The 56,528-nt window shown below is 63.1% G+C and carries 53 protein-coding genes and 2 pseudogenes (1 of these 55 running past the window's edge); 16 read left to right on the top strand and 39 right to left on the bottom strand.

Annotation, left to right across the window (positions count from 1 at the left end; translation table 11 throughout):
• A protein-coding gene (pgm, locus tag ABW22_RS00340; protein WP_059750800.1) for a phosphoglucomutase (alpha-D-glucose-1,6-bisphosphate-dependent) crosses the window boundary here: on the bottom strand, nt 1-5 show its start. 1,675 nt of this gene lie to the left of the window's left edge; the window shows 5 of its 1,680 coding nt (coding positions 1-5); the start codon lies at nt 3-5; the stop codon falls past the left edge of the window.
• Between the two features lie 325 nt (nt 6-330).
• Between pgm and ABW22_RS00335 the strand changes: the two genes are divergently transcribed.
• Nucleotides 331-1,341, top strand: a complete 1,011-nt coding sequence (locus ABW22_RS00335) for a DUF1566 domain-containing protein (RefSeq protein WP_059750799.1) — start codon at nt 331-333, stop codon at nt 1,339-1,341.
• 260 nt (nt 1,342-1,601) lie between these two features.
• Here ABW22_RS00335 and ABW22_RS00330 read toward each other — a convergent pair whose 3' ends face one another.
• The 13 genes from ABW22_RS00330 to ABW22_RS17100 form a co-directional block, all read right to left on the bottom strand.
• The gene (locus ABW22_RS00330; RefSeq protein ID WP_157648482.1) at nt 1,602-5,639 is read right to left on the bottom strand and encodes an NACHT domain-containing protein; all 4,038 of its coding nucleotides are present in this window, start codon (nt 5,637-5,639) and stop codon (nt 1,602-1,604) included.
• Between the two features lie 5 nt (nt 5,640-5,644).
• Complete coding sequence (locus ABW22_RS00325; RefSeq protein WP_059750796.1) at nt 5,645-6,904, bottom strand: ATP-binding protein; 1,260 nt, start codon at nt 6,902-6,904, stop codon at nt 5,645-5,647.
• 394 nt (nt 6,905-7,298) lie between these two features.
• Nucleotides 7,299-7,421: a hypothetical protein gene (locus ABW22_RS18195; protein ID WP_269083878.1), complete on the bottom strand. Its 123-nt coding sequence runs from the start codon at nt 7,419-7,421 to the stop codon at nt 7,299-7,301.
• A 146-nt stretch (nt 7,422-7,567) separates the two neighbouring features.
• Nucleotides 7,568-9,751 (bottom strand): copper-translocating P-type ATPase, encoded by a 2,184-nt coding sequence (locus ABW22_RS00320; RefSeq protein WP_082708326.1) that lies wholly within the window; start codon nt 9,749-9,751, stop codon nt 7,568-7,570.
• 399 nt (nt 9,752-10,150) lie between these two features.
• Nucleotides 10,151-10,465, bottom strand: coding sequence for a DUF2288 domain-containing protein (locus ABW22_RS00315; RefSeq protein WP_059750794.1), 315 nt, complete (start codon nt 10,463-10,465; stop codon nt 10,151-10,153).
• A gap of 87 nt (nt 10,466-10,552) precedes the next feature.
• Nucleotides 10,553-12,874: a YgiQ family radical SAM protein gene (locus ABW22_RS00310; RefSeq protein ID WP_059750793.1), complete on the bottom strand. Its 2,322-nt coding sequence runs from the start codon at nt 12,872-12,874 to the stop codon at nt 10,553-10,555.
• Nucleotides 12,875-12,969: 95 nt separating this feature from the next.
• Nucleotides 12,970-13,296: an FKBP-type peptidyl-prolyl cis-trans isomerase gene (locus tag ABW22_RS00305; protein WP_059750792.1), complete on the bottom strand. Its 327-nt coding sequence runs from the start codon at nt 13,294-13,296 to the stop codon at nt 12,970-12,972.
• Between the two features lie 104 nt (nt 13,297-13,400).
• On the bottom strand, nt 13,401-14,813 hold the full coding sequence (locus ABW22_RS00300) for a TRAP transporter large permease (RefSeq protein ID WP_059750790.1): 1,413 nt from the start codon (nt 14,811-14,813) through the stop codon (nt 13,401-13,403).
• A complete protein-coding gene (locus ABW22_RS00295; protein WP_059750789.1) occupies nt 14,813-15,352 on the bottom strand; it encodes a TRAP transporter small permease subunit in 540 nt (179 codons plus the stop codon). The genes ABW22_RS00300 and ABW22_RS00295 overlap by 1 nt, the downstream gene beginning before the upstream one ends.
• Nucleotides 15,349-15,960 carry an arylesterase gene (locus ABW22_RS00290; protein WP_059750787.1) on the bottom strand — a complete coding sequence of 204 codons (612 nt, stop codon included), beginning with the start codon at nt 15,958-15,960 and terminating at the stop codon, nt 15,349-15,351. The genes ABW22_RS00295 and ABW22_RS00290 overlap by 4 nt, the downstream gene beginning before the upstream one ends.
• Before the next feature lie 20 nt (nt 15,961-15,980).
• Nucleotides 15,981-16,403 (bottom strand): type II toxin-antitoxin system VapC family toxin, encoded by a 423-nt coding sequence (locus ABW22_RS00285; protein ID WP_059750785.1) that lies wholly within the window; start codon nt 16,401-16,403, stop codon nt 15,981-15,983.
• Complete coding sequence (locus ABW22_RS00280; RefSeq protein WP_059750784.1) at nt 16,403-16,651, bottom strand: AbrB/MazE/SpoVT family DNA-binding domain-containing protein; 249 nt, start codon at nt 16,649-16,651, stop codon at nt 16,403-16,405. Before ABW22_RS00280 ends, ABW22_RS00285 begins: the two co-directional genes overlap by 1 nt.
• A 138-nt stretch (nt 16,652-16,789) precedes the next feature.
• A complete protein-coding gene (locus ABW22_RS17100; RefSeq protein WP_157648481.1) occupies nt 16,790-17,098 on the bottom strand; it encodes a hypothetical protein in 309 nt (102 codons plus the stop codon).
• A gap of 393 nt (nt 17,099-17,491) precedes the next feature.
• Here ABW22_RS17100 and ABW22_RS00275 point away from each other — a divergent pair, with 393 nt between their 5' ends.
• Entirely contained in the window at nt 17,492-18,487 is a 996-nt protein-coding gene (locus ABW22_RS00275; RefSeq protein WP_157648480.1) for an NAD(P)-dependent oxidoreductase, read from the top strand.
• A 425-nt stretch (nt 18,488-18,912) separates the two neighbouring features.
• Here ABW22_RS00275 and ABW22_RS00270 read toward each other — a convergent pair whose 3' ends face one another.
• From ABW22_RS00270 to pmbA, 4 genes and pseudogenes are all read right to left on the bottom strand, one after another.
• Nucleotides 18,913-19,263 (bottom strand): ISAzo13-like element transposase-related protein, encoded by a 351-nt coding sequence (locus ABW22_RS00270; protein WP_059750780.1) that lies wholly within the window; start codon nt 19,261-19,263, stop codon nt 18,913-18,915.
• A gap of 126 nt (nt 19,264-19,389) precedes the next feature.
• Nucleotides 19,390-19,638: a BrnA antitoxin family protein gene (locus tag ABW22_RS00265; RefSeq protein WP_059750778.1), complete on the bottom strand. Its 249-nt coding sequence runs from the start codon at nt 19,636-19,638 to the stop codon at nt 19,390-19,392.
• Nucleotides 19,635-19,865, bottom strand: a pseudogene (locus ABW22_RS18365) (BrnT family toxin); the annotation flags it as partial. The pseudogene ABW22_RS18365 and the gene ABW22_RS00265, both read right to left, overlap by 4 nt.
• 115 nt (nt 19,866-19,980) lie before the next feature.
• A complete protein-coding gene (pmbA, locus tag ABW22_RS00260; protein WP_059750777.1) occupies nt 19,981-21,321 on the bottom strand; it encodes a metalloprotease PmbA in 1,341 nt (446 codons plus the stop codon).
• A 104-nt stretch (nt 21,322-21,425) separates the two neighbouring features.
• Here pmbA and yjgA point away from each other — a divergent pair, with 104 nt between their 5' ends.
• Complete coding sequence (yjgA, locus tag ABW22_RS00255) at nt 21,426-21,959, top strand: ribosome biogenesis factor YjgA (protein ID WP_059750974.1); 534 nt, start codon at nt 21,426-21,428, stop codon at nt 21,957-21,959.
• Between the two features lie 16 nt (nt 21,960-21,975).
• On the top strand, nt 21,976-22,776 hold the full coding sequence (locus ABW22_RS00250) for a hypothetical protein (RefSeq protein WP_059750773.1): 801 nt from the start codon (nt 21,976-21,978) through the stop codon (nt 22,774-22,776).
• On the opposite strand, the gene ABW22_RS00245 is transcribed toward ABW22_RS00250, so the two are convergent.
• Together ABW22_RS00245 and mog are read right to left on the bottom strand one after the other, a co-directional pair.
• Nucleotides 22,773-23,483, bottom strand: coding sequence for an EI24 domain-containing protein (locus ABW22_RS00245; protein ID WP_059750771.1), 711 nt, complete (start codon nt 23,481-23,483; stop codon nt 22,773-22,775). The two genes, ABW22_RS00250 and ABW22_RS00245, sit on opposite strands and share 4 nt — an antisense overlap.
• Nucleotides 23,480-24,034, bottom strand: a complete 555-nt coding sequence (mog, locus tag ABW22_RS00240) for a molybdopterin adenylyltransferase (RefSeq protein ID WP_059750769.1) — start codon at nt 24,032-24,034, stop codon at nt 23,480-23,482. Before mog ends, ABW22_RS00245 begins: the two co-directional genes overlap by 4 nt.
• Nucleotides 24,035-24,105: 71 nt before the next feature.
• Here mog and ABW22_RS00235 point away from each other — a divergent pair, with 71 nt between their 5' ends.
• Both ABW22_RS00235 and ABW22_RS00230 read left to right on the top strand, forming a co-directional pair.
• Nucleotides 24,106-24,597, top strand: a complete 492-nt coding sequence (locus tag ABW22_RS00235) for a thioredoxin family protein (protein WP_059750768.1) — start codon at nt 24,106-24,108, stop codon at nt 24,595-24,597.
• Nucleotides 24,594-25,772: a hypothetical protein gene (locus ABW22_RS00230; RefSeq protein ID WP_059750766.1), complete on the top strand. Its 1,179-nt coding sequence runs from the start codon at nt 24,594-24,596 to the stop codon at nt 25,770-25,772. The genes ABW22_RS00235 and ABW22_RS00230 overlap by 4 nt, the downstream gene beginning before the upstream one ends.
• 15 nt (nt 25,773-25,787) lie before the next feature.
• Here the strand turns inward: ABW22_RS00230 and ABW22_RS00225 are convergent, their stop codons facing one another.
• Nucleotides 25,788-26,660 carry a magnesium and cobalt transport protein CorA gene (locus ABW22_RS00225; protein WP_237763181.1) on the bottom strand — a complete coding sequence of 291 codons (873 nt, stop codon included), beginning with the start codon at nt 26,658-26,660 and terminating at the stop codon, nt 25,788-25,790.
• On the opposite strand from ABW22_RS00225, the gene ABW22_RS17885 reads away from it, so the two are divergent.
• The 3 genes from ABW22_RS17885 to ABW22_RS00215 all read left to right on the top strand — a co-directional run bounded on the left by ABW22_RS17885 (nt 26,592) and on the right by ABW22_RS00215 (nt 30,278).
• Nucleotides 26,592-26,774: a hypothetical protein gene (locus tag ABW22_RS17885; RefSeq protein WP_237763178.1), complete on the top strand. Its 183-nt coding sequence runs from the start codon at nt 26,592-26,594 to the stop codon at nt 26,772-26,774. The genes ABW22_RS00225 and ABW22_RS17885 overlap by 69 nt on opposite strands.
• Nucleotides 26,775-26,944: 170 nt before the next feature.
• Entirely contained in the window at nt 26,945-27,781 is an 837-nt protein-coding gene (locus ABW22_RS00220) for a phosphate/phosphite/phosphonate ABC transporter substrate-binding protein (protein WP_157648479.1), read from the top strand.
• Nucleotides 27,774-30,278: an EAL domain-containing protein gene (locus ABW22_RS00215; RefSeq protein ID WP_059750761.1), complete on the top strand. Its 2,505-nt coding sequence runs from the start codon at nt 27,774-27,776 to the stop codon at nt 30,276-30,278. The genes ABW22_RS00220 and ABW22_RS00215 overlap by 8 nt, the downstream gene beginning before the upstream one ends.
• Nucleotides 30,279-30,315: 37 nt before the next feature.
• Here the strand turns inward: ABW22_RS00215 and ABW22_RS00210 are convergent, their stop codons facing one another.
• From ABW22_RS00210 to ABW22_RS00185, 6 genes are all read right to left on the bottom strand, one after another.
• A complete protein-coding gene (locus tag ABW22_RS00210) occupies nt 30,316-31,689 on the bottom strand; it encodes a phosphomannomutase/phosphoglucomutase (RefSeq protein ID WP_059750759.1) in 1,374 nt (457 codons plus the stop codon).
• 30 nt (nt 31,690-31,719) lie between these two features.
• Nucleotides 31,720-32,697 carry a hydrolase gene (locus ABW22_RS00205; protein WP_059750757.1) on the bottom strand — a complete coding sequence of 326 codons (978 nt, stop codon included), beginning with the start codon at nt 32,695-32,697 and terminating at the stop codon, nt 31,720-31,722.
• A gap of 35 nt (nt 32,698-32,732) precedes the next feature.
• Nucleotides 32,733-33,155, bottom strand: coding sequence for a YybH family protein (locus ABW22_RS00200; protein ID WP_059750756.1), 423 nt, complete (start codon nt 33,153-33,155; stop codon nt 32,733-32,735).
• A 106-nt stretch (nt 33,156-33,261) separates the two neighbouring features.
• Nucleotides 33,262-33,996: an rRNA pseudouridine synthase gene (locus ABW22_RS00195; protein ID WP_059750755.1), complete on the bottom strand. Its 735-nt coding sequence runs from the start codon at nt 33,994-33,996 to the stop codon at nt 33,262-33,264.
• Between the two features lie 102 nt (nt 33,997-34,098).
• Nucleotides 34,099-35,454, bottom strand: coding sequence for a DUF3999 domain-containing protein (locus tag ABW22_RS00190; protein WP_237763180.1), 1,356 nt, complete (start codon nt 35,452-35,454; stop codon nt 34,099-34,101).
• 32 nt (nt 35,455-35,486) lie between these two features.
• Nucleotides 35,487-38,285 (bottom strand): DUF2339 domain-containing protein, encoded by a 2,799-nt coding sequence (locus tag ABW22_RS00185; RefSeq protein ID WP_237763177.1) that lies wholly within the window; start codon nt 38,283-38,285, stop codon nt 35,487-35,489.
• A gap of 222 nt (nt 38,286-38,507) precedes the next feature.
• Here ABW22_RS00185 and ABW22_RS00180 point away from each other — a divergent pair, with 222 nt between their 5' ends.
• The 4 genes from ABW22_RS00180 (at nt 38,508) to ABW22_RS00165 (ending at nt 40,941) form a co-directional block, all read left to right on the top strand.
• Nucleotides 38,508-39,290 (top strand): dienelactone hydrolase family protein, encoded by a 783-nt coding sequence (locus tag ABW22_RS00180; protein WP_059750751.1) that lies wholly within the window; start codon nt 38,508-38,510, stop codon nt 39,288-39,290.
• Entirely contained in the window at nt 39,290-39,934 is a 645-nt protein-coding gene (gene folE, locus ABW22_RS00175) for a GTP cyclohydrolase I FolE (RefSeq protein ID WP_059750749.1), read from the top strand. The genes ABW22_RS00180 and folE overlap by 1 nt, the downstream gene beginning before the upstream one ends.
• 69 nt (nt 39,935-40,003) lie before the next feature.
• Nucleotides 40,004-40,474 (top strand): universal stress protein, encoded by a 471-nt coding sequence (locus ABW22_RS00170; RefSeq protein ID WP_059750747.1) that lies wholly within the window; start codon nt 40,004-40,006, stop codon nt 40,472-40,474.
• Nucleotides 40,471-40,941, top strand: a complete 471-nt coding sequence (locus ABW22_RS00165; RefSeq protein ID WP_059750745.1) for a methyltransferase family protein — start codon at nt 40,471-40,473, stop codon at nt 40,939-40,941. The genes ABW22_RS00170 and ABW22_RS00165 overlap by 4 nt, the downstream gene beginning before the upstream one ends.
• A gap of 40 nt (nt 40,942-40,981) precedes the next feature.
• On the opposite strand, the gene ABW22_RS00160 is transcribed toward ABW22_RS00165, so the two are convergent.
• From ABW22_RS00160 to ABW22_RS00105, 12 genes are all read right to left on the bottom strand, one after another.
• Complete coding sequence (locus ABW22_RS00160) at nt 40,982-41,779, bottom strand: TatD family hydrolase (RefSeq protein WP_059750743.1); 798 nt, start codon at nt 41,777-41,779, stop codon at nt 40,982-40,984.
• A 241-nt stretch (nt 41,780-42,020) separates the two neighbouring features.
• Complete coding sequence (locus tag ABW22_RS00155) at nt 42,021-42,686, bottom strand: Bax inhibitor-1/YccA family protein (RefSeq protein ID WP_059750741.1); 666 nt, start codon at nt 42,684-42,686, stop codon at nt 42,021-42,023.
• Between the two features lie 153 nt (nt 42,687-42,839).
• Nucleotides 42,840-43,598, bottom strand: coding sequence for a slipin family protein (locus ABW22_RS00150; protein WP_059750740.1), 759 nt, complete (start codon nt 43,596-43,598; stop codon nt 42,840-42,842).
• A 12-nt stretch (nt 43,599-43,610) separates the two neighbouring features.
• Nucleotides 43,611-44,999 carry an NfeD family protein gene (locus ABW22_RS00145; RefSeq protein WP_059750738.1) on the bottom strand — a complete coding sequence of 463 codons (1,389 nt, stop codon included), beginning with the start codon at nt 44,997-44,999 and terminating at the stop codon, nt 43,611-43,613.
• Nucleotides 45,000-45,154: 155 nt separating this feature from the next.
• A complete protein-coding gene (locus ABW22_RS00140; RefSeq protein WP_059750736.1) occupies nt 45,155-45,832 on the bottom strand; it encodes an OmpA family protein in 678 nt (225 codons plus the stop codon).
• Nucleotides 45,833-45,949: 117 nt separating this feature from the next.
• Nucleotides 45,950-46,303, bottom strand: a complete 354-nt coding sequence (locus tag ABW22_RS00135) for a Na+/H+ antiporter subunit G (RefSeq protein WP_059750735.1) — start codon at nt 46,301-46,303, stop codon at nt 45,950-45,952.
• A 13-nt stretch (nt 46,304-46,316) separates the two neighbouring features.
• On the bottom strand, nt 46,317-46,586 hold the full coding sequence (locus tag ABW22_RS00130) for a K+/H+ antiporter subunit F (RefSeq protein WP_059750971.1): 270 nt from the start codon (nt 46,584-46,586) through the stop codon (nt 46,317-46,319).
• Nucleotides 46,586-47,083, bottom strand: coding sequence for a Na+/H+ antiporter subunit E (locus ABW22_RS00125; protein ID WP_059750733.1), 498 nt, complete (start codon nt 47,081-47,083; stop codon nt 46,586-46,588). The genes ABW22_RS00130 and ABW22_RS00125 overlap by 1 nt, the downstream gene beginning before the upstream one ends.
• A complete protein-coding gene (locus ABW22_RS00120) occupies nt 47,080-48,711 on the bottom strand; it encodes a monovalent cation/H+ antiporter subunit D (RefSeq protein WP_082708322.1) in 1,632 nt (543 codons plus the stop codon). The genes ABW22_RS00125 and ABW22_RS00120 overlap by 4 nt, the downstream gene beginning before the upstream one ends.
• The gene (locus ABW22_RS00115; RefSeq protein WP_059750732.1) at nt 48,708-49,052 is read right to left on the bottom strand and encodes a Na+/H+ antiporter subunit C; all 345 of its coding nucleotides are present in this window, start codon (nt 49,050-49,052) and stop codon (nt 48,708-48,710) included. Before ABW22_RS00115 ends, ABW22_RS00120 begins: the two co-directional genes overlap by 4 nt.
• On the bottom strand, nt 49,052-51,850 hold the full coding sequence (locus tag ABW22_RS00110) for a monovalent cation/H+ antiporter subunit A (protein WP_059750730.1): 2,799 nt from the start codon (nt 51,848-51,850) through the stop codon (nt 49,052-49,054). The genes ABW22_RS00115 and ABW22_RS00110 overlap by 1 nt, the downstream gene beginning before the upstream one ends.
• Before the next feature lie 267 nt (nt 51,851-52,117).
• Nucleotides 52,118-52,912: an EAL domain-containing protein gene (locus tag ABW22_RS00105; protein ID WP_059750728.1), complete on the bottom strand. Its 795-nt coding sequence runs from the start codon at nt 52,910-52,912 to the stop codon at nt 52,118-52,120.
• Nucleotides 52,913-53,341: 429 nt separating this feature from the next.
• Between ABW22_RS00105 and ABW22_RS00100 the strand changes: the two genes are divergently transcribed.
• The 3 genes and pseudogenes from ABW22_RS00100 to ABW22_RS17000 form a co-directional block, all read left to right on the top strand.
• Entirely contained in the window at nt 53,342-54,355 is a 1,014-nt protein-coding gene (locus ABW22_RS00100; RefSeq protein ID WP_059750727.1) for a DUF481 domain-containing protein, read from the top strand.
• Between the two features lie 75 nt (nt 54,356-54,430).
• Nucleotides 54,431-55,384 (top strand): PfkB family carbohydrate kinase, encoded by a 954-nt coding sequence (locus tag ABW22_RS00095; protein ID WP_237763176.1) that lies wholly within the window; start codon nt 54,431-54,433, stop codon nt 55,382-55,384.
• 325 nt (nt 55,385-55,709) lie between these two features.
• Nucleotides 55,710-56,528 (top strand): annotated as a pseudogene (locus tag ABW22_RS17000) (hypothetical protein); the annotation flags it as partial.

Raw genomic sequence — 56,528 nt, 5'->3', positions numbered from 1 at the left:
TTCATTTCGTTTGAAGATTGCTTGTACGGGCGGGCAGGCTCGCGCTTATCAAAAACCGTCAACGTCATCGCCCGGATTCCATGGAATGCCCAAGTTGTGCGCGTTCAATCAGGGTGGAGTGTCCCTTGCACACCGCAGGTTGTACGTGCGATGGCGTACGTAAAGCAGAAAACGCATTGCCAATTCACTATAGACCGGCATCGCCCATGCGGCAGCCATGTGCCCTAAGGTGCAGCGCCCGCATTCGCAAACCGGTTTCGATGTTTCGACGCGTGGCGCACAATCCATGCATCATCGGACGGGACAGTTCGATCTGCCATTGGGGTAATCATGACTTCTGAGCATTACCTGAATACCGGCCAACGCACTTGCCATGCCGACGATGGACGCGAGCTTGCGTGCGAGGGTTCCGGCCAGGACGCATCGTTTGCCGTCGGCATACCCTGGCCGGAACCGCGCTTCGACGTGCGCGACGACGAGGTCATGGATGGTCTGACCGGCCTGATCTGGTGTCGCAGTGCCGGGCTCGCTGAATTCCCCCTCACCTGGCAGGAAGCGCTCGATTTCGTCGCGGCCATGAACCGCGAGCAGCGCTTCGGCCAGCGCGACTGGCGCATGCCCAATCGCCGCGAATTGCGCAGCCTGCTCAGCCTGCAAACCCGATTGCCTGCCCTGCCTGAGCGACACCCGTTCATCGATGTATTCAACGGCTGGTACTGGACTTCGACCACGGCGGCCATCAGCCCGGCACACGCCTGGTACGTGGCGCTCGATGGCGCGCGCATGTTTTACGGCGGCAAGGATCAATCCTTCATGCTATGGCCGGTGCGCGGCGAAGGCCTGGGCGTGGTCCCGCGAACGGGCCAAAGCTTGTGCTACGACGCTGCCGGCAACGTCATGTCATGTGTCGGTTCCGGCCAGGACGGCGAATGGCGTGTCGGCGCGCCATGGCCTGAGCCCCGCTTCGAAATGCTTCAGGATGGCGTACTGGATCGGCTCACCCGCCTGCTCTGGCACCGCAGCGCGAATCTCACCCCGCAACCGGTGGTCTGGCGCGAGGCGTTGGCAGCGGTGGCCAAGCTTAATCAGGCAGGCGAGGGCAGTGCCTGGCGGCTGCCCACCATCAACGAACTGGAATCGCTGGTGGATTGTGCCGTCCACAGCCCGGCCTTGCCGGCCGGGCATCCCTTCGCCGACGTGCTGGACATTTACTGGTCGTCCAGCACCAGCCTGTTCGAGCCCGATTGGGCCTGGGCCCTGTACCTGGAAAAAGGCGCGACGGGCGTCGGACAAAAGCGGTTCGCCGAATTTTCGGTATGGGCCGTGGCAACGGCCGATTGAATTCTGGTGGTTCAGGCTTGATCAGGCCGCAAGCGTCCGGCGCAGTCGGTTCTAATGCTTCAACAAATGGCTGAAATCGGCCACAGAACAGACCGTCAGTGTGGTGGCCGCCACGGGCCGTTCATCGGCCTTATCGGCCGGCCGAACACATATGGTCGACCGTCAACTCCAGACTGGAAGCGGACACGCAAGAGGTCGGCAGCAGCCGACCCACAACAGGCATTCAAATCAAGCTGGCTCCTTTGGCATGAACGGTGCTCTTACTTCGGCCAACTTACATCCAGTACACGAACGAAGATGCGTTGCCGTTCCATCGGACCGAGTTGCGCTTCGAGGCGGGTTCGCAGTTCTTCGGGCGTCTGCGGTTTCTTTCCCCCGTCAGTTGCGCCCGGCATACCCTCACCACCGAACCAGAGCACGAGATAAATGCCATACCCGCTGGCACGTGGAGCGATGGCGTACTGACCGATAAGCTGCTTGCGTAGCGCGCTCCACAATGACTCATTGCTATCACGCTTAATTTCGATGGGCAGCTCAAATTCAGTCCGGTAGGACAAACGAAGATCGGCTCGCTTGTCGTTTGCGTAATCGCCCTCCGGTTGGCTGTCGATACCCAGCGGTTCCAGACGCGGGCGCAGACGAGTAAGTAGCGCGTCGCGACAATAATTTTCTTCGCGCGCGGCGATTTCTTGTTGGCGCGCCTCTATCCAAACGTTCCAGAACGCGCGGAAGCCATCGTCATTGTCCTGCCTGATTCCCCTTGCGATGTCGTCCAGATGATCAAGCGTGAGCGCGGCGAGGTCGGCGACACTGGTCGGTGCCAGGTTGGCGAATACCTGTGCGACTTCACTCGGGAGCGGAAAACGGAACTCGCTTTCGCGCTGCCGTTGCTTGAGTTCATGACGCGCGGCTTCCAGCATGTGTTTCAATTTGTGCAGTGTGGGAAGCCCAAGCAGGCGGTCGATTTCCTGTTTCGCCTCGGGCGTTGCCAACACACCCAGGCGATTAATCAAAGCGCGAATGTGATCGCCGCGCCGCATGGCATCGCTAACCGTGTAAGCACCACCCGTCGGTCGCTCGATTACCGCGTGCGGTACAAGCCGTTCAATCAATTTGCCGGTCGTACTGACGGATAGCGTGTAGTCATCACGCATCCCGCCATCGCGATCACCCAGAAAGCCGGCCAAATGGTTGGCGCGCACCTCGGACTTGCCGATATGGCGCCAGAGCGCGGCCTCGTATTGTTTGGGATCGAGCAGCATGGCTGTGGCCAGCCAATAGACCTTCTGCGCCACATCCATTCCCTTCATGGACAGTTTCTTCTCGATTAGTGCCGGAAGTTGTTCCGGGGTGTAGCGCATTGCGGCTTTGAGCAGGTTTTCCAGGTAATGCAATTGCCCAGTTCGCGCCCTGACCGGAAAGGTCTCCAGCAAGCGAGGTGCGGCGAGGATGGCAACGTCGCGGTACTCTGCATCGTGCGCCAGCGGATAAATGCTATCGACAAAGTCCTTGCCCGCTTTAAGGGTTGTGCCGGCATAGAGGCCAAGCACCTCAGCCGCCAGCGCCGGACGTTGCTGCACTATATGGATAAACCACTCGGGCGTATTACCGGTGCCATCGGTCAGCTGGAAGGCAAACATGCGGCGCAGGGTTTCCTCGGGCAGCTTGTCGATTTCCGCTTCACCATCGCGCCAACGCAATTCCATGCCGACAAGGCAGGGGCGGCGAATGAAATGCTCTTTTTGTTTGAGCGCGAGGCCGATAATTTCTTTTACTGTTGGCAGGTCGTCGCGTTCCGGGCAATGGCGGAACCCTGCTTCGGAGATCGACAACATCTCGTTCCCGTTATCGCAATAACTATCAAATCGGTCAGTCGGTGTTTCTCCACGTGTGTCGATGTACAGACCCATCCATACCCCTGCGAGTTGGTGCATCAGGTCAACACGGGCGGCACCGGATTGGATTTGTGATAACTGATTTTGCAGGGCGATGGTGCGATTCCGTTTGGTTTCACTCCTTTCCTGTTCACGGGTTTTTCTGTCGGCTGCTTCTTCCAACTTCCACTCGGGTATATCCCAGGCAAGCAACGGTTCGAGCCAGTGCTTCCGCTCTGGGTGCGCGTCTACCCATTCTTCAAGCCGTTCCAGTGAAAGGCCCGCAGCACCACGCTGGTACATCAGAGCATTAACCGCCTCAGCGAGATGTACCCGTGCGAGTCCGTCATCCGCCGTTTTATCCAACTCCATCAGATGCCATAGGCCGATGTCCTCCGGTGGGCAAGCGTTGTGCAAACGATTTTCCTGTTGACGTACACAGTAGGCTGGGTGCTCGTGACTTTCACATTGCTTGAAACATAGTGCCAGCATGGCTTTGTAATGCCTGGAGCGAGCGCCGATCCAGCCGGAAATGAATTGTTGCGCAGCCTTTTCACGTGAGAGCCCGCCATATTTATCAGCGCCGATCCCTAGCCAAGAGAATAAACGTTCCTCGCTTATTTCTTCGCCATGGATAGCGATGCCGCGCGCCAGAAGCGCATCCGCCATCTGGTTCAGACTCCGCATGAGAACGTCGTGTGGGCGAAGGTATTCCGGATGTCTGGCGAGCTCATCAAGCAAAATTGGCAGATGATTTTCAGGCGCTGCTGTCGGCAATTCTTCTTCCCAGAACCACACATAGCTACCGAGCAAGTTGCTTCTCTTGGGCGTATGGAAGTAACGAAGCAGCGCTTCCGGTTCAATGTTCGCCGGATAGAGAACCCGAAGAAGCATGCCGGTTAGTTCATCGTCTTCGTCGGCTATCCGCCCAGCGGTGATGTCGTCAAGCAAAGCCAAAGCAACATACGGCTCAGCAAGTTTGAGCCACGCCTGGAGCGCTTCTTTCCTGATACCAGCCCAGCGGGTTGGGTCGCAGACGATATCCAACAGTAGCGGCACCAGTTCCGCCGGTGTACCCCCCTCGGTGAGGATGTCGAGTACGCAGTCGACAAAGGCTTGACTAGCTTCGTCACGTTCGGGGGCTTGCAGGGCGGACAGGAAGTCATCGCGCAGCTCGGGGTCGGCCAATGCAGCGAAGGGATGTGTGGTACTGACTCCCCAGCGGAACCCGTGGTAACGCTCGGCCTCGCGGCGCAAACCTGAAAGCAGGCTACGTTTGTCTGAAACCGTCATCGGCTTGACATCGCCATAGATCACCACCGTTAACGGGTCTGCCTCGATCAGTCGAGGGCGAGCCCTCTGGCTGTGCAGGGCGAGCCAAGCATAGAGGCCACGCAAACCGGCGACAGTGCGGCCGTCCTGCCCCAGCAACAGGTTCAACACCCGCCCCAATGGCAGACCCGCGCTGTCAATCTGCCGCGCCAGCCAGCGTGCGGCAAGGTACTCTGCCACGCTGCGGTGGCTGGGAACGACTCTTTCCTCGCCTTCCGGTCGGAACAGTTTTGTGCGCACGGCCAAAGCCGCCGACTCCAGATCGGGGGATGCACAGCTATTCAAATAAATGTAGCGGGAGCCGGAACGCTCAGGGTCAAGCGCAATCCCGGTTTGGTCGGACAGGAGCAGCACCGCGCATAGCTGGCCTGCAGCATCAAGGAGGCTTTCGACTGAACGGGGTCGAGCGCGCGCCTGATCGCGGTGCCGCTTGTTTGCTTCTTCAGCAAGTTTTTCACAGGCGAGACGGTAGGTGTCATGACGTGTGGTTGGCCATTGGTCGCCCCGAACCGCCTCGGCTAGCAGGCCAAGCGTTTGCGGGTTGTCGAGCAGGTCGGCCACGCCAAGCCGCGTGGCTTTCTCGACGAAGGCATCTGGATCTTTCGTGCCGTAGTTGTCGCGCAGCAGGGTGAGGATGTCATCGTCGCTTAACGGGTCGAGCTGCAACACCGCGAGATGGCCGTCGGCGGACGCTGCCTTGAGGTCTTCGGCGTCTGACGCGCCATACCAGTCGGCGGCACGGCAGGCAACGCGGAACGGCGGATTGCCCAAGCGTTTAAGTTGCTTGCGGATTAACTGAATCGCGCTGTCATTCCCTGCGCTGGCACGGATTTCGTCCAGTCCATCGAGAAACAAGGTCTTGCCGTTCCAGGCTTCATCCGGGTCGGCGTGGATGAATTCAGCAATACGAAGGCATCTACCACCCGTCGCCTCGGCTTCAGACTCGAACGCTGTGCTTTTTCCTGCCCCCGGTTCGCCCAGCAGCACCCAGGCAGGAAAATTGCGGAATTTCTGCAAGTCTTCGGGTGGATTTTCGACTGCGTCCTTGCTCTGATCCTCAAGCTTGCGAGCGCGGTGGGGGACTAGCGTCATCGTCATTACTCCAACCAGTCTTCCGCAGGGCGTGACATGAACTCGGCTAGAGGAATACCGCCTTCGCCGACGATGAGCGGGCGCGCTGTGCTGAATTTCTCGGTGAAGACCTTCAACCCTTTTGGGGTCGCGAAACCCGTGCCACTTTTGACTTCGAGCGCGACCAGTTTGCGGCCATTACTCAGGACAAAATCAACTTCATCCGGGCTCTCTCGCCAATACTGCACCAGACAGCTGTCGGATGCAGTGTTGCAGAGGTGCGCGCCGACAGCGCTTTCCACCAGTCTGCCCCAGTAAGTCCGGTCGTTGCGTGCATCCGTGAAACTGTAACCGCCCTGCGCCGAGATCAACGCGGTATTGAGTGCATTGAGTTTGGGGCTGGAAGCGCGTTGGCGGTGCTTCTGTATGGCATATTTCGACAGCCCGGTAAGCAACCCTGCTTGCGAGAGCAGGTCGAGGTAATGCGCTAGAGTGACCGTATTGCCTGCGTCCTGAAGCTGGCCTTGCAACTTGGTGTAGGAAATGATCTGGCCGGAATAGGCGCAACCCAGCTCGAACAAGGTCTTGAGCAGGGCGGGCTTGTCCACCCGTGTCATCTGAAGGATGTCTTTTTCGATATTCGGGTGGATCAGCGCACCACGCACGTATTCGCGCCAGCGGCGCTCATCGCGAATCAAACCTGCGCTCCCGGGATAACCACCGAAATAGAAGTACTCGTCGAGCGAAAAGTCGAACGCTGCCTGCATTTCAGAGTATGACCAGTGCGTCATGCGAATCGCCTCGTAGCGCCCCGCAAGGCTTTCCGTCAGCCCTTTCTGCATCAGCCAGGGCGATGAGCCAAGCAGGATGACATGCATCGCGAGAGTTTCAGCGCGATCGGCGTCCCACAAACCTTTGACGACTTCCGACCAGCGCGGGATTTTCTGGATTTCATCAATGGCTAATACGTATTGCTGACCTTCGGGTAGCGCCCTTGCCTTGGTACGGGCTTGTATCCATTGATTCACCAACCACTCGGTGGTTGGCTGCGCGCCAGGAATAATCTGCGCTGAAAGTCCAACGCCCACCCGCGAACCGGTGAAAGGGTCAACAAGTTCGGGTAGAGGCTGATCTACCGCAACAAAGCTTGCTGGTCGCCCGGCGAGCACTTGGCGAACCAAGGTGCTCTTACCTATTTGGCGCGGTCCCGCGATGACAACCATGAAGGTCGGCGATTCGTCGAGACGCTGTCGGAGTGTGTGGATATGGTGTCGCTCAAAGGTCATTTTTAATTAACTGAGTAAATTTACTCACAACTATAAACACCCATGCCATCGATGGCAAGGCAATTGATTTAAACCGCCTTTTTTGCGCAGAAGGAGAATGCTGATTGCTTTAAACACTACTTTTCAAAGAGTGATACTTGGCCGAGATTGTAGTCCTGACAATCTTGACCTCGAATGGCCGTTTTAGCTTGTCGAGCCACTGCTTGGTCGAGCGTCCGCTCCCGCTGCATAGCAGGCGTTGGAGCAGCAAACCGTGACAGGCAACTTTGGCCGAAGACAAGACGTTCATCGCGATCTCGCCAACTGACCGAAACTGGGTCGGGTACAGAAGTTCGGGTTCCGCGATTGACTATCAGATCAAGTCCGAATCACTACGATGAAACCAACGTCGTCACTATTTGCGCATGATCGCAACAACACCGATGACGATCAAAGCCACGATCAGTATCATCCCCAAGCCGCCCCACCCGCCCATGTAACCCGTTCCCCAGCCACTCATCCAGTCACCGTTCATCATGGTCATTCCCTCCTGGTAAATTGATTGCCGCCTGTCGTTTCGGCAGGATGCGGCAATTGTTTGCCGCCCCTGCAAAATGTGCTGTGCACTGACGTACACGAAGCAGAAAATATTTCAACGGATGTGCCCCGGCGCATAGGGGCCGATCATGTTTGAGGCCCGTTTTTTTTCATCTCCTGCTCCGCCTGCAGCCAGTCCTGTTTCGTATGGCCATCCTGGTGCCCATGCTGCTCATACAATTCATAGGCTCGCTTGGCGATCTGTTGTTGTGAATCGCCGGCTTTCTTGCCTTTCGGCATCGCCGCAGTGGCATCGGAACCCCGGGACAGGGTGAGCAAGCGAGCGTTGATCGCGACAATCACGGTGCTGGCGGCCATCAGCGCCGCGCCCAATGCGGGGGAGAGCAGCACGCCCCAGGCGTACATTGCGCCGCCTGCCAGCGGGATGGCGAACGCGTTATAGCCGGTCGCCCAGACGAGGTTCTGGATCATCTTGCCATAGGTGGCCTTGGACAGCTTGAGGAGCGCCACGACATCCAGGGGGTTGCTGCGCACCAGGATGACGTCTGCGGTTTCGACCGCCACATCCGAACCCGCCCCGATGGCGATGCCCAGATCAGCCTGCGCCAGCGCGGGGGCATCGTTCACCCCATCGCCGGTCATGGCCACCAGGATGCCGCGGGACTGGACTTCCTTGACCTTGGCGGCCTTGTCCTGCGGCAGGACTTCGGCGAAGTATTCGTCCAGCCCGATCTGGTTCGAAACCCATTCGGCGACCTGCTTGTTGTCCCCGGTGAGCATCATGCACTGGATGCCCATTGCCTTGAGCGCGGCAATCGCCTGCTTCGACTCGGGGCGGATGATATCGGCCAGGGCGATCGCGCCTTGCAGTTGCCCGTCGATCAGCACGAATACGACGGTTTTGCCTTGCGCCTTGAGTTCCTCGACGCGCGCGTCGGTCATGGCGATGTTCTGTTCGCGTAGGTAGCCCGGGCTCACCACCTTGACGTCCTTGCCCTCGACCCTGGCCTCGGCCCCTTTGCCTGCAATGCCCCTGAAATTTTCAATGGGGAATTTATTGTCGGCAGCGTCGGCAATGGCGCGGGCGATGGGGTGCTCGGAATTGGCTTCAACCGAGGCCGCATAGCGATGCAGCGTGTCTTCGTCGATATCCTGTGAGAACAGCAGGGTATCGGTCACGCCAAAGCGGCCCTCGGTGAGGGTGCCGGTCTTGTCGAAGATGATTGCCTGGACGTTTCGGGCCTGTTCAAAAGCGGAGCGATTGCGGATCAGCAGCCCATTGCCTGCGGCCAGCGCCGTGGAAACGGCCACCACCAGCGGCACGGCCAGCCCCAGGGCATGCGGACAGGCGATGACCATGACGGTCACGGCGCGCTCGATGGCAAAGGACAGTTCTTTCCCCATGAGCCCTAGCCAGATAAAGAGGGTGATCGCGCCGCCGCCCAAGGCAATAACGGTGAGCCACTTCGCCGCGGTGTTGGCCAGGTCCTGGGTCTTCGATTTGCTTTCTTGGGCCTGTTTGACCAGATCGATGACCTGGGACAGAAACGAATCCTTGCCGGTGCCCTTGACCGCGATGGTCAGCGACCCTTCGCCGTTGATGGCGCCGCCGATGACCTTGTCATCCGTTTTTTTGTTGACCGGCGTCGATTCACCGGTGAGCATGGCTTCGTTGACTGCACTCTCGCCCTCGACGATGACGCCATCCGCAGGGATTTTTTCCCCCGGCTTGATCAGGACCCTGTCATCCACCGCCAGCTCGCTCAGCGGCACGTCCTTCACGCTGCCGTCGGGCATGCGCTTGTGGGCGTCGGAGGGCATGAGTTTCGCCAATGCCTCCAGGGCTTTGGATGCGCCCATCACCGATTTCATCTCGATCCAGTGCCCCAGCAGCATCACGTCGACCAGGGTGGCGAGCTCCCAAAAGAAGACTTTCCCGGTCAAGCCGAACACCACGGCGCTGCTGTATGCATACGCGGTGGTGATGGCGACCGCGACCAGTGTCATCATTCCAGGCTGTCTGGATTTAAGCTCCCCGTACAGTCCTTCTAGAAACGGCCAGCCGCCGTACCAGAAAACGGCAGAAGACAAGCCGAAAAGAACATACAGGTCGCCGGAAAAACGGATGGCCTCACGCAAGCCCACCAATTCCTGGAGCATGGGAGAAAGCACCAGAGTCGGCAGGGTCAGAACCAGCGCGATCCAGAAGCGTTTGCGAAAATCCGCGGCCATGTGGGCGTGATGATTTTGATGGTCGTGATGGGGCGGGTGTTCTTGCGCCAGTTCAGGTTGATCTGAATGCGGTTCCATATTGGCACTCCATCCATAGCGTGCGGTTCAATTGCCTGCGCGCCTGCGTTGCGGCTGCCAGTGGCAATGCCGCGGACAGGAAGCCCAGGCCGGACATCAGCGGATTGCGGTGTTCATGCGATTTTAAGCATAGTGCACAGTGTCCCGTGCACGCGGAATGATGTATGTGCGCTGGCGCACATGAAGCGGAAAAGCGTGTATTACTGGCTCGCTATCGGCCAATAAAATCAGCGCCAGCGAGACCGGTGTGGATCTGCTTCACTTCTTCGAAACAGGGCGGCAAATCCACCCCGGGCCGTCAATAAAGACGTGGCCTCAGCAGCTTTTTGCGGTTTGTTCCATTTGCGTGGTAATACCCACGGCCAGCAAAAAGCCCGAGTCTGCGGGCTTTTTTGTGGACTACGAATCCAGTTGCTTCAGCACTTCCTGCACCAGCACCCAGGGCGCCACCACCACCGCCCAGAACATCGGCTGGCGCGCATGCCAGTCCTCGGCGTCGGCGAGCTCTGCGCGCGCGATGCGGCCGTCGGCCAGCCAGGCTTCCACAGTCGCCGCATCGTTCTCGGCAATGTGCAGGGCTGCGTCGATCAGGTCCACGCCCACGGCGACCTTGATGACGTTGCCGCGCGCGAAGTGGCGTTCGAGTTCGGGCCAGGGGAGCTGGGCGGTTTCGAGGTTGAGCTTGGCGCGGAGGATGTCGCTGGGCGTGGTCATGTCAGAAACAGGGATGTAGGAAGGGCGCCCTCGCCCCGAATGGTTGGTGATTGCAACGGTGCGAAACTCGGGGCGAGGGCGCCCCTCCTACCGGGACTTGCCGCCGCCGCGCTGGCTGAGAGGATGCTTGGGCACCTGCGGCGGGCGGCCGCGGCTGGCGGGGGCGGGCTTGCCTTCGGTGGGCTTGGCACCAGATTTTGTGGCGCCGGGTTTGGCAGAGCCCGCTTGAGTGGGTGCGGGTTTGCCCGCGCCTGATCTGGCTGCATTCGGTTTGGCCGAGCCGGGCTTGGCGCGGCCGCCTTCGGCGCGCGGGGTGCGCGTGCCTTCCGGCAGCCTGCCGGTGCCGGCGGGTTGGAACAGCGGGATGAGGTGCTTCTTGCTGTTGCCGATGAGGTCGTCGCGGCCCATTTCCTTCAGGGCTTCGCGCAGCAGCGGCCAGTTTTCCGCGTCGTGATAGCGCAGGAAGGCCTTGTGCAGGCGCCGCGTGCGGCCCTGTTTGACGACGGACACCGCCTCGGCCTTGCCGCCGAGGACCTTCTTCAGCGGGTTCTTTTCGGTGTGGTACATGGTCGTCGCCAGCGCCATCGGCGTCGGCAGGAAGGTCTGCACCTGGTCGAGGCGGAAGTCGTTCTTCTTCAGCCAGATGGCCAGGTTCAGCATGTCCTCGTCGGTGGTGCCGGGGTGGGCCGCGATGAAATAGGGGATCAGGTACTGCTTCTTGCCGACTGCCTTGGACGCGGCCTCGAACATGTCCTTGAAGCGCTCGTAGGCGCCCATGCCGGGCTTCATCATTTTCGACAGCGGCCCGGCTTCAGTGTGCTCCGGCGCGATCTTCAGATAGCCGCCGACGTGATGCTGCACCAGTTCCTTGACGTATTCGGGCGAACGCACCGCGAGGTCGTAGCGCAGCCCCGAGCTGATGAGGATTTTCTTGACGCCGGGCAGCGCGCGCGCGCGGCGGTACATGTGGATCAGCGGCGTGTGGTCGGTGCCGAGGTTGTCGCAGATGTCGGGGAACACGCAGCTCAAGCGGCGGCAGGCCTTCTCGATGGTCTCCGACTTGCACGCCATGCGGTACATGTTGGCGGTCGGCCCGCCGAGGTCGGAAATCACGCCGGTGAAGCCGGGCGTCTTGTCGCGGATCGCCTCGATCTCGCGGATCACCGAGTCCTCGGAGCGGCTCTGGATGATGCGGCCTTCATGCTCGGTGATCGAGCAGAAGGTGCAGCCGCCGAAGCAGCCGCGCATGATGTTGACCGAAAAGCGGATCATCTCCCACGCCGGAATCTTGGCGTCGCCGTAGCTCGGATGCGGCGCGCGCGCGTAGGGCAGGTCGTACACCGCGTCCATCTCCGGCGTGGAAAGCGGGAGCGGCGGCGGATTCAGCCAGACGTCGCGCTCGCCGTGCGCCTGCCGCAAGGCGCGCGCATTGCCGGGGTTGGATTCGAGGTGGAACACGCGCGAGGCGTGGGCGTACAGCGACGGGTTGTTCTTCACCTGGTCGTAATCGGGCAGCCGGATCACGGTGCGCGCGCGCACGTCCTGACGGGCGGCCAGCCGTTCGGCCTTGGACACGATCTTGATCGGCGCCGTGCCCTCGGGCAACTGCGCGCTGGCGCCGCCGGATGCCTGGGACGCTGGCGCGTCAGGCGTCATCGCGTAGGGGTCGACGTGGGCATCGATGGCGCCGGGGATGTCGAGTTCGGTCGAGGCGACTTCCAGCCAGTTGTCTTCCGGCTTCCAGTCGCGCGCCACCATGAAGCCGGTGCCACGCAGGTCACGGATGTCGCCGATCTTTTCGCCCTTGGCGAGGCGGTGGGTGACGTCCAGCAGCGCGCGTTCGGCGTTGCCGAAGATCAAGAGGTCGGCCTTGGAGTCCGGCAGCACCGAGCGGCGCACATTGTCCGACCAGTAGTCGTAATGCGCGATGCGGCGTAAGGACGCCTCGATCGAGCCGATGATCACCGGGGTGCCGGGGAAGGCCTCGCGGCAGCGCTGGGCGTAGACGGTCACCGCGCGGTCGGGCCGCTTGTTGGGTTCGGCGTTGGGCGTGTAGGCGTCGTCGGAGCGGGTCTTGCGCTCGGATGTGTAGCGGTTGACCATCGAATCCATGTTGCCCGCGGTGACGCCGAAATACAACGTCGGCTGGCCGAGCGCGCGGAAGGCGTCGGCCGAATGCCAGTCGGGCTGGCTGATGATGCCGACGCGGTAGCCCTGCGCTTCCAGCAGCCGCCCGACCAGCGCCACGCCGAAGCTGGGATGGTCGATGTAGGCGTCGCCTGTCACCAGGATGACGTCGCACGCGTCCCAGCCGAGCGCGGTCATTTCGGCGCGCGTCATCGGCAGGAAGGAGGCGGTGCCGAGGCGTGCCGCCCAGTGCTTGCGGTGGGAAAACAGGGCGTGTGTCATGGGGGGATTTTACCCGTCTATAAAAGCACAGAAGGGAACGGGGCAGCCAGCGCGGCCAGTCCCGTTCCCTCCTGCTTGGAAACTGAAGGATAGACTCAGCGAAGACCCAGCAGTTCCACTTCGAACACCAGCGTCGCGTTCGGCGGAATCACGCCGCCGGCACCGCGTGCGCCGTAGCCCAGTTCCGGCGGGATGGTGAGCTTGCGCTTGCCGCCGATCTGCATGCCGGCCACGCCCTGGTCCCAGCCGGCGATGACCTGGCCCGCGCCGAGGCGGAATTCGAACGGGTCGCTGCGGTCGACGCTGGAGTCGAATTTGGTGCCGTCGGTGAGCCAGCCGGTGTAATGCACGGTAACGGTTTGCCCGGCGGTGGCGGTGGCGCCGCTGCCGGCGACGAGTTCTTCAATGATGAGTTCGCTCATGGATTCAGTCCCTGGAGTGTGAAGGGTGCAATGGGCGCGCATATGACAGGCGATGTGCGAAGCCGTTCATTTTCTCACGTTTTCCGCCCCGGGCGAACCCGGGATCAGCGCCACTCGGCCGGCAGGTAGTAGGCGTCGGGATCGACGTCGATGTCGATGGGGATTTCGGTGACGCTGCTGGCATCCGGCGGTGCGTCGCGCAGCACCACCTGCGGGAAAGCCAGCACCACGGCGACCATGAACAGCTGGATGACGAGGAAGGGAATGGCGCCCCGGTAGATGTCGGCGGTGCGGATCGACTTCGGCGCGACGCTCTTCAGGTAGAACAGGGCGAAGCCGAACGGCGGGTGCATGAAGGCGGTCTGCATGTTGACCGCGAGCATCACGCCGAACCAGATCGGGTCGATGCCGAGCTTGGTGGCGATGGGGCCCACCAGCGGCACCACGATGAAGGCGATCTCGAAGAAGTCGAGGAAGAACGCCAGCGCGAACACCATCAAGTTGACCACGATGAGAAAGCCGAGCACGCCGCCGGGCAGCTGGTTGAACAGGTGCTCCACCCAGACGTCGCCATCGAGCCCGCGGAACACCAGGGTGAAGATGGTCGAGCCGATCAGGATGAAGATGACGAAAGCGGTGAGGCGGGTGGTGCTGTCCATCGCCTGCGTCAGCTGCAGGCGGCTCAATCGCCCGCGCGCCACCGCCAGCAGCAGCGCGCCGGCCGCGCCCATCGCGCCGCCCTCGGTCGGGGTGGCGACGCCGATGAAGATGGTGCCGAGCACCAGGAAAATCAGCACCAAGGGCGGCACCAGCGTGGTCAGCACGCGCAACAGCAGCGCCGAACCGTGCAGGGTGCGTGCGGAAGCCGGCATCGCGGGGGCGGCGTGCGGCCTGAACAGCGTCACGCCAAACACATAGAGCAGATACAGCCCGACCAGCGCCAGACCGGGGATGAGCGCGCCCTTGTACATGTCGCCGACCGAGGCGCCGAGCTGGTCGGCCAGCACGATCAGAACCAGCGACGGCGGAATGATCTGCGCCAGCGTGCCGGAGGCGGCGATGACGCCGGAGGCGAGCCGCTTGTCGTAGCCGTAGCGCAGCATCACAGGCAGCGAGATCAGCCCCATGGCGATGACGGTGGCGGCGACCACGCCGGTGGTGGCGGCGAGCAGGCCGCCGACCAGGATCACCGCGTAGGCCAACCCGCCTCGTAGCGAGCCGAACAGCTGGCCGATGGTGTCGAGCAGGTCCTCGGCCATGCCGGAGCGTTCGAGAATCAGCCCCATGAAGGCGAAGAAGGGAATCGCCAGCAGCGTCGGGTTGGCGACGATGCCGTAGACGCGCTCGGGCAGGGCTTGTAGCAGCGAGATGTCGAACAACCCCGCCGTGATGCCGATGCCGGCGAACAGGAGGCCGTTGGCGGCGAGCGCGAACGCCACCGGATAGCCCAGCAGCAGGAAGACCACCAGGCCGAGAAACATCAGTGGCGCCAGGAATTCCAATGACGCGGCGTCCATCAGACTTCCTCTTCCGGCGCTTCGCGCGGCAGCACCAGGTGCCCGGACAACACGCCAAGCCGCTTGATGACTTCGGCCACGCCCTGTAGCGCCAGCAGGCCGAAGCCAAGCGGCAGCAGCAGCTTGACCGGCCAGCGCAGCAGGCCGCCGGCGTCGGGCGAATATTCCTGGGTCTGCCAGGCTTCGAAGAACATCGGCCACGCCAGCCAGGCCAGCAGCACCGCCATCGGCAGCAGGAACAGCAGGCCGCCGATGAGGTCGATCCACGCCTGCCCGCGCGGGCCGAGACGGTTGTAGAAAATGTCGATGCGCACGTGGCCGTTGTGCTTCAGCGTGTAGCCCGCGGCCAAGAGGAACATCGCGCCGAACAGATACCACTGGATTTCCAGCCAGGCGTTCGAGCTTGCGCCCAGCGAGTAGCGCACCAGCGCATTGCCCGCCGAAATCAGGGTGGCGACCAGCACCAGCCAGATGACGATGCGGCCGACCCGTTCGGTCAGCGCGTCGATCAGGCGGGCCAGCGCAAGCAGGGTTTTCACAGTGCGCCGGTCTTCTTGAGGAATTCGGCCAGCCGCTCGGCGACCACGCGATACCCGGCGGCGTTGGCGTGGATAGAGTCGGACTTGAGGCGGTTGTCCTTCAGCACATTGTTGAAGATGTCCTGCTCCAGCGGTAGTTGCATGTCCTCTGCAACCCGGGCGTAGAAATCCGGCGCGCCGCCGAACAATTTCGGTTCGGGCACGCCGATCAGCACGACGCTGGCGCCGCTGGCGCGGATGGTTCGCACCAGCAGGCGCAGGTTGTTTTCGGTGGCGGCAGCGGGGTGCTGTCTCAGCATGTCGTTGCCGCCCAGGCACAGCAGCACGAGGCGCGGCTGGTGCTCGGCCAGCACTTCGGGCAGGCGCAGCAGGGCCGATGCCGTGGTGTCGCCGGGCACGCCGGCGTTGATCACGGTGCGGCTGGTCAGCGTCGCCAGCACGGCGGGGTAGGCCGTGTCGGCGCTGGCGCCGATGCCGTGGGTGAGGCTGTCGCCAAAGGCGACGATGACGTCGTGCGAATTGAGCTTGGGCAGCGTCGGCGCGCGCTCGCACGCTGCGAGCAGGAAGAGGGCGAAAAGGGTAAAGAGCGAACGTTGAATCAGTTGCATGTCAGTAGCTTTCCCGGTATTCAAAACCGATTCACAGCCAGTCCCTTCAGCTTTGCATTTTTCTCCAGATTGCCGTCTGCGGTAGCAATGCTGGCCGCCCCAGTCTCTATCGCCATAGCCAGATGAAGCGAATCTCCAGAACGCAGGCCGCTGGAAACATTGCGTACAAGCTGTGCGGCTTGCCCGAAAGCTTGCCTGCTCACAGGGACAAGCCGCAAACCGGATTGGCAGAAGGACTCGAAGTCCTTCCAGGCCGCCTGCGCCTGCTTTTTCTCAATCTCCCCGCGCCGCACCTTGATCGACAAAGCGCTGGCGAACTCGGTCAAAATCCAGTCGGAGGAAATCAGCGTTTCATCGCAAGACTCAAACCACGCATCCACCGCATCGCTTGTCGGTTCAGGAACAAACAGGGGAATGGCCGCGCTGGTATCGAGGTAAATCATCAATAGCGTTCCTCCTGGCGCATGGTCTCCACCGTAGCAGAGGTCATCGGCATCCCAGCCCGCAGTTTGCGCACCCGCTTGAGAAATGCGGCCTTGTCGAAGGCATGCGTTGGCGTAAGCGTGATTTCCCCCGCCCGGCCGACCTCGGCCTCAACGCTATCGCCTTCCTTCAACCCGGCAGCCCGTATGCATTCCGTCGGCAGGCGCACCGCCAGACTATTGCCCCATTTCGCTACTTGCAGTTTCATGAGTCACCCCTAGATGTATATCTATGTAGATACATCTTAGCGCGATAAGAAGCATGTATGGCAAATCATTTCATTTTTTACATTGTTTAGACCGTGCCCCTGAGCCTTCTGTAAACGCCGAATGAAAACTTTCGGCGCTTATGTTTTTAGGGGGGTAATTCGAGCCTGAAACCTTTGATTTTCTGCAGGCCACCGAAGTTGATGGGCTGATATCGGGCTTGGGTCTTTCAATAGCATATGATAACGAAAGACCTGACCCAATGCTGTTCGGTTAACCTTCGTGGTGAGCTTGTCGAACCACCAGCTACTCACCAAGAGCCCTTCGACAGGCTCAGGACGAACGGAATTTTGCTTAAACGAACAGTATTGAGACCTGACCCCAAAATCCTGTTCTATCGGCAGGCGCACCGCCAGGCTGTTGCCCCATTTTGCGACTTGCAGTTTCATGACTTGCCTCGGGATGTATATCTATGTAGACACATCATAGCACGCTAAAAAGCGTGCATACAAAGAATGCTACATAGCTAGACCTGTCCCCGAGGCTTTTTCTGGGTCGTCGTTTCTTGGCGCGGGGTTCGATTCGGTCGGGTCGATGCGGAAGTTTCAGGGTGGCAATGCTCGCAAGTACGGTCGCGATTACGGCGCATATTTGCTTCTCCGGCGTTCGGCGCAGTTGATCGGAGAAGGCGGCCAATAGACGCTTGGCACCGGTAAAACTCAGCACACGAGGCAGCGCGTCCGTGAGCGCTGCCGCTTTCGGCGGCCAAGTTTGTATTGATATAACCGCGCTCTGACTATTATAAGCATATCGAATTTCAGTTTGCCCACTTGACTATGTCTATGCACAAGACTCTGAAACTCGCGATTACCAGTTCTCAAGCCCACGATGAATTGTATCTGCGTCCTGCGCTTGAGGCATCGGGACACACGGTGCGTGCCCTCGGGGCATTGTCCATCCCGTCCGATGTGGAGCCCTATCAGGATTTCGATGCGGTGGTAAGTTTTGTCGGAGACTGTCTTGATGCGGCGACGTTTGAGAAGCTGGCGAAACTGGGCGTGCGCCTCGTTGTACAGCGCGCGGCGGGCGTGGATAACATCGACCTCGACGCCGCACGCAAATTGGGGCTCTGCGTGGCGCATGTCCCCACGTACAGTCCCGAATCGGTCGCCGAACACGCAGCGACCTTATTGCTGGCCCTCGCGCGCAATCTTCCGCAGGCGTTGCGCCAGGTTCAACAAAACAATTTCAAACTCGACGGCTTGCTGGGCTTCAGCTTGCATGGCAAGACGGTGGGCATCGTGGGCATGGGACGCATCGGCCAGGTGTTCGCCCGCATCATGCGCGGGTTCGGCTGCCGGGTGATCGCGCATTCACGCAGCCCGTTCCAGATCGAGGGGGTGGAGGCCGTGCCACTTGACGTGCTGTGGCGCGAAGCGGATGTGGTATCGCTGCATTGCCCCTTGACTCCCGCGACCCGGCATTTGGTTGACGCGGCCTGTTTGCATGCGGCGAAACCAGGTCTGGTGCTCATCAACACGGCGCGCGGCGGCGTGGTTGATACCGCTGCCGTGCTGGACGCGCTGGAGGCGGGGCAGCTGGCTGCATATGGGGCGGATGTGTACGAAAATGAACGCGGTGTATTTTTTCGGGACTGCTCGACCCGCAGCTACGACGATCCGATACTGCAACGGTTGCTTGCGCAGCCGCGCGCGCTCATCACGCCCCATCAGGCATTTTTTACCCACGAGGCATTGCGCGAAATCGCAGCCAGTGTGGTAGCGAGCGTGAATGCTTTTGCGAGCGGCGCCCGCACGGCAGATTTTTTGCTTGCGTAAATGAATTGAACACGGCTTCGCGACGCGGCATAAGTCCGAACTCCCTGGCGCGAGCGGCTGCTTGTCTTCAGAAAACCGGCACGACCTGACGTCATTCTGGCCGGTGCCGGAATTGCCCCCTATACTTGCCCATTGTCGATCCCACAGCAGCCTTCCCGGTGTCCATAATGCATAAGCGGCCCCCATTTTCCAGGACAAAAATCACATGATGCGCCGTACCGTTTTGCGGGCAGGGTTGTTATGGCTGATGTCGTTCACACTGGCGTGGTCTGCGCAGGATCGCATTCCGGTCCGGGTGGGGGTGTTCGAGAATCCGCCGATCGTTTCAGCAACGCCGGAGAGAAATGGCACAGAGAAATGGGGTCAGACACTGAGGTTTCCCCACGAGTATTCATTGCGGATCAATTAGTTAAGGGAGTAAGAAATTACAAAAATACCGTTTTAGGATGAATGGTTATGTCCCAGCAACCCAACTCGGCGGTTCTTTCTAGTCGATCCTCAAGGGCTCTTTTTTCTTTGCCACGGATTTTGACACCTTTCTCGTAGACGCCATCCATTAAGTTGGCGCTTGTGCGCATTCCCTTCCAGAAGAAATTTCCGGCGCGTCTGATGACCGTCTCCACGGTGCTGAGCAAGTAGCCATTCCATGATTTCTCCAGCCCTGCCCAGTAACGCTCAATGGCGTTGTACTTGCTGTGATAGGGCGGGTAGTACACCAGTCGCACGCATAGCCCTGTCATATCTGCAAACTCTGTAACAGCATTGGGGTCAGACACGATTATTTTTAGTACGGGAAACTCAAAACCCCGTGGCCTTGCCGACACGTGCTACGAAGTCAAGCCAGCGCCGCGATCAATTGCCATTGGGGACGCTACCCTTTAACGTTTCTGCGTGAACGCTTTTCAGGCCGCGTGCAATTCCTCGCGCAGTACTTTACGCAAGGTGCCGATCGTCACGGGTGCATTGTTTTCCGCCAGTGCCGCGCTCAAAGCTTCGTTAATCAGGGTTTGATAGCCGCGTCCTTCGGCTTCGGCGCGTTCCCGGAAAGCCGCAAGTATCGCGTCGTCCAGATAAATGGTGATTCGGGTTTTGCCGACGGGCGTGACTACCGCGCCGCGCTTGGCTTTCTTCATGTCGTATTCAGATTTCATACACTTTCCTTTCTGCCTGCGTGGATAACCGCGCTGAAATCACGCGAATAGCCTGGACCGCGTTCGGTCCAGCACACTGTCAGAATCCGCCCCAGCGCATCCGTACCGACCGTTACAAGGCGTGCCTCGCCGTTTGCATCCGCATCCTCACGCGTCAACGCCTGATCGTCATAAAACACCGGCTCGGCATCCGTGAGCGAAACGCCATGCTTACGCAGATTGCTGCCGCTTTTTTGGGATCGAACTCAAACGCCATGCGCTAAATATACATATAGTGTATGTATCAATCAAGTGGCTATAAGGCGATGGACTTGTAGGGGTTTTCTGGGTGCCCTTCGCGCCTTAATTCCCCGCCACCGTCATCTTGTCGATCAGGATGGAGCCGACCTGCTTCGAGCCGCGCCGCTCGACATCGTTGCCTATCGCAACAATGCCCTTGAACATCTCGGCCAGGTTGCCGGCGATGGTGACTTCCTCGACCGGGTACTGGATTTCGCCGTTTTCCACCCAGAAGCCGGCGGCTCCACGCGAGTAGTCGCCGGTGACCATATTGGCGCCTTGGCCGAGTAGTTCGGTGACCAAGAGCCCGGTGCCCATTTGCTTCAACAGGCCGTCGAGGTCGTGCTCGCCGGGGGTGACGATGAGGTTGTGGCTGCCGCCGGCGTTGCCGGTGGTCGTCATGCCGAGCTTTTTCGCCGAGTAGGTCGACAGGAAGTAACCCTGCAATACGCCGTCCTTGACGATGTCGCGTTCGAGGCAGGCGACGCCTTCGCTGTCGAACGGCGCGCTGCCGAGGCCACCGGGAATGAAGGGCTGCTCGCGGATGGTCACCAGGGGGGCGAACACCTGCTGGCCCAGGCTGTCGAGCAGGAACGACGACTTGCGGTAGAGGCTGCCGCCCGACACTGCGGCGACGAAGTTGCCGATCAGGCCGGTGGCGATCTGCGCCTCGAAAACCACCGGGCAGGTGCGGGTGTCGAGCTTGCGGCCGTTCAGGCGGCGCACGGTGCGGGTGCCGGCGATGCGCCCGACGGACTCGGCGGAGTCCAGATCGTTTGCATTGCGGGCGCTGGTGTACCAGTAGTCACGCTGCATGCCGCCACGGTCCTCGCCGATCACCGCGACCGACATGCCGTGGCGCGAGCCCGCGTAGCCGTTGCAGAAGCCGAGGCTGTTGGCAAAGATGAATTGCGAGGTGTGGAGGCTGACGCCGGCGCCTTCGGAGTTGGTCAGCCGCTTGTCGACCGCCAGCGCCGCCGCTTCGCAGGCGCGCGCACGTTCGGCGGCTTCTTCGACGCTGAGCGGCCACGGGTGGTAGAGGTCGAGGTCAGGCACGTCCTTCGCCAACTTGTCGGCTTCGGGCAGCCCGGCAGCATCGTCTTCGGCGGTGTAGCGCGCAATCGTCAGTGCCTTTTCCACCGCGCTCTTCAGCGCCGCCTCCGATAAATCCGAGGTCGAGGCATGGCCGCGCCGCTGGCCGATGTAGACGGTGACGCCGGCGCCCTTGTCCTTGTTGTATTCGATGGTCTCGATTTCACCCTGGCGCACGCTGACGTTCTGGCCGACGCCCTCGGAAATCTCGGTGTCGGCGGCGGTGGCGCCCTGCCGGGCAGCGTGCTCGATGACGATCCGGGAGAGGGCAGTGAGTTGGTCGCGGGTATAGCTGAATTGGGAGCGGGACATGTCGGTTTACAAAAGGAAAGTGGGGCGCAATAGGATTCGAATCGGCACGTTTTGAATGGGCAGAAACTACAATGTCGATAATAACAGCAACCGAAAGCCCTGCCGTGCGACTGATCGACCCCGATGCCGAGTTGGAATTTGACCCCGATGACGTCTATGACGGCCCCAGCAGAAGCCAGAAAAAGCGCGAAGTCGAGGCCCTGCAGGACCTCGGCGCGCAACTGGTTGAACTGCCCGACGCGCAGTTCAAGCGCATCGAGCTGCCGGAAGACCTGCGCGCGGCGGTGGCCGCCTGCCGCAAGATCACCCAGAACGGAGCGCTGCGGCGGCAGAAGCAATACATCGGCAAGCTGATGCGCGGCGTCGACCCGGCGCCGATCCAGGCGCAGCTCGACGCCTTCAACGGCGTGTCGGCGGCGGAAACTGCCAAGCTGCACCAGGCTGAAAAGTGGCGCGAGAAGCTCATCGCCGACAACGAGGCGCTGACGCTTTTCCTCAATAAATATCCCGATACCGACGCCACCCATCTGCGGCAAGTCATCCGCAATGCCCGCGACGAGGCAGCGCGCAACAAGCCGCCGAAAGCCTTCCGCGAGATATTCCGGGTGATCCGCGAGGCCATGCAGAAAACGGATTGACCCGCGAAGGCCGCGAATGACGTTCCGCCGCTTTCGCATTCTGCTGTTGCTGGGGGTGCTGGCCGCAGCACTCAGTTTCACCTGGCTGGAACAGTCCATGGTGCGCGGCTGGCGGGCGCCGCTGGCGGTGGCGGTGATCCCGATCAACGGCGACGGTTCGACCGAGGCGAGCGAGACGATCCGCGCGCTGCAGGCGAGCGATTTCGACGAGATCAACGCCTTTCTCGAACGCGAGTCGGCGCGTTACGGGCTGAAGCTGTCGCCGGCCATGCAGGCCACGCTGCTGCCGGCGCTGGATGAGCCGCCGCCCGCGCCCCCGCGCTCGGGCAACGTGCTGAAAACCATTTTTTGGAGCTTGCACCTGCGCTGGTGGGTGTACCGGCAGTCGGGCGAATGGTTGCCGCAGTTGGGCACGATCAAGCTGTTCGTGCTGTATCACGCGCCGCAGGACGGCGTGGCGCTGGCACATTCGCTGGGGCTGCAGAAAGGGCTGGTCGGCGTGGTGCATGCCTTTGCCGATCCCCGGCAGACGCAGCAGAACAACATCGTCTTCGCGCATGAGCTGCTGCATACGCTGGGGGCGACGGACAAATACGACATCGGGGGGCGGCCGGTTTACCCGCAGGGCTATGCCGAGCCCGAACTGCCGCCGCACCTGCCGCGCCGCGAGGCCGAAATCATGGCGGGCCGGCTGGTGAATGCCGCCGGCCAGTTGGTGATGCCGCCCAGCCTGGAGCGGTGCGTGATCGGGGCGATGACCGCCCACGAAATCAACTTCGACGCAGGATTCAAGCGGCGCTTTGGCTCGGGCAATTAGGCCGGGCGTTGCAGCGCGAGACGCGCCAGGCCGAAGTGGATGAAGGCCAGCGCGGCCAGCACCGGTCCGAACAGATTGAGCAAGGGGATGAACTGCACCAGCCCGGTGAGTAACCCCAATCCCCACCAGCCGCCACGTTCCTGCTTGAACAGCGCGGCCATTTCGTCGGCGCTGGCGTGCTCGGCGATGGCGTCGTAGCGGAACAGGCGCTGGTTCAGCCAGGCGGCCGCGACGAAGGGCACGATCACGCCGACGCCGATCAGCCACAGCGGCAGGGTGACCACCCACAGGACAGCGAACCAGGTAATTGCGATGACGGCGTTCCATACACTGCCGACCAGGCCGCCGCCGTTTTCGCGCTTGAGCGTGGGGTAGTCGCGCTCGGCCACCGCGCGGATCAGCGCGGGCATGCCGAACAGCGCGGTGATGACGAGCGCGGTCAGCATCACCAGCGGAACGAACAGCATGAGGTGCAGCAGCGCCTGAATGCCGTTGGCGATCCATCTCGGTTCGACCTTGGCCAGCCAGACCTGGATGCCGATCGCGCCAAGTCCCTGTTCAATCCAGCCGGCGAAACTGCCCCAGAACGTCATCCCCAGCGCCAGCCACAGCAGCAGGGCGGTCAGCATCGGCCACACCACCACCCACAGCACGCGCAGGCTGAACAGGTCGCGCAGGGCGCGTGCGAGTGCATCGAGCACCGTCATGCAGGCGACCGTAATGCGGACTTGGGACGGAACACGGCGATCGTGTCGGCGCGCGCTTCGAGATAGGGGCCGCCGATCAGGTCGATGCAGTAGGGCACGGCGGCGAAGACGCCATCCAGCGTCTCCTTGATCGCCTTGGGCTGCCCCGGCAGGTTAAGGATGAGGCTGGCGCCGCGCGTGACGCCGACCTGACGTGACAGGATCGCGGTTGGCACGTATTTCAGCGATACCGCGCGCATCGCCTCGCCGAAGCCGGGCAGCACCTTGTGCGCCACCGCCAGCGTGGCCTCGGGCGTGACGTCGCGCGGCGCCGGGCCGGTGCCGCCGGTGGTGAGAATGAGCGAACAGCGTTTGGCGTCGGCCAGTTCGATCAGCGTGGCCTCGATCAATGCCTGCTCGTCGGGAATCAGCCGGCTGACGAATTCCACGGGATTGGCCAGCACCTCGCCGAACCAGGCCTGCAGCGCGGGCAGGCCCTGATCCTCGTAGATGCCTTGGCTTGCGCGGTCGCTGATGGAAATCAGGCCGATACGAACGGAATCGTGGGTCATGGGGTCAGAATAGGGTTGCATGAATGCCCGAATTTATCAGAATGGCGAGATGCGACTAAAGTGAGAACAAAATGAAGCTGATCAAAATGGCGCTGGCGGCAGGCTGCATGTTGGCGGGAACGGTGCTGGCCGACCCGCCGACGGGATACCCTTTTGTCGATTTCGATGCCGGTCTCAAGGCGGCGCGCGCGAGTGGCAAGCCGATCTTCGTGTACTTCGGGCGTTACGGCTGCGCGTGGTGCGACCACACCAACAAGAAAACCTTCTCCGATGCCGGCCTGAAAAAACGCTACAGCGAGAACTATGCGCTGGTCTATGTCGATGCCGAATCGGGCAAGCGGCTGACGCTGCCCAGCGGCGAGCGCATCACCGAGGCCGAACTGGGCGCGCGGCTGCAGGCCTTTGCCACGCCGTTGTTCGTTTACATGACGCCGCAGGGCGACAAGATCATGCAGGTGCCTGGTTTCAAGACGGTGCAGGACTTCGAGGACTACGACCGCTACGTGCGCGGCGGGCATTACAAGCAGAAAACCCTGCTTGAATTTCTGGGCGGCAAGTCGTGAGGGCGGCCGCGCTGCTGCTGGCGGCGCTGGCGTGGCCGGCGCACGCCGCGTGGACCTGGAGCGAGCCGCTTACCGTCAATTCGGTTCAGGGTTCGGCGATTTTCCCGCACCTGGAATCAGCCAACCGCCAGGGCGTCGCGGTGTCGGGCGGCACCGTGGGCGTGGTGTGGGAAGACAATCGTAGCGGCAGCCCGCAGTGCTATCTGGCAATGAAGTCGGCCACGGCGGCGAACTTTCAGCCGGAAACTCAATTGAGCAAGGCCGAATGTTACGAACCGGTGGTGATGGCCCTGGGCGCGGGCCGTTTTGTGGCCGCCTGGGAAGAAGCCGGCAAGGTGCATGCCCGGGTGATGCCCGGCGGCAAGACGCTGCAGCTTTCGAAGACCGAGGCGGCGCAGGTGACGCTGGCCCTGCGCGATCACACGCTCTATGCGGCGTGGGCCGAGCAGGCCGGACGCTTCCGCCGCATCGTCGTTGCAAGGCTGGCGCTGAAAGGCGACACGCTGAGCGTGAAATCGGCGCAGCCGGTCGAAGCGGCGATGCCGGTCGACGAACAGGGCTGGCCCGCGCTGGCCGTGGCCGGCGACGGCAGCGTGACGGTGGTGTGGGAAGACCGTCGTCATCGCCATACTGTGCCGATGGTGAGTCATCGCCCGGATGGCCGGCAGTTTACGCCGCCGGCCCGCCTCACCGACCGTAAGAGCGGCAGCGTCGACGGGCTCGGCGCCGGCACCGGCGCGATGCGCCCGACGCTCACGGCCTGGGGCGAACAGGGCATTGCCGCGGTGTGGCTCGACAAGCGCGACTTCCTCTCCGGCTACGATGTCTTTGCAGCGTTCGATACGGGAACGCGCCGCTTCGGCAAGAACATCCGGGTGCAGGATAACTTCGGCGACAACATGGCGCAATGGCATGCGCTGGTCGTCGGCGATGCGGCTGGCCGGCTGGTGGCGCTGTGGGACGACGCCCGCGACGGCACGCCGGACGTGTGGCTGTCCGAATGGGAAGGGGAGGCGTTCGGTGATGATCTGGCGGTGCCGGCGGCAACCGGGCCGGGCGGGCAGTCCGATCCGGTGGCGACGCTGGATGCGGCCGGCGCGCTGCATGTGGTGTGGCTGGATCGCGACGAGGCGGCCGGCGCGCGCATCCGCTATGCGCGCGCCGAGCGGCGCTGAGCCTTTATTTCGGATTCAGATCCAGCCGCGCCGCTTCAGCCGCCGATACAGCACGATCACTGCCGCACCGGTCGCCAGCATCAAGGCGGGATACGCCCACGGCCATTTCAGTTCGGGCATGTTGATGAAATTCATGCCATAGAGGCTGAACACCACCGTGGGCAGCGCCAGCAGCGCCCCCCAGCCCGCCAGCTTCTGCACCGATTCGTTCTGCTTCACCGACAACGAGGCGAGGTGGAACTGCATCGCGTCCGAGGTCGAAATGCGCAGGCGATCGATGGCGGCGGACACGCGTACCGCATGGTCTTGCACATCGCGGTAATAGGCCTTGAGTTCCTTGGTGGACAACCCGGGATGCAGGCGGATCAGGTCCTGCGTGATGTCCTGCATCGGTTCAGCGACGTCGCGCAACGTCGTCAGGTCGCGTTTCATGGCGTATAGCCGTTCCAGCGTGTCGCGCCCCGATTTTGCCCCGCTCATCAATTGACTCTCGAGTGACTGAAACCGGTCCTGCATGCTTTCGATCACCGGCCTGAACTGGTCGACGATGAGGTCGAGCACCAGGTATAGCGCGTAGGGCGCGCCCGGCTTGATGCCGTTTCTTGCCGCCTGCAGGCGCTCGCTCACCCGCTGGTAGCCGCTGCCGCTGTCGTGACGGATGGCGACGACGTAATTGCTTCCGACAAACAAGTGCGTTTCGCCGAGTTCCATGCGTGATTCCCACAGTTGCACCGTGCGCGTGGCAATGAAAACGTGTTTGTCGTATTCCTCGAGCTTGGTACGCTGGTGGGTGGAAATCGCGTCCTCCAGCGCCAGCGCATGCAAGCCGAGCTCATCGCCCAGATGCGTAATGGTCTGGCTGTCGGGCGATTTGAGTTCGACCCAGATGAAGCGATCCGGCTGGCCGATATGATCGCTGATATCGTCCAGGGCGATGGCTTGGGACTTGGAATCGTGGAAGAGCAGGCAGTCGATGATGAACTCCGCAGCGATAAAAAATAGTTTGGTGATTCTAGTTCATGCCACACGCGCGAATTCAATATGGGCGCGCTTTTGTCCGTTATTGCAGCCGGCCCCCCAAACTGCCCCGTTCATTTGAGAAATTGCGGGGCGACACGGTACACTCGACGCGCAATAAAACTGCAGTTCAATAAAAGCTCATGGGAGACAACGTGAAAAGAATATGGATGTGCCTGGCCTTGATGCTGAGCACCGCGAGTCAGGCAGCCCCCCCCATCCCTTACGCCTTTGGCGTGCTCAATCATCGCAGCCTGCAGTCGACCGCAGCTTACTGGAATCCCATTCTGAATTATGTGTCGGCGCGTTCCGGTGTGCCGCTGGAGCTGCATATCGGGCGCACCGCCAACGAAACCACCGACCGCGTGGTGGCCGGACAGCTGGATTTTGCCTACACCAATCATCTGTTTACGCCGAAGCGTGATCAGTTGGGCTGGCGTGTGCTGGCACGGCAGGATACGCAGGGCATTCGCGGGCAGGTGGTGGTGCTCGACAGTTCGCCGATCAAGACGCTGCAGGAACTGACTGGAAAATCTGTCGCATTTGCCAATCCGTATGGCTTCACCGGGTATTACGTGCCGATGGATACGCTGTTGCGTGCCGGCGTCAAGGTTTCGCCGGTGTTTGCCGGCAACCAGGAGGCGGCGATGGGGCAGCTCATGTCGGGCCAAGTGGAAGCGGCCGGGGTGAACCATCAGGTGATGGCCGATTTCGCCCAGCGTCGTGCGTTGAAGTACCGCGTTCTGGCCGAGTCGGAACCGTATTTCGACCTGGCCGTGATGGCCTCGCCGCGAGTTAGCGCGGCCGACGGCGAAAAAATCCGCCAGGCCTTTGTTAGTATGGCGCACGACCCGGAAGGGCTGCGCGTGCTGCAACGGGCGGCGCAGTCGCTTGGGTTGTCGAAGGCGCGCGGTTTTGTCGTGGCGGACGACCGCGACTACAGCAACTACCGGAATTTTTTCAAGCACACCCAGGTGCCCGTGAATGAGTGAGCCGCAAGCGGCGCGCAGCACGCATTACAGTCTGCAGGCCCGCATTCTGGGTGCGGTATTCGTGCTGGTGCTGGTGATGTATCTGGCCACGCTGGCGGTGCTGGGCCTGCCGCTCAAGGCGCGCGCGCAACAGAATCTCGACATCGGCGCCGAACGCGAACTGAGCGCGCTGATGACGGCGATTCAGGACCAGGTGCTGCTGCGCGATTACCCCGCCATCGAACAGACGATCGAGGCGCGCGCACGCGATTCCAGAATTCTGAGCGCACGTTTCGCGACCCCGCAGGTCGCGTTCGAAGCGCGCACGCTGCCGGATCCGCAGCGCTATCCGGCCTGGTTCGCCACGCTGCTGGAACTCCGCGCGCCCCATGCACAGTCCGAACTGGTGGTGGGCGGCACCGCCTATGGCACGCTGGCGGTTGCGCTGGACGCCGGGCCGACCATCCAGGGCCTGTGGGTGCTGGCCGTGCGCTTCACCCTGCTGGCGGTTGGCAGTCTGGCTGCGGTCATGCTGTTGCTGCGCTGGCTGCTGCGGGTCAATCTGCGCGGCCTGTATGCCTTGCGCACCGCAGCGCGGGCAATCGAGGCGGGAGATTTCAGCGCACGTGCCAGCCTGGCGCATGGCTCGCCACCGGAAGTGCGCGAGACCAAGCTGGCGTTCAACCACATGGCCGATCACGTCAGCCACCTGGTGGCTGCGCTGGAGCGCGAGCATGGCGAACTGCTGGTCGAAAAGGAACGCCTGCGGGTGACGATCGAGTCGATTGGCGATGCCGTGATGGTCACCGATGCGGATGGCCTGATCGAGTTTCTCAATCCCCGGGCGGAAGAACTGACCGGTTTTAGCAGTGCCGATGCGCGGGGGCAACGGGTGGCCGACGTGTTGCCTCTCTTCAACGAGCAAAGCGGTGCAGCCGTCACCAGTCCGCTCGACCAGGCGCTGCGGCGCAATACGGTGGTCGAACTGGACAACCATACGGTGATCCGCCGGCAGGATGGCGCGACCATTGCGATCAGCGACACCGCCGCGCCGATACGCTCGGGCGACGGCAAGGTGCTGGGCGGCGTGCTGGTGTTCCAGGACGAGAGCGAGCGGCGCAGCCTGATGCAGCGGCTGGCCTGGCAGGCCGAACGCGATCACCTGACCGGTTTGTGGAACCGCCGCGCAATGGAAAACAAGCTCTCTGCAGCGCTGCACAGCGTGCAGCATGAGGCGCGGCGCTTTATCTTCTGCTACATCGACCTTGACCGTTTCAAGCTGGTCAACGACACCTGCGGCCACCGTGCGGGGGATGCCTTGCTGCAGCGCTTGACCGCCATCATGGCGCGCCGCGCAGAGGGTGAAAATCAGACTCTGGCACGACTGGGGGGCGACGAGTTCGGCCTGCTGTTCGTCGATGCCACGCTGCCGCAGGCGCTCGACCATATCCAGGGCTTGCGCGACGAAATCAGCCGCTTCCGTTTCGAGTGGGACGACAAGGTGTTCCGGCTCGAGGTGAGCTTCGGGGTGACCGAGCTGCACAGCGGCATGACCGATATCGGTGAAATTCTGGCGCAGGCCGATACCGCGTGTTATCACGCCAAATCGCTGGGCGGAAACGCCATCCAGGTATATGAAAAAACCCACCCCGCGCTACGGAAAATCAATGACGAAATGCAGTGGGTCAGCACGCTCACCAAGGCGTTCGAGGCGCATCGGTTTGTCCTGTATCGCCAGCAGAAAGTGGCCCTGCCCCCGCAAGGGCGAGGCCGTGTTTGTACTGGCGCTGAAGCCCTAAAGGACTCCGATCCACTATGGGCTAAAGCCCATGTGGAATCGTATGCGCCAACAACCACGCACGCGCCGGACATCACAGCGCAGCATTATGAAATCCTGCTGCGCTTGCATAGTGAGGATGGCTCGATTATCGAGCCGGGCGAGTTCCTGCCGGCTGCCGAGCGTTACGGGCTGGCGCCCAGCTTCGACCGCTGGGTGATCCGCAATTTCTTCGCCTATCTCGACACCCATCCAGACGATGAAGCCTGTTATGCGCTGAATCTGTCGGGCCGCAGCCTGAGCGATCCGGGCATGGCAGGGTTCATTCTCGATGAAATCGGCCAGTACCATTTCGATCCCGCACGGATCAGCTTTGAAGTCACCGAAACCGCTGCCATCGACAGCCTGGATGCCTGCGAGCGACTGATCCTGACGCTGCAGTCACGCGGCATTCAGTTCGCGCTGGACGATTTCGGCAAGGGGCAGTCCTCGTTCGGTTACCTGAAACGCCTGCCGGTGACCGCCCTCAAGATCGATGGCGATTTTGTGCGCGGGATGGATCACGACCGCGAAAAATTTGCCATCGTCAAAGCCATGCACACGCTGGCGCACGAGCTGGGCAAGCAGACCATCGCCGAACAGGTGGAAACCGAGGCGGAACTGGGCTGCCTGAAAAAAATGGGCGTCGATTTCGTCCAGGGCTATCTGCTGCATCGGCCGGCGCCGCTACCGGTGGACTGATCCCGGTTCGCCGCCGGCTCGATGCCGGCAGGGCCGTTCAGAACGGCAGCGCGAGGCCGGGCGCGGCCTGGTGAAACACGCGGCGGAAGTCGGCCTGGATCCGTTCCAGCGCATCGGCAGTGTCGGCCTCGAAGCGCAGCACGATCACTGGCGTGGTGTTGGACGGGCGCGCCAGACCGAAGCCATCGGCGTATTCCACGCGCAGGCCGTCGAGGGTGATGATTTCCTGGGCGCCGGGGAAGTGCGCGGTTTTCTGCAGCGTGTCCATCAGTGCGTAATGCTCGCCCTCGGCCATCTTGATGTTGAGTTCGGGCGTATTCAGCGTGTCGGGCAGGCCGTGCAGGGTGGCGTTGATGTCGGCCTGCTTGCTTAGGTACTCGAGCAGTCGCGCGCCGGCGTACATGCCGTCGTCGAAGCCGAACCAGCGTTCCTTGAAGAACACGTGGCCGGACATTTCGCCCGCCAGCAGCGCGCCGGTTTCCTTCATCTTGGCCTTGATGAAGCTGTGGCCGGTTTTCCACAGCAGCGGACGGCCGCCGCGCGCGCGGATCCAGCTGAACAGGTTGCGCGTCGACTTGACGTCGAAAATGATTTCGGCGCCGGGGTTGCGGCTCAATACGTCGTCGGCGAACAGCATCAGTTGGCGGTCGGGGAAGATGATGCTGCCGTCCTTGGTGACCACGCCCAGGCGGTCGCCATCGCCGTCGAAGGCCAGCCCGATTTCAGCGTCGCTGGTTTTCAGCGCGGCGATCAGGTCCTGCAGGTTCTTCGGCTGCGAGGGGTCGGGGTGATGGTTGGGGAAGTTGCCGTCAACCTCGCAGAACAACTCCTCCACCTGGCAACCCATGTCGCGGTAGAGCTTGGGGGCAAATGCGCCGGGCACGCCGTTGCCGCAGTCGATGATGATTTTCATCGGGCGTGCGAGCTTGACGTCGGAGACGATGCGCGTGAGGTATTCGCCGGCGATGTCGTGCTGGCGGTAACCGCCGTCACCGTGCACCAGGTCGTTGTTGACGAGCCGTTCGCGCAGCTTCTGGATGGCGTCGCCCGACAGGGTTTCGTCGCCGAGCACCATTTTCAGGCCGTTGTAGTCGGGTGGGTTGTGGCTGCCGGTGACCATCACCGCGCTGTTCGTGCCCAGCTGGTAGGCGGCGAAATAGGTCATCGGGGTGGCGACCATGCCGAGGTCGACGACCCCGATGCCGGCCTTCTGGATGCCGCGCGCGAGTGCGGCGGCCATCTCGGGGCCCGACAGGCGGCCGTCGCGCCCGATGCAGATTTCACTCTGGCCGCGCGCCACAGCTTCGGAACCGATGGCGTGGCCGATGGCCTCGACGATTTCCGGCGTGAAGGTCTTGCCGACGATGCCGCGAATGTCGTAGGCCTTGAAGATTTCCTTGGGGTATTCCACAACGTACTCCCTATGTGTGATGTTCTGATTCTAACCGGGCTGGATAACGAAATGCTGCATCAGGCGGCGCGGCAGCCAGCCGAGATTGCCGGGAAAAGGGCCGGATGGGAAGGCGACATGGCCGCCGCTTGCGGGCTGTTCGAGGATGACCGAAGGCGATGCGTTGGCGGATGACGGCAGTGCCCAGGCCGGCAGAAAGGGGTCATTTCGGGCGTTGATGACGAGGGTGGGCAGCGCGATGGATTTCAGCAAGGGTTTGGCCGACACCTTGAACCAGTAGTCCTCGGCATCGCGAAATCCATGCAGCCGCGCGGTGACCAGGGTGTCGAACTCGCGGAATGTGGTGGCGGCAGCGATGGCTGCCGCATCCAGCACCCCGGGGAAGCGCACGGCCTTGCGCAGGGCTTTGGCTTTCAGAGTGGCGAGAAAGCGCGCGGTGTAGACGCGGCGATTGAAGCCCTGGTCCAGCGCGTGGCCGGCCGCCGTCATGTCGAGCGGCGCGGAGATGCCGGCAGCACGTTCGACCAGCGCGCGCGCCGCCTCGCCCTGCTCGCCCAGCCATTTCAGCAGCGCGTTGCCGCCGAGCGAGACGCCGACGGCATACACCGGCGCAGCGGCGTGCTGCGATTTGACGTGGCGCAGCACGTGGTCGATGTCTGCGCTGTCGCCAGCGAAATAGGCGCGCGGCAGCCGGTTTTCCTCGCCCGAGCAGCCGCGAAAGTGCGCCACCACGCCATGCCAGCCACGCGCCCGGACCTGGGCCATGAGCGCGCGCGCGTAGGGGCTGTCGGCGCTGCCTTCCAGGCCGTGAAACAGCACCACCACAGGGGTGCCGGCTGTGCCATCGGTCCAGTCGAAATCAAGAAAATCGCCGTCCGCCAGTTCCAGCCGTTCGCGCCGGGACGCGACCGGCGGCACGCGGATCAACAGGTTGGCATAGATGGTCTGCACATGCCCACCGGGCAGCCAGGCGGGGGCGCGATAAGGCGGGTTTTCCAGGGGGAGCATGGCGCCGAGTTTAGCAAAGGCGCAGCTTCGCGCCCTTAATGCAGCACCACAGGCGGGGTGCGTGCGGGCGGCGTGCCGCCGACCTGGAGCGGCGAGGCATGGTGCAGCACCATGCGCCAGCCGTCGGCTTCCTTGCGGTACACGTTGGTCGCCAGAATCGGCGGGCGCGGTTCGGTTTCCTGGCCGATGACGAGGTACTCGCGCACGATGCGGATGACCTGGCCGGCTTCGCGCAGTTCATGCGCGACTTCCACCTGAACGCGGAACTGCCCGGCGGCCTCGAACATGCTGCGCCAGCCTGCCGCCACGGCGGCGCGCCCATTCAGCGGCGCGGCCAGTGGGTGGATGCAGGCGACGCTGTCGTCGCGGGCCCAGACTGCCATCATGGCGTCGAGGTCGCGTGCTTCGAAGGCAGCGTAGAAAGCGGATTCGGCAGCTTCCGGCGTAGGAAAACTCATGTCGCGGACCGGGGGTGTGGTATCAATAGAACCAGATCAAACAGGCACCTGGAAGTTCTGCGCGTAACCGCCTCCCCGCCCCGCGCAACCCCGCTCCCCTGCAGCCTCAAAACCGCTCGTCCTCGAGCAAATAGCGCCACTGTCCGGGCGGCAGCTTTCCTAGCGGGACGCGGCCAAGGCGGATGCGTTTCATCGATAGCACCTGCAGGCCGACAGCTTCGCACAGGTGCGCGATCTGTCCGGGTTGGGCGCCCTTCAGCGCCACCCGCAGGCGGGTTTCATTTTGCCAGCTGACCTTGATGGCAGGCGGGGTCTTGCCGCGGTAGAGGATGCCCCGGTTCAGCCGCTTGAGCCCGTTGGGGGCGAGTTCGCCCGCGACTTCGACGATGACTTCGTGCTCCAGGGTGGCGGCGTCTTCGGTCAGCTTGCGCGCGATGCGCCAGTCCTGGGTGAACACGACGAGGCCGCTGGCGCCGGTTTCCAGCGGCACACAGCCGGTTAGTTGGGCGAAATGCATTTTCAGCGGACGCAGGCCGGAGATGTCTTCGGGCCACAGCGTGGCGGGGTTGAGCAACTGCGAGGCGGGCTGGCCGTTCTGATTGTCACTCTGCAGCGTGTGATAGCCAGGCGGCTTGTGCAGCAGCAGGGTGACCGGTTCGGTCTGGCCGAGGTCGGCCCCGGGGTCGATTTCGACGCGCTGGTCGGCGACGCGGAACTGCGGCTCCTCGACCACGATGCCGTCGACCCGCACCCAGCCGCCGTTGATGAACTGCTCGGCTTCGCGGCGCGAGCAGCCGCGCAGTTCGGCGACGCGTTTGGCAAGGCGGATGGGGTCGGTCATGGCGGGCTGGGGTGGGCGAATCCAGTGAGTTTACCGCTGCAGGGGCGCTTCAAGTGCGCGATGGATTGAGTTCATGCGGCCATATCGTTGTATCCGTAAAGCTCAGGGCTGAGATTTGTCAGCCGATTTCATTTGGCGCATCACCGCCCATGCGACGCCCCCCAGCACAAGCACGCCACCAATCAACACCGCCCAGAGCACCAAAGAACGCGTAGAGGGCGCGCCCAGCGCCTGGCTGATGCGGGACAGGTTGCCGGGTGGTTGCCTGATGATGGACGTCACGTTGACATGCGCTGTTGGCAGTGTGTGTTCGGCACCTGCGGTGTAGCCGGGAATCAGGCTGGCCAATGGCAACTCGGTTGTGTCGGCGCCGGCACGACCTACGGCCAGGGTGAAGGGGGGCGACCCGCTGGCGACAAAGACCCATTCCCGCGGCAAGAGCAGCGCACGCACGTGTGGGGGGGTGGCAAAACCGGGGACGCCAGCCGCAGGCGCGATCCGCAGTTCCCGCACTGATACCCCGTTCATTTCAATCGGCGGGCTGAGTGATTCGGTTCCTGTTGAATGCATGCGATAGACGACGCCCGTGGCAAGCGGGCGCCAGGACTCGCCGCGCACACTTCGACCGCTGAGGCGGACGGGAACGAGTGTGTTGGGACCGGCCGGATGAATGTCCAGCGCTTGCAGGGGTGTGGCAAACGGGAGTGCAATCACGAACCCATTTCCGTCCGGCCTGGCGATCAGGGGAACCGAGAGCCGTTGTGGCGCAGCCGAGCTGGAAGCAGGGGTGATGCGCACGCCGCGCAAGCTGAAAGCCGCACCCGGCGGCCAGCTGATACGCAGATAGTCATCTTCCAGGCGCACGCCCGCCAGCGGCACCCGCATGCTGCCCGGCCCGTCGGCCGTGGCGCCGAAGCGAAATACGGGAACGTCCTGCGCCAGCGTGCGCCAGATTTTTAAATCCTTGCTGGCTGCAACCGTCAGCGCGACCGGCTCGCCTGGGGTTAATTCAGCGTCCACTGTCAGTTCAGCCAGCGGCTCCTTGATTGTTCGAGTATCCACCAGGGTGGCAATTTGTCGGGTGGCCGAGGCGGAGGGTTGGGTGTCTGCGCCTTCAATCACGCGCACCACGCTGCGGCCAGCGGTTTTTTCAATCCGCAAACTCAGATTGCCCAGATTCTGTTGCTGTTGCGTGGTGGCCATGATGGGATAAATCGGCCACTCGCGGGACGGTGAGGCGATGGTCACGTTGCGTAGCGGAATCGGTGCGAGTGGCACAGATTGCCCCTTGCCGTTGAACAGTCGCACGTCCGCAGCGTTGGCAGTTTGCAAAACGGCCATGGCTTCCTTGGGCAGGACAAGACGCTGCAGGCTTGCATCGGGTACGGTTTGCACGGTGAAGTGGACGGCAAAGTCTTCTGGTTTGTCTGCCGCGAGGGCCGCTTCCGGGTTGATCATCAGCAAGGCGCAGGCGACGTGCGCGATGATTCTCATGCCCGCACCCCCGAGGCCAGGGTCTGCTGCGTTGCAGGGTTGGGCGGGAGCGGCGCCAGATAGCCCACCACCAACATCAAAATGCCCACCGCGATAAACGCAACAATGCGTTCGGTTCCACCTGCATTGGATAGATCAATCAGGAACAGTTTGGCCAGCGTCAAGCCGAGCAAGCCGGCGCCCAGCATCCACAAGGGCCGCTGCGCGCGGCGGTGTGCCAACACCATCAGGCCCAGTGCCAGCAGGGTCCACAAGATCGCATACCCGGTTTGCACGAGAAACGAATTGAACAGGGTCGTTGCGTCCCAGTGCACGCCAGCGTAGTGGTGCGCCACCCGCAGCCACACGGTGTTGATGGCGATGAAAGCAGCAAAAAACAGGGCTGCTTTGGGCGATGTACGCTGCACGATGTCGGGCACCTGCATGTCGCTGCTGCGCAGCCGCAGCAGCCAGAGTGTCAGCGCGCCCAGGGCCAGCGCCACCGCCAGATCGGTTGGGTTCAGCAAGGGAATATAAGGCAGCGGGGCTGCATGGCCACGCGAGGACAGCGCCACCAGCAGGCTGCCCAGGTAAACGCCCACTACCGGGGGGGCCGCCGCCACCCACGCATAGCTGCGGGCAAAATGGCTGAAAGGCCAGTGGGATGCAAAGCGCCTCGATGTCGGCACAAAGGCCAGGCACAGCAGGACGGCCGACCCGGCGACCAGCAGCACCACTGCGCCCCAGGCCGTGTGCCATAAGTCGCCACGATCCACCGCGTAAACCAGCGTGTCGGCCAGCAGGATCACGAGCGTCCACACGCCCAGTGCATGCATCCAGGAAAACCAGGCGGGAGGCGCCCGGCGATCGATGCGCCGCAGCACGATGAGGTGCGCGATGATGCCCGCCAGCCACAGCAGCGAACCGGCAGACGCCAGCAGCCGGTTGCCATCCAGGATGTTGATGAGTGCCGCCAACATCAGCACCGGCGCGGTCAGGTAAGCGGGCCACGCAGCGACCGACCAGCCCTTGTGCGCGGCAACGCGTTCGGCCATGAATGCGCTGAACACGTAAGCGGGCATGCCCAGGTTAACGTGCCATACGTGTGCCCACGCGAAGCTGTGCGCGCCGGTGCTGCTGGGCAGCACGCGCGTGATCTCCAGCCAGAACGCCATCACCCACCAGAAAAAGCCAAACAGGAAGACGGGTTTTTCAAGCGTGGCTTCAATCTGCGCATAGCCCTGGGCAAACGTGCTGCCGCTCTGTGCCAGCGGCTGACGCACCCACCACGCCACGGCAAACGCCGGCAGCGCCAACAACATCGCGCCGATGAAGGACGGGTTGGCAAACGGCAGGGCGGAATGCATGCCGCGATCAATGGAGCCGACAAAGGCCAGGGCGGCAACGCCTTGCAACAGCAGGCCAAAGGCGCGCGGCATCCAGCGTGCCTGCCGCATCCCAACCCAGAAAATCGCCGCCCCTTCCACGGCCCAGATGGCGGCAGTCCAGCGCGCGTCCAGCGCCAGCGGCACGGCCAGGGTGGCAAAACCCACACCCAGCGCGAGAAAGCTTTCGGTCAACAGCCGCAAGCTAGCCTGCTTGCGCTTGAGTAGTCCCGCAGCCAGCAGCAGATAAAATGCGCCCAGCGCCAGGGCCGAAAACGCCATTGCAAACTCGAATTCGCGCACCAGTCCGACTTGCAGTCCAAACGCGATCAGCGGGGTGCCAAACACCAGCGTGCCGTCCACTGCGCCGTTCAGGCTGGCCTTGAGTTCCGTCGAGTGGCGCAGGGCATACAACACGGCTGTCAGCACATAGATCAGGAAAAACACGATCAGGAAAGGCTGCGTGCTGGCATAGTTTTCCGGCGTATAGCGCAACGCGCCCCATGCAGTGGCAATGCCAAAGGTCATGAAAAAACCAAGCAGATTAAGCAGCCGCCATGAACGCCTGAACGCGATAAGCAGAATGGCCAGGTTAAGGAGCGTGCAGTAGGAAAACAGCACGACATGGCTGCCCTCACCGGTCGAGGCCAGGATGGGCGCCAGGAAGCCGCCGGCAAAACCGATGAACGCCAGCGCGCGGGCGTTTTGCATCAGGGCGATTGCAGTCGACAGCGCACAGACCGACACCATCACCGCCAGCGCCAGCCCTGGCGGCACCAGTTGGTACAGTCGAAACGATGTGAACACCGTCAGATACAGGACGGCCACCCCCGCACCCTGTAGCGTCAGCGCATACCCTTTGCGGCGGTCGCGCAATCGGAATCCGATCAGCAGCAACGCCATGCCCGATGCACCGACCAGCGCCAGCCGGAGTTCCACCGGGAGCAGGGCGTTCTCAGCCGCATATTTGGCCAGAAACGACAAACCGATAAAAAGCACGACCACCCCAATCCGCACCACCGTGTTGCCGCCGGTGAGCCATGCCATGGCTGCGGAAACCACCTTGTCGACAATATTGGGTTCTACAGGCTGACTTGAAAGCGGCGGCGGCGCGGTGAAGGTATTGGGCGGTGGCGCGGGCTCTGCCGCCATAGTCGGGTCAGCTTCGGGGCGCAGTGACGTTTCGACCGAAACGGTTTCCGAGGCAGGCGTGGAGCGTTCGTCGGATTGAAACCATGCCGCGTCGGGCAGCATGGGATCCTGGGCAGTTGAGGGCTGGGTGAGGGGCGCTGTGGCTGCGTGCGCTGATTCTCGGTGCTTGCCTTGCATCCGCGCAAACTCGCTGCGAACCGAGCTTCTTAATGTCCAGCCCGCCAGCGCGCCGATGATCGCGCCGAGCACCACGCCGAACTCGCCCCCTCTGCTGATCATCGAGCCCAGCAGGCCACCCCAAATTACGCCCCAGAGAATCACCGACACCTCAACGCAAATTCACGATGGCCGCCATCATGGCACAGAGGCTCGGCGGCGTGAATGTTCGTGCAAATCGGCCATGAAAACAGAACGGCTTGGGGCGGTGCACATGGCGCGCATGGTTGTTATACATTGTGCGAGCGCGGTATGCTTTGCGATCACTCACTCCCGGAGACACCCATGAAAACTGCACTTGCGCTGTCATTGTTGTTTTTCACCTCATCCGCCCTCGCTGCCGTGGTCGGCAAGGATGTCAGCTACCAGGCGGGCGACACCGTCATGAAGGGCTATCTGGCGTATGACGATGCCGTCAAGGACAAGCGCGCCGGGGTGCTGGTGGTGCCGGAATGGTGGGGTGCCAACGATTATGCGAGAAAGCGCGCGCGCATGCTGGCAAGCGAAGGCTATGTGGCGCTGGTGGTCGACATGTACGGCAACGGCCAGGTGGCCGACAATCCGAAGGACGCCGGTGCGCTGGCGGGCAGCGTCAACAAGAATCCGCCGCTGGCCTACGCGCGCTTCGACGCCGCGCGCCACTTCCTCGACAAGCAGCCCAAGGTGAAGCAGGGCGAGATCGCCGCGCTGGGCTACTGTTTCGGCGGCGGCGTGGTGCTCAATATGGCGCGCGCCGGCATGCCGCTGAAATCGGTGGTCAGCTACCACGGCGTGCTGGCGAGCGACGTCACGCCCAAACCCGGCGAGATCAAGGCGAAGATCCGCGTCTTCCACGGCGAAGCCGACACTGTCGTGCCGCCCGTGCAGGTCGAGGCGTTCAAGACCGAAATGAACAATGCCAAGGCCGACTACATGTTCGTAGCCTACCCCGGGGTGAAGCACACTTTCACCAACCGCGAGGCCGACAGCTATGCCGCGCAGTTCGGGCTGCCGCTCAAGTACGACAATGCGGCCGACACCGACTCGTGGACGCGCACGCTGGAGTTCCTCAAGGCGACGCTCAAATAATGATCGACGCCTGCGACCACGACTGCCACACCCCGCACGTCAGCGGCAGCTTCGGCATTCCGCAAGTCGGCGCATTCGACCCGGCGGCGTTCGAGCAGGCGGTCAACGCCATGCTCGCCGCTTGCGGGGTGGCGCCGGATTCGGTGCACACCGGGCGTACCGCGCAACGCGTGCGCGAGCTGTGGCAGCGCCGCCTGCTTGGCGGCTATGCGATCGAACCCGCCGAGGCGCTGGGCGAGGGCTTTGCCGACGCCCGCGACGACATGGTGGTGGTGCGCGGCATCGCGGTGCACGGCGTGTGCCCGCATCACCTGGTGCCGTTTCGCGGCGTGGCGCACGTGGCCTATATTCCCGGCGGACGGCTGCACGGCTTCGGCCGCATTGCGCGCATGGTCGATGCCATCGGCCATCGCTTCACCTACCAGGAATGGATGACGCGCGACATCGCCGAGGCGCTGGTGACGCACGGTCTGGCGCAGGGCGCGGCGTGCATCATCGAGGCCGAACAGCTGTGCCTGCTGCTCGGGGAGGACCGGCGCGGCGACGAGCGCGTCGTCACCCAGGCTTTCACTGGCTGCTTCAAGACCAGCGACCAGATGCGCAACGAGTTCTTGCGCGCGGTGACGCACAGCGATCTGAAATAGAACCAGTGTGATGTCGGGAGCGTTCTTTCCGCTCACCACAACGAGCCACCCGCACAACGAGGAGCAAGCATGTATTCACGAATCCTGGTCGCCATCGACGGAAGCCCCGGCTCCGCACACGCACTCCAGCATGCAGCCGGTCTTGCCAAAGGATTGTCCGCCAGCTTGCGCATCATCCATGTGGTCGATATTGGCCTGCTGCCTTACGGGCCGGAACTCAGCATCGACATCGACGCCTTGCTCGAGGCACGCTATGCCGCTGCCGAAAATATCCTCGCCGCTGCGCGGGACAGCGTGCAGGCGCCCGAACTCGAGGTCGAAACCCGGCTACTGGATACGGCGACCCCCGTCCAGCATGTCGCTGCAGCGATTGCCGAAGCGGCGACCAGCTGGCCGGCCGATTTGCTGGTGCTGGGCACGCATGGGCGCAGAGGGGTGGAGCGATGGTTGCTCGGCAGCGTGGCCGAGGGCGTCGCACGGCGCTCGACGGTGCCGGTCCTGCTCGTTCCCGTGTCGGGCGGACCTGCTGAGTCGCCATGACCGACCCCGCCCACCGCCCGCGCACGCTGATCCTGCCCCCCGCACCCTATGCTGCAGCGCTGTTCGGTGGCTGGTGGCTGGACCGCCAGGTCCATGCGCTCCCGCTCGACTGGGGCGTGATGACGCGACCGTTGGGGTGGCTGCTGGTGGGCATCGGGCTGGGGCTTTTCGTGTGGACGCTCGCGACCTTCTGGCGCCACCGCACCACGGTCAATCCCTACAAGGCGGCGTCCAGCCTGTGCACTGGCGGCCCGTTCCGCTTCAGCCGCAATCCGATCTATCTCGGCGACTGGTTCATTTTCGCCGGAGTGTCGTTGCTGCTGGCCACAGCATGGCCGCTGCTGTTTGCACCGCTGATCTGGGCCATGTTGCGCTACGGCGTGATTCGTCACGAGGAAGCGCACCTGCACGCCCGGTTCGGCGGTGCCTACCGCGACTATCAAACCCGGGTGCGGCGCTGGCTGTGAGAGCCGTGCGCTGAATTACCCCGGTACCGCTCGCTTCAGATTACAGCGCGCCACGGCTTGAGCCCAGACGGAAGAGTTCGCGGGCGTTGCGCGTCGTGACCTGCGCCACGCTGCCGATGTCCAGACCGCGCAGTTCGGCCAAGGTCTGTGCGATGCGCGGCAATTCGCCGGGCGCGTTGCGGCCGTGACCGATCCACACCGGGGGCATGTCGGGGCTGTCGGTTTCCAGCACGATCGCGTCAAGCGGCAGGTCGACCGCCAGCCGCCGCAGCTTGTTGGCGCGCGGCCAGGTGAAGGCGCCGCCGAAACCTAGTTTGAACCCCAGTTTGATGAATTCATTCGCCTGCTGCGGGCTGCCGTTGAAGGCGTGGGCAATGCCGCCGCGCACCTTGATCCTGCGCAGATGCTTGAGGATTTCATCGTTGGCGCGGCGACAGTGCAGCAGCACCGGTAGGTCGTATTCCTGCGCGATCTTCAACTGTTCGACGTAGAAGAATTCCTGCGTCGCGTAGTCGAGCTTGCTTACAAACAAATCGAGCCCGATTTCACCGATGGCGACCGGGCGCTGCGTCTCGACCTGTGCGCGCAGGTCGGCCAGATGTTCGGGCCGATGGATATCGATAAACATCGGGTGCAGCCCCCACGCCGGCAGGCTGCCCGGGTAGCGTTCGCAGGTGGCGGCCACCGCGGCGAAGTTGTCGCGGCTGACGGCAGGAATCACCAGGGTGGTGACGCCGCTGGCGACAGCACGCGCGTACTCGGCGTCGCGGTCGGCATCGAACTCGGCCGCGTCGAGATGGCAGTGGGTGTCGATAAAAAACGGCGCCGCTGGGTTCATCCTGAAAGCCTCAGTTCATTCACCACAGAGACACAGAGGCACGGAGAAAACAAATAGGTTGCAGGAAGACTTGCCGTCCCCAAATCGGTGAGCGATGCGTACGGGACTTTCTCCTTGTATTTCAACTCTGTGCCTCTGTGTCTCTGCGTCTCTGTGGTTAACTGCCTTTCCCCAGTTCATTTTTGTGGCGCGCAAAAACGGCGCCACAGGGGGCGCCGTTTTCGTGATGCCAGTCACGTGTTTAGTCGTTGCTGGCAAAGCCCAGCAAATGCAGCAGGCTGGTGAACAGATTGAAAATTGCCACGAACAGCGTGACGGTCGCCATGATGTAGTTGGTTTCGCCGCCGTTGATGATGTTGCTGGTCTCGTACAGGATGAGGCCGGACATCAGGAGCACGAACATCGCGGACACTGCCAGCGACAGGCCGGGCATATTGAAGAAGATCGCGCCGAGGCCGGCGAGGAAGGCGACCAGGATGCCGACCATGAGGAAACCACCCATGAAGCTGAAATCCTTGCGGGTGGTCATCACGTAGGCCGACAGGCCGAGGAAGATCGCGGCGGTACCGCCCATCGCCATCATCACCACCTGGGTGCCGTTGGGCAGGGATAGATAGGCGTTGAGAATGGGGCCAAGCGTGTAGCCCATGAAGCCGGTGAGGGCGAACACGAAGGCAATGCCGAGACCGCTTTCACGGAACTTGGAGGTCAAAAACAGCAGGCCGAAATAGCCGACCAGGGTGATGATGAGACCGGGATGCGGCAGGTTCAGCGACATCGACAGGCCGGCTGTCAGCGCGGAAAACGCCAGCGTCATCGACAGCAGCATGTAGGTATTCTTGACGACCTTGTTGGTCGACAGCGCCGCAGACTGGCTGCGGCCGAGGGTGGTAACTTGCGGGTTCATGTGGATTCCTCACGTGAATTGAAAACGGCAGTGCCAAGAGAGAGCGTTTTTTCTGGCACAAGTTCCCGGAATGTGCCGGGATCGGGATCAAGCATACCGGGATGCGGCGGCGGTTTCCACCCTGCGGCCGCAGGGGTTTGCGCGTGCGCGCCATTATTCGCCGGGTTTCGTGCTCCGCATCATCAGGTTCATCAATTCCCCCGGCATCGGGAAGACAATGGTGTTGGTCTTGTCGCCGGCGATGTTGGCGAGCGTCTGCAGATAGCGCAGCTGCATCGCCTGGGGCCGGCCGGCAAGAATTTCAGCCGCAGCCAGCAGCTTTTCTGAGGCCTGCAGTTCGCCTTCGGCATGGATGATCTTGGCGCGCCGTTCGCGCTCGGCCTCAGCCTGTTTGGCGATCGCGCGCACCATTGTTTCGTCGATGTCGACATGCTTGATCTCGACGTTGGACACCTTGATGCCCCAGGCGTCGGTCTGCGTGTCCAGTAATTGCTGGATGTCCTGGTTCAGGCGTTCGCGCTCGGCCAGCATCTCGTCGAGCTCGTGCTTGCCCAGCACCGCGCGCAGCGTGGTCTGCGCCAGTTGGCTGGTGGCGTTCATGTAGTCCTCCACCTGCAGGATGGACTTGGCCGGGTCGATGACGCGGAAATACACCACCGCGTTGACCTTCACCGAGACGTTGTCGCGCGAGATCACGTCCTGGCTCGGCACGTCGAACACCATAGTGCGCAGGTCCACCCGCACCATCTGCTGGATGCCGGGAATGATGATCACCAGCCCCGGCCCCTTCACCTTCCAGAAGCGCCCGAGCATGAACACCACGCCACGCTCGTATTCGCGCAGGATGCGTATGCTGGCGGCCAGTAGCGCGACGATTATAAAGACGATGGTGATGCCGCCGAATTCAAACATGTTTATTCTCCTTTATGAACCATCCTGGTTCGGTTCCACATCGAGTATCAGGTCGTGCCGGGCGCGCACCCGGATCGTGCTGCCGCGCTTCAGCGGCACGCTGCTGCGCACCCGCCACTGTTCGCCGTGGATGCGGGCCCAGCCTTCGTGTTCCATGTCATCGAGGATTTCACCGGGGGCGCCGATCATTTGCTCGGCGCCGGTCACCACTGGCCGCGCCCGTGCCTTGATCGCCATGCCGACGACAAAGAAGCTGAACAGCCCGCTGGTGACTGCCACCGGAACGATCAGCGCCCAGGGAATGCCGTAGCCGGGAACGTCGGTGTCGATCAGCATCACCGAGCCGATGACGAAGGCAATGAGTCCCCCCACCCCCAGCGCGCCGAAGCTGGGCATAAAGGCCTCCGAAATCATCAGCACGATGCCGAGGATGATCAGTGCCAGTCCGACATAGTTGATCGGCATCACCTGCAGCGCGAACAGCGCCAGCAGCAGGCAAATGCCGCCGACCACGCCAGGGAACAGCATGCCGGGATTGGAGAATTCATAGATCAGCCCGTAGATGCCCAGCAGCATCAGGATGTAGGCGATGCCGGGGTCGCCGATGACCGCCAGCAGGCGGCTGCGCCAGTCGGGCATGACGCGCTCGATGACGGCATTCGCGGTGTCGAGGGTGACCGTGTCGCCGTTCATCTTGATGACGCGGCCGTTGGCCTGGCGCAGCAGGTCGTCGAGGTCGGTCGCTACCAGGTCGATCACCTTCAGTTCCAGCGCCTCGGACGCCGGCAGGCTCACCGCCTCGCGCACCGCCCGCTCGGCCCACTCGACGTTGCGCTCGCGCAGTTCGGCCAGCCCGCGGATGTAGGCCGCGGCATCGTGCACTGCCTTGCGCATCTTGGCGTCGCCCGGTGGCGCGTCGGCAGGCTTGGCCGCTTCAGGTTGGGCTGGGCCGGGCTTGTCGGGTTGCGTGGGCTTATCCGGCGCGGGCTTGTCGCCGCCGGCAGGCACCAGTTCGACCGGCGTTGCCGCCCCCAGGTTGGTCGCCGGCGCCATCGCCGCGATGTGGCTGGCATACAGGATGTAGGTACCGGCGCTGGCGGCGCGGGCGCCCTTGGGCGAGACATAGGTGGCGACCGGCACCTTCGATGCCAGGATGGCCTTGATGATGTCGCGCATCGCGGTGTCGAGCCCGCCCGGCGTGTCCATCTCGATCACAATCAGATGCGCCTGGTCCTCGATCGCCTTGTCGATGCCGCGCAACAGGTAGTCGGCGCTGCCCGGGCTGATCGCACCCTGAACCGTCAATACTCGCACCATCGCCGCACCGGCGGGCGCGGCCAGCCCCAGAATCAGGCAGGCGGGCAGGGCAAGGCGTGACAGGAAGCGAAGCAGGTTGGCCATGGCTTCACTTTAGACCGAAAAAATCATTCTGCCCGGGGTGGGGGTTTGAAACGAAAAACGCGAAGGCACGCGAAAAAACCCTCACGCTGGGTTTTTTCGCGTGCCTTCACGAAAACAAGGGCTGCGCCGGCGCAGGGCCGGCGAAACGGGGGCGCTTAGTTCGCGACCACCGGCAGGATCCACAATTCGACCCGGCGATTCAACTGACGACCGGCTTCGGTCGCGTTGTCGGCGCGCGGCTCGGACTCGCCCCTGCCATAGGCTTCCAGACGCAACGGGTTGACGTTCTGGCCGGCAAAATAATTCATCACCGACTGCGCGCGATTTTCCGACAGGATCTGGTTGGCGGCGTCGGAGCCGACGCTGTCGGTATGGCCGATCACGGTCACGGTAGTCTTGCCGTACTGGTTCAGCACGCGGGAAATTTTGTTCAATGTCGTGGTGTAGCCGGGCTTCAACATGGCGGAGTTGGTGTCAAAGCCGGTGTTGGCCGTCATGCTGACCAGCAGGGCGTTGTCGCCGGCGCGTTTTTCGACGCTGATCTCGCCGCGCTGGATTTCCGGCTGCAATTGCTTTTCCAGGTCCTTCGCCTGCTTGTCCATGTAGTAGCCCACGCCGGTTCCGGCCAGGCCGCCGCCGACGGCGCCGATCAGCGCGCCCTTGCCGCGGTTCTTGTGGTTGATGATCGCGCCCAGCGCCGCGCCGCTCGCGGTGCCGATGATGGCGCCCGTCTGGGTCTTGCTCAGGCCACGGGAGTCGCCCAGATCGTTGGTGGTACAGGCGGAGAGCACAAGCGTTGCCAGGAGGGGAATTGCAAGGAAGGGGATGCGCATGGTGAATCCTTTGGGTTGATTTGAAAAAACGGCATGAGGCCGGAATTGCTTTGGGTCACGGCAGGATACGTGGGTTTGCACCCGTTCCCGTCATTTCGGAACGAATTCAGGTTCGGATCAATCTGCCGGGTTGCGCTGAACGGCCGGATTCGTCGTCGCATCCGGCGCCGGCGTGGAGGCAAGCGATCTGACCTTCAGGTGCAGCGCTGCCTTGGCGAGCAGGTGCGCGCTCACCGGTGCGGTAATGAACAGGAACAGCGTGACCAGCACCTCGTGCAGGCTAACGCCCTCGTCGCGCACGCTGAAGTATACGGCGGAGGCGATTAGCAGGCAGCCGACGCCTAGCGTGGTGGCCTTGGTGGGTCCATGCAGGCGGGTGTAGAAGTCGCGCAGGCGGGCAAGGCCGAGCGAGCCGATGAAGGTGAAGAGCGCGCCGGTGATAATCAAGAGAGAAAGCAGGATGTCGATCATGGTTGCGCGGTCCTCATTCGATGATGTCGCCGCGCAGCAGGTACTTGCACAGCGCCACCGTGCCGACAAAGCCCATCATGGCGATCAGCAGCGCCGCCTCGAAATAGATGGCGCTGCCGAGATGGATGCCGAGCAGCACCAGCAGCGCGATGGTGTTCACGTACAGGGTATCGAGTGCGAGGATGCGGTCGGGCGCGTCGGGGCCCTTGAGTAGGCGCCAGAAGCTCAACAGGAAGGCCAGGCTGACCAGCGTAAAAGCGATCGGGATGACGGTCTCCAGCATCATGCGTTCTCCTGTTCGAAGACTTTCTTCAGCGGCGTCTCGTAGCGCTGCTTGATTTCGGCGACCAGCGCGGCGGCGTCGCCGGTGTCGATCGTGTGCACGATCAGCGTGCGTTTGTCTGCGCTCAGGCGGGCTGACACCGTGCCCGGCGTCAGCGAGATGGTGTTGGCCAGGAGGCCGATGGCGAGATCGGTTTCGAGCGCCAGCGGCACCTCGACGAAAACCGGGCGCAGGCGCGCCGGCCCCTTCAGGATCAGCCAGGCGACGAGGAAGCTGCCGCGCACGATGTCGATGACGAACACGAGCAGGAAACGCAGCAGGGTAAGCGGGTGGCGGATGCGGATCCGCTCCGGCCAGAAGCTCGAGGTGGCGAAGGGAATCAGCCAGCCGAGCAGCGCGCCCAGCACGACGTGGCCGGCCGACAGCTGGTTGGCCAGCAGCAGCCACAGGATGGCGAGCGAGACGGTCAGCAGGGGGTGCGGCAGGAAACGTCTCATGGCACAGTACCCGCAAGAAGGGGCATGCCGCCAGACGCTGCGGAAGGGTCGCTGCCCAGCAGCGGGGAACCCACCGGCGTACCCCTTGCGGGTGCTCGCCCTTCGGGCGGTCTTGGCGCAGTCCCCAGTACGGCTTCGATGTACTGCTGCGGCTGCAGCAACTGCGTTGCGGTGGCGTGGGCGTAATCGGACAGCGGCCCGGCCCAGATCACCAGGCCTGCGACCAGCAGCAGCAGGCCGCCGACGGGCGCGAGTGCGGCAGTGGTCGGCGGCGTCAGCGACGCCGCGTCGTGCGGGCTGTGGGTGCGGTAGAACAGCAGGCTGCCGCTCCGCGCCAGCGCGATCATGCTCAGCAGCCCGGTGACCAGAACGATGCTCCACACCCAGGGCAGCAGCGGCGAGTCGAGCGCGGCCTTCAGCAGCATGAACTTGCCGAGGAAACCCGACAGCGGCGGCAGCCCGGCGATGGCCACGGCAACGACGAAGAACAACCCGCCCAGCACGCGCGCGCCCGGCATCGCGGGGCCGGACTCGAAGCGGTCGGCGAAGTCGCCGCGCGCCCGCCCGATCGAGTCGGCCAGCAGGAACAGGGCGGCAGCGGCGAAGACGGAGTGCGGCAGGTAATACAGGCCGGCGGCGATTGCATCGCGGCTGCCGAGGCCGAAGGCCAAGAGCAGGCTGCCGATCGAGGCCACCACCAGATAGGCGGCCTGTTGCCGCAGCGTGGTGCTGGCCACCGCGCCGAGCATGCCGAGCGTCAGGGTGGCGAGCGCCAGCGGCGCCAGCCAGGGGTCGAGCAGGTTGGCGACCGGCCCGGCGGCGTCGCCGAACATCAGGCTGTAGACGCGCAGGATGCTGTAGGCGCCGACCTTGGTCATGATGGCGAACAGCGCCGCCACCGGCGCGCTGGTGTGGGCGTAGGCGGCGGGCAGCCAGAGATACAGCGGCAGCAGCGCGGCCTTCAGCGCGAACACGGCGAACAGCAGCAGGCCGGCGGATTGCACCAGCGCCAGGTTGTCCGGCGGCGTGGCCGCGAGCTTCACCGCCAGGTCGGCCATGTTGAGGGTGCCGGCCACGCCGTACAGGGTGCCGACGGCGAACAGGAATAGCGTCGAGCCGACCAGGTTGATGACGACAAAATGCAGCCCCGCCTTCACCCGCAGACGGCCGCCGCCGTGCAGCAGCAGGCCATAGGAGGCGAGCAGCAGGATCTCGAAGAAAACGAACAGGTTGAACAGGTCGCCGGTGAGGAAGGCGCCGTTCAGGCCGAACAGCTGCAGCTGGAACAGCACGTGGAAGTGGCGGCCCTGCGTGTCGCTTCCGCGGATTGCGTACAGCAGCGCGAAGACCGCCAGCAGGGAAGTCGTCAGCAGCATCCACGCCGCCAGGCGGTCGACTACCAGCACGATGCCATAGGGCGCGACCCAGTTGCCGAGCGCGTAGACAAGCTGGGTGCCCTCGGCGGCGGTTTGAACCAGCGCAATCGCCAGCGGAATCAGCGCCAGTGCGGCGACGAGGCTGACGCCGCGCTGCACGGCCAGGCTGCGGTTGCGCAGCACTAACAGGGCAACACCAGCCAGCAGCGGCAGCACCACCGGCAGGATGGGCAGATGATCAAGCCAGTTCATGCGTGCCGCTCCTCATCGTGGTGACGACCGTCGACATGGTCGTTTCCCAGCTCGGCGCGCGCCTTTAGCGCCAGCACGATGACGAAGGCGGTCATGCCGAAGCTGATGACGATGGCGGTGAGCACGAGTGCCTGCGGCAGCGGGTCGGTGTAGCCTGCCGCGGCGTCGCTGATCACCGGCGGCAGGCCGATGGCGAGCCGGCCCATGACGAACAGGAACAGGTTGACGGCGTAGGACATGAGGGTGAGTCCCAGCACCACCGGAAAGGTCTGGCCGCGCAGCGCGAGAAACACCCCGCCCGCGGTGAGCACGCCGATAACGAGTGCGATCAGGGCTTCCATCAGTGGACGCTCCCTTTTTTGGGCGGCGCGCGATGCAGGCCACCGAGATTGACCAGGATCATCAGCGTGGCGCCGACGACGACGAGGAACACGCCAAGGTCGAACGCCATCGCCGAGGCCAGTTCGAATTCGCCGACCACCGGCCAGTTCAGGTGGCTGAAGGTCGAGGTGAGGAAGGGGTAGCCGAACAGCCAGCTCGCCAGCCCGGTGAAGGCGGCGATCGCCAATCCCCAGGCGACCAGCGGGTGGCTGTCGGACGCCATGCGCTGATGCGTCCACACAGCGCCGTTGGCGAGGTACTGCACGATCAGCGCAACCGAGGTGATCAGGCCGGCGATGAAGCCGCCGCCCGGCTGGTTGTGGCCGCGCAAGAGGATGAACACCGCGACCAGCAGCGCCAGCGGCAGCAGGATGCGGGTCAGCGTGGCCATGATGGCCGGGTAGGCATCGGCATCCCAGCTTCGCCCGGCGTCGTCGCGGCTGGGTGCCGCCAGTTGCAGGCCCTGCAGCATCGCGACGATGCCGAGCCCGGCCAGCGCCAGCACGGTGATTTCGCCCAGGGTGTCGTAGCCGCGGAAGTCGACCAGGATGACGTTTACCACGTTGCTGCCGCCACCCCCCGGCACGCTGTTGGCGAGGAAATAGCCGGCGATGGTGTCGTAGGGCCGGGTCAGCACCGCCCACGCCAGCGCGGCGGTGCCACCACCCGCCAGCAAGGCGATCATGCCATCGCGCCAGAGGCGCGCCGGTTCATGCTCGGGCGCGGCATGCTGCGGCAGGAAGTAGAGCGCCAGCAGCAGCAAAACAATGGTGACGATCTCGACCGACAGCTGGGTCAGTGCGAGGTCGGGCGCCGAGAACTTGACGAAGGCGAGCGACACTACCAGCCCCACCACACCGATGGTGACCAGCGCGACGAAGCGTTGCCGGTGCAGCCACACGGTGGCCAGCGTGGCGATGATCAGGGCGCTGGCGGCGATCAGGCTGACGGCGTCGAGCGGCAGACCTTCGCGGTTGCCGGCCAGCGGCGTGCCGCCCGCCAGCCAGGGCGCGACGCCCAGCACCAAGGCAGCCGCCAGCAGGAAGAACACCTGGCGCTGCAACGAGCCGGTGTCGATCAGGCGGGTGATTGAGCGCGCCAGCGCGAATAGGCCATTTTGCAATGCGTTGAAGACCACGCGCGCGTCGAGCCGGCCGAGGCTGCGCTCGTGCCAGGCGAACAGCGGGCGGCGCATGAGGTAAATCAGCGCGCCGCCGCCCAGCGCAATCAGGCTCATGACCAGCGCCGGGTTGACGCCATGCCACAGTGCCAGGTGGTAATCGGGCAGCGGCGCCTGCAGCGTGTCCGCCGCTGCCACCGCCAGCAGCGGCGCGACGGTGAGCGTGGGCGCGATGCCGACCACCAGGCACAGCACCACCAGAATTTCCACCGGCACCTTCATCCAGCGCGGCGGCTCGTGCGGCGTGCGCGGCAGGTCCACCGGCCTGCCGTTGAAGAACACGTCGTGGATGAAGCGGAGCGAATAGGCCACCCCCAGCGCGCCGGCCAGCGTCACCAGCGCGGGCAGCAGCCAGCCGCCGGCATGCCCGGCGGAAATCTCCATTGTCTCGGCGAAGAACATTTCCTTGGAGAGAAAGCCGTTCAGCAGCGGCACCCCGGCCATCGCGGCGGCGGCCACCATCGCCAGCGTCGCGGTGTAGGGCATGAACCGCCACAGGCCGTTGAGCCGCCGCATGTCGCGCGTGCCGGCCTCGTGGTCGATGATGCCGGCGGCCATGAACAGCGAGGCCTTGAAGGTGGCGTGGTTGATGATGTGGAACACGCCCGCCACCGCGGCGAGCGGGGTCGACAGACCGAACAAGAGCGTGATCAGGCCGAGGTGGCTGATGGTCGAATAGGCCAGCAGGCCCTTCAGGTCATGCTTGAACAGCGCGACGTAGGCGCCGAGCAGCAGCGTGGCCAGCCCCGCGCCGGAGACCAGCCAGAACCATTCCGGGGTGCCGGACAGCGCCGGGAACAGCCGCGCCAGCAGGAACACGCCAGCCTTCACCATGGTCGCCGAATGCAGGTAGGCCGACACCGGCGTGGGCGCGGCCATCGCGTGCGGCAGCCAGAAATGGAAGGGGAACTGCGCCGATTTGGTGAACACGCCGAGCAGGATCAGCGTAAGCGTCGGCACGTAGAGCGGGTGTTCGCGGATCAGGTCGCCGGAGGCGAGCACCACCGACAGCTCGTAGCTGCCGACGATGTGGCCCAGCAGCAGGAAACCGCCCAGCAGCGCGAAGCCGCCGGCGCCGGTCACCGCCAGCGCCATGCGCGCGCCCTGGCGGCCTTCCTCGCGGTGCTGCCAGTAGCTGATCAAGAGGAAGGACGACAGGCTGGTCAGTTCCCAGAAGATCAGCAGCTGGATCAGGTTTTCCGACAGCACGATGCCGAGCATCGAGCCCATGAACAGCATCAGGTAGGAATAGAAGCGCCCCATGCTGTCGCGCTCGGACAGGTAGTAGCGGGCGTACAGCACGATCAGCAGGCCGATGCCGAGGATTAGCGCGGCGAACAGCAGTGCCAGGCCGTCGAGGCGGAACGCAAGGTTCAGCCCCAGGGCGGGCATCCAGTCGTGCTGCTGGATCAGCGTGGTGCCTTCGAACGGCAGGTGCAAGGACGGCACCAGCCAGGCTATTGCCGCCAGGGTGACCGCGCCCGCCGCCCAGGCGGAATGCGAGCGTCCGAGGCGGGACGCCAGCGCAACCAGGGCCGCGCCGATAAACGGGGTCAAAACAGCGAAAAAAAGCGTCATCGATCGGGAATTGTTAGACGGACCGGCGGGTGGCCGGAAGACGCGGCCATTCTAGCAGTCTGTCGGACTTGAAGAATCGAAGCGAAAATTCGGCTGGGCGAGGACAGCCCCAAGGGATACCGTCCCGATGGGACATAATTTTGACGATTTTCCCATGCAACATTCTCTCCTGAAAAATGTTGCACTTGGTTTTTGAGCGCGCCCGTTCTATTGCCCAAAAAAGCGGCGAAATATGGACCGGCCAGGCGGATTTGCAGCCGATTTACTTCAAGTCCGACAGACTGCTAGCGTGACTTGGCGCCGCCATGAACCCGCGTCGGGCGCGGGCAAGGCGTTGCGTGGGTTCAGCCGGCTGGGGTGCTGGGCCGACGGCCGGTCGAGGTGATAGCCCTGCGCCATGTCGACGCCGAAGTCGCGCAGCATGCCGAGGGTGGCGGCGTCCTTGACGAACTCGGCCACGGTGACCTTGCCGAGCCCGCGGGCGACGTCGATCATGGCCTTGACGAAAGCCTGGTTGTCACGGTTGTTGGGCAGGTCGCGGATGAACATGCCGTCGATCTTGAGAATCTGCGCGCCGAGGTATTTTAGGTAGGCGAAGGTGGAAAATCCGGAACTGAAATCGTCCAGGCAGATCAGGCAGCCGGTTTGCTGCAGCGCCTCGATGAAGCGCTGCGCGTCCTGCATTTCGGAGACGGCGGCCGTCTCGGTCAGTTCGATGATCAGCCGCTCCGACGCGACGTCGTGCTGTTCCAGTTGTTCATGGATATAGCGCGGCAGGTTCGGCTCGTCGAAGCTGCGGCCGGAGACGTTGACCGCCAGCGCTGCCAGATCAGGGTGCTGCGCCAGGGTCTCGATGCCGCGCCGGATCACCCAGCGGTCGATTTCGAGAATCTGGCCGGTTTTCTCGGCAACCGGGATGAACTGTCCCGGCATGATCAGACGCTCGGGTTGCAGCGGATCCCGCATCCGCACCAGCGCCTCCAGATGGCTCAGGCTGCCGTCGCGGGTTTGGTAGATGCCCTGGAAGTGCAGTTCCAGATGGGTCTCGGCCCAGCCGTTCATGAATGCGTGACCTGCGGCGCGTGGCCGATGGCCGGGATACAGGGCAAAACGGGGAATGGACGGGCAAGAACGTGAATGGCAGATGTGCGGACATCGGAACCGGGGCTTTCATCGCGCAGACATCCCGTCAGAAAAGACTAGTCGAGCCGCCGTTATCTTGCCGCGGCCAAATGGGTCAATACGGTGGGTGCCTCTGTTCAGCAAGCGGGCCTGCGCCGGAGGGGCACTTGCGCAGCCAATTTGTTTTGTGCAAACATAAAAAGGCATTTTGCCTGCAGTTCATTCTGGTTCTCGGTGCCTGCTCTGGCCAATGCGCATCACGGTGCAGCCGCGTGCCGCCTCTCTGGTTTTCCCTGTCAGCGCGCTGTCCGGGCGTCCCTTGCAGCGCGAGGCTGTCCATCATCGGTTCTTACCGGGAAAGGAAATAGCTTGAAACGATCCCTCCTGAAACTCGCCGCAACAAGCTGTCTGGTTTCGTCGGCCTCACTGGCCGACACCGTCAGCCTCGCCAACGGCGATCGGCTGAGCGGCACCCTCGTCCGCATGGAAGCCGATTCGCTGGTGCTCGAAACGCCTTACGCAGGCAAGCTCAAGCTGCCCTGGGCGCAGGTGAGCCGCATCGAGACGGACGCGCCGGTGCGGGTGCGGCTGGCCGACGGTACCGAACTTGACGGCCAGTTGCGCGCCGCGGACGCGCGGCAGTTGCGTATCCGCATCGGCAACCTGGCGGAAACCACGCCGTTGGCGCTCGACCGCATTGCCGCGATCAACCCGCCGCTGCATCCCGACAAGACGGTGCTGAGCGCGCGGGTTTCGCTCGGCGGCAGCTATGCCCGGGGCAATACCGATGCGCAGACCCTGCATCTGGGCGGCGAGTGGGTGGCGCGCAACCCATCCCAGCGCGTCACGCTCGACGCCGAACTCAACGAAGCCTCGCAGGACAGGTCGAATACCGCGTCGAACTGGCGCGCGGGCCTGAAATACGACCATTTCCTCAAGGGGAAAACCTATTTGTATGCCAACACTCGTTTCGATCACGACGGCCAGGCCGATCTCGACCTGCGCAGCACGCTGGGGGTGGGCATCGGCCGCCAGTTTGTCGATCGCGGTGACCTGAAATTCGCGCTGGAAGGCGGCGCAAGCCTGGTGAGCGAGGATTACGGCAGCGCGCCTGACGAACGGTTTCCCAGCGCGCGCTTCGGCCTCAAGTACGAGCAGGCCTTCTGGCAGGGGCGGCTGAAACTTTTCCACAACAGCGATGTGCTGCTGAGCCTGGAATCGCTGGCGGATTATCTCTATCAGAGCCGCACCGGCGTGCGGGTGCCGATGGGCAACGGGCTCAGCCTCGGCACCCAGGTGAATGTCGATTACGACGCGGTGCCGGCGGCAGGCAAGGACACCACCGACACGGCGCTGATCTTCAAGCTGGATTACGCACTTTGAAGCCTGCCGGGACCCCGGCAGGCCGAATGGCCGGACAAGGCGATAGTGCAAACCATTTTTTCAAAGGTTTGAATCATGAATATGTCGAACGCAGCGACCGTCATGCATCGGCCGGGCGACGCGCCCCATCCGCATGCGCAATCCGTGGTGGCCTTTGGCGAAGCCCTGGTCGATCAGTCTCGCGACCGCACTGTGCTGGGCGGCGCGCCGTTCAACGTGGCGTGCCATCTTGGCGCGCTGGGCGCGCATCCGGTGCTGATGACGCGGGCCGGCAAGGATGCGCCGGGCGAGCAGTTGCAGCAGGCAATGCGCGAACGCGGGCTGGACAGGCGCGGCCTGCAGCGCGATCCGGCGCGCCCGACCGGGCGGGTCAAGGTGACCGAAACGGCCGCCGGGCCGGTGTTCGACATCCTGTCCGACCAGGCCTATGACCACATCCACGCCGGCCTGGCCCGCATGGTGGGGCTGCTGGTGCATCCGGCGATGGTCTACTTCGGCACCCTGGCGCAGCGCGGCGAATCGCGTCGCGCGCTGCGCGAACTGCTCGGCGCGGTCGACAGCCGCGTCTTCCTGGATCTCAATCTGACCGATCCCTGGGTGGACGCCGACACGCTGCGCTGGTCGCTGCGGCAGGCCAGCGTGGCCAAGCTCAACGAGGCGGAACTGACCCGCCTCGGTCATCTGCTTGCGCTGGATGGAGCCACCCCGGAAGCCCGCGCCGGCGTGCTGGTGTCCGACTTCGGCCTGGAGCGGGTGGTGGTCACCCGCGGTGCGGCCGGCGCGTGGACGCTCGACGCTGCCGGCCGCATCGAATCGGTGCCGGGCCAGGCGCTGCCGAACCTGGTCGACCGTACCGGCGCGGGCGACGGGTTTGCCGCTATTTTCATCCTCGGCACGCTGCGCGGCTGGCCGCTGGCCGACCGGCTGACGCGCGCCGATGCTTTTGCCCGCGCCTTGTGCCAGATCCGCGGTGCCGTGCCGGCCGCGCAGGATTTTTATACCCCCTTCATCCGCGACTGGCAGCGCTAAACCGGGGTGCGCGGGCGTGGCCTGGCGCTTGGCAAAACCTGCGTGGGCGGCAGGCTGCTCAGGACGCGCCGGTCAGCGCTGAACGAGCCGCCTGCGGCCTCCCCTTCCCGATTGTTACGCCATGCTTACGGGGTTTTCTCGAAGCTGAGACATTTTCGTTTTCAGCCGAATGTTGTGCGTAACATATTGATCTGTAATAGTTATTTTATTATCTTCGGCTTTTTCTCGCGCGGGCTGTCAAAAAAGTGGAACAACTTGCCAGCGAAAATCCGGACGTTTACCCCGCCTTATTACTGAAAACCTCTTTTATTTCAATTGGATAGCCATGCTGGCACACGCCTTGCAATTGGGGGCAGTGAAGTCTGTTTCCTGTGGCTTCGTCTTTTTGAATTCATTCAACTTAAGTGGAGGTTTCATCATGAACAAAACACTGCTCTCAACAGCCATCGCAATGGCTCTCGGGGTATCGGCGCCTGCTTGGGCCAACCCCACCACCAATAACACTGCCGACACGAATGACTCAATCACGCAGACCGCTACCGCAACCTCCGATCAGAGTGCGCAAACGGGTGCTGCCGCGAATGAATATTCATCTGCCTCCCTGGATAGCAGTGTCGACAACACCAATAACAGTGACAACAGCGACAACAGCGACAACAGCACCAACAGCGACAACAGCACCAACACCGCCCAAGGCGGCACGGGAGCCATGGCTAGCGATGCTTCAACGGCCACTCAGTACAACAACTCCAATAACCCCACCATTACAGCAACCACCAACCTGAACGGCTATGTTAGTGGCAACGCCGTGTCCGGGATCGGCAACACCGCCCACGGCGGCGCGGCAGCTGGGGCGGGCGGCATGGGCGGCAACAGTGGCGATGCCAATCAGGACGCCAACAGCGGGGCCACCGGTGCCAATGGCGGTGACGGCGCCAGCGGTTTCGCCCAAGCCACAGGCGGTGACACCTTTGCAGGCGACGCCGGTAACGGCGGCATGGGCGGCAGCGGCGGCAACGCCGGCGGCGGCACGGGCGGCAATGGCGCCGGCGGCGCAGGCGGCTCCGGTGGCAACGGCGGCGCTGCCACGGGCGGCTCTGGCGGCTCTGGCGGCTCTGGCGGCATGGGCTCCGGCGGCTCTGGC

Origin of the sequence: Thiobacillus denitrificans, assembly GCF_001530125.1 — a bacterium.
In the GTDB taxonomy this organism is placed as follows: Bacteria; Pseudomonadota; Gammaproteobacteria; order Burkholderiales; family Thiobacillaceae; genus Thiobacillus; species Thiobacillus denitrificans_C.
The sequence above is the reverse complement of the archived record's forward strand: the minus strand, read 5'-3'. Positions and strand labels throughout refer to the sequence as shown.

Excerpts from the sequence above, each read along its gene's own strand:
- ABW22_RS00335 (WP_059750799.1), top strand. The coding sequence starts at position 331 with ATGACTTCTGAGCATTACCTGAATACCGGCCAACGCACTTGCCATGCC.
- ABW22_RS00330 (WP_157648482.1), bottom strand. The coding sequence starts at position 5,639 with ATGACGCTAGTCCCCCACCGCGCTCGCAAGCTTGAGGATCAGAGCAAG.
- ABW22_RS00325 (WP_059750796.1), bottom strand. The coding sequence starts at position 6,904 with ATGACCTTTGAGCGACACCATATCCACACACTCCGACAGCGTCTCGAC.
- ABW22_RS18195 (WP_269083878.1), bottom strand. The coding sequence starts at position 7,421 with ATGATGAACGGTGACTGGATGAGTGGCTGGGGAACGGGTTACATGGGC.
- ABW22_RS00320 (WP_082708326.1), bottom strand. The coding sequence starts at position 9,751 with ATGGAACCGCATTCAGATCAACCTGAACTGGCGCAAGAACACCCGCCC.
- ABW22_RS00315 (WP_059750794.1), bottom strand. The coding sequence starts at position 10,465 with ATGACCACGCCCAGCGACATCCTCCGCGCCAAGCTCAACCTCGAAACC.
- ABW22_RS00310 (WP_059750793.1), bottom strand. The coding sequence starts at position 12,874 with ATGACACACGCCCTGTTTTCCCACCGCAAGCACTGGGCGGCACGCCTC.
- ABW22_RS00305 (WP_059750792.1), bottom strand. The coding sequence starts at position 13,296 with ATGAGCGAACTCATCATTGAAGAACTCGTCGCCGGCAGCGGCGCCACC.
- ABW22_RS00300 (WP_059750790.1), bottom strand. The coding sequence starts at position 14,813 with ATGGACGCCGCGTCATTGGAATTCCTGGCGCCACTGATGTTTCTCGGC.
- ABW22_RS00290 (WP_059750787.1), bottom strand. The coding sequence starts at position 15,960 with ATGCAACTGATTCAACGTTCGCTCTTTACCCTTTTCGCCCTCTTCCTG.
- ABW22_RS00285 (WP_059750785.1), bottom strand. The coding sequence starts at position 16,403 with ATGATTTACCTCGATACCAGCGCGGCCATTCCCCTGTTTGTTCCTGAA.
- ABW22_RS00280 (WP_059750784.1), bottom strand. The coding sequence starts at position 16,651 with ATGAAACTGCAAGTAGCGAAATGGGGCAATAGTCTGGCGGTGCGCCTG.
- ABW22_RS17100 (WP_157648481.1), bottom strand. The coding sequence starts at position 17,098 with ATGAAACTGCAAGTCGCAAAATGGGGCAACAGCCTGGCGGTGCGCCTG.
- ABW22_RS00275 (WP_157648480.1), top strand. The coding sequence starts at position 17,492 with ATGCACAAGACTCTGAAACTCGCGATTACCAGTTCTCAAGCCCACGAT.
- ABW22_RS00265 (WP_059750778.1), bottom strand. The coding sequence starts at position 19,638 with ATGAAATCTGAATACGACATGAAGAAAGCCAAGCGCGGCGCGGTAGTC.
- pmbA (WP_059750777.1), bottom strand. The coding sequence starts at position 21,321 with ATGTCCCGCTCCCAATTCAGCTATACCCGCGACCAACTCACTGCCCTC.
- ABW22_RS00250 (WP_059750773.1), top strand. The coding sequence starts at position 21,976 with ATGACGTTCCGCCGCTTTCGCATTCTGCTGTTGCTGGGGGTGCTGGCC.
- ABW22_RS00245 (WP_059750771.1), bottom strand. The coding sequence starts at position 23,483 with ATGACGGTGCTCGATGCACTCGCACGCGCCCTGCGCGACCTGTTCAGC.
- mog (WP_059750769.1), bottom strand. The coding sequence starts at position 24,034 with ATGACCCACGATTCCGTTCGTATCGGCCTGATTTCCATCAGCGACCGC.
- ABW22_RS00235 (WP_059750768.1), top strand. The coding sequence starts at position 24,106 with ATGAAGCTGATCAAAATGGCGCTGGCGGCAGGCTGCATGTTGGCGGGA.
- ABW22_RS17885 (WP_237763178.1), top strand. The coding sequence starts at position 26,592 with ATGCAAGCCGAGCTCATCGCCCAGATGCGTAATGGTCTGGCTGTCGGG.
- ABW22_RS00215 (WP_059750761.1), top strand. The coding sequence starts at position 27,774 with ATGAGTGAGCCGCAAGCGGCGCGCAGCACGCATTACAGTCTGCAGGCC.
- ABW22_RS00205 (WP_059750757.1), bottom strand. The coding sequence starts at position 32,697 with ATGCTCCCCCTGGAAAACCCGCCTTATCGCGCCCCCGCCTGGCTGCCC.
- ABW22_RS00200 (WP_059750756.1), bottom strand. The coding sequence starts at position 33,155 with ATGAGTTTTCCTACGCCGGAAGCTGCCGAATCCGCTTTCTACGCTGCC.
- ABW22_RS00195 (WP_059750755.1), bottom strand. The coding sequence starts at position 33,996 with ATGACCGACCCCATCCGCCTTGCCAAACGCGTCGCCGAACTGCGCGGC.
- ABW22_RS00190 (WP_237763180.1), bottom strand. The coding sequence starts at position 35,454 with ATGATCAACCCGGAAGCGGCCCTCGCGGCAGACAAACCAGAAGACTTT.
- ABW22_RS00185 (WP_237763177.1), bottom strand. The coding sequence starts at position 38,285 with ATGATCAGCAGAGGGGGCGAGTTCGGCGTGGTGCTCGGCGCGATCATC.
- ABW22_RS00180 (WP_059750751.1), top strand. The coding sequence starts at position 38,508 with ATGAAAACTGCACTTGCGCTGTCATTGTTGTTTTTCACCTCATCCGCC.
- folE (WP_059750749.1), top strand. The coding sequence starts at position 39,290 with ATGATCGACGCCTGCGACCACGACTGCCACACCCCGCACGTCAGCGGC.
- ABW22_RS00170 (WP_059750747.1), top strand. The coding sequence starts at position 40,004 with ATGTATTCACGAATCCTGGTCGCCATCGACGGAAGCCCCGGCTCCGCA.
- ABW22_RS00165 (WP_059750745.1), top strand. The coding sequence starts at position 40,471 with ATGACCGACCCCGCCCACCGCCCGCGCACGCTGATCCTGCCCCCCGCA.
- ABW22_RS00160 (WP_059750743.1), bottom strand. The coding sequence starts at position 41,779 with ATGAACCCAGCGGCGCCGTTTTTTATCGACACCCACTGCCATCTCGAC.
- ABW22_RS00155 (WP_059750741.1), bottom strand. The coding sequence starts at position 42,686 with ATGAACCCGCAAGTTACCACCCTCGGCCGCAGCCAGTCTGCGGCGCTG.
- ABW22_RS00150 (WP_059750740.1), bottom strand. The coding sequence starts at position 43,598 with ATGTTTGAATTCGGCGGCATCACCATCGTCTTTATAATCGTCGCGCTA.
- ABW22_RS00145 (WP_059750738.1), bottom strand. The coding sequence starts at position 44,999 with ATGGCCAACCTGCTTCGCTTCCTGTCACGCCTTGCCCTGCCCGCCTGC.
- ABW22_RS00140 (WP_059750736.1), bottom strand. The coding sequence starts at position 45,832 with ATGCGCATCCCCTTCCTTGCAATTCCCCTCCTGGCAACGCTTGTGCTC.
- ABW22_RS00135 (WP_059750735.1), bottom strand. The coding sequence starts at position 46,303 with ATGATCGACATCCTGCTTTCTCTCTTGATTATCACCGGCGCGCTCTTC.
- ABW22_RS00130 (WP_059750971.1), bottom strand. The coding sequence starts at position 46,586 with ATGCTGGAGACCGTCATCCCGATCGCTTTTACGCTGGTCAGCCTGGCC.
- ABW22_RS00125 (WP_059750733.1), bottom strand. The coding sequence starts at position 47,083 with ATGAGACGTTTCCTGCCGCACCCCCTGCTGACCGTCTCGCTCGCCATC.
- ABW22_RS00120 (WP_082708322.1), bottom strand. The coding sequence starts at position 48,711 with ATGAACTGGCTTGATCATCTGCCCATCCTGCCGGTGGTGCTGCCGCTG.
- ABW22_RS00115 (WP_059750732.1), bottom strand. The coding sequence starts at position 49,052 with ATGGAAGCCCTGATCGCACTCGTTATCGGCGTGCTCACCGCGGGCGGG.
- ABW22_RS00110 (WP_059750730.1), bottom strand. The coding sequence starts at position 51,850 with ATGACGCTTTTTTTCGCTGTTTTGACCCCGTTTATCGGCGCGGCCCTG.
- ABW22_RS00105 (WP_059750728.1), bottom strand. The coding sequence starts at position 52,912 with ATGAACGGCTGGGCCGAGACCCATCTGGAACTGCACTTCCAGGGCATC.
- ABW22_RS00095 (WP_237763176.1), top strand. The coding sequence starts at position 54,431 with ATGAATATGTCGAACGCAGCGACCGTCATGCATCGGCCGGGCGACGCG.